The 57,671-nt window shown below is 51.2% G+C and carries 39 protein-coding genes and 1 tRNA gene (1 of these 40 cut by a window edge); 20 read left to right on the plus strand and 20 right to left on the minus strand.

The window, feature by feature from the left end; translation table 11 throughout:
* Window positions 1-37: 37 nt before the first annotated feature.
* Together BMY16_RS02595 and BMY16_RS02600 are read right to left on the minus strand one after the other, a co-directional pair.
* Entirely contained in the window at window positions 38-463 is a 426-nt protein-coding gene (locus BMY16_RS02595) for an ACT domain-containing protein (protein ID WP_091839644.1), read from the minus strand.
* Between the two features lie 15 nt (window positions 464-478).
* Entirely contained in the window at window positions 479-1,777 is a 1,299-nt protein-coding gene (locus BMY16_RS02600; protein WP_091839647.1) for a phenylacetate--CoA ligase family protein, read from the minus strand.
* A 242-nt stretch (window positions 1,778-2,019) separates the two neighbouring features.
* On the opposite strand from BMY16_RS02600, the gene BMY16_RS02605 reads away from it, so the two are divergent.
* The gene (locus BMY16_RS02605) at window positions 2,020-3,099 is read left to right on the plus strand and encodes a DUF6377 domain-containing protein (RefSeq protein ID WP_139207103.1); all 1,080 of its coding nucleotides are present in this window, start codon (window positions 2,020-2,022) and stop codon (window positions 3,097-3,099) included.
* Window positions 3,100-3,155: 56 nt separating this feature from the next.
* Here the strand turns inward: BMY16_RS02605 and BMY16_RS02610 are convergent.
* From BMY16_RS02610 to lptB, 11 genes are all read right to left on the minus strand, one after another.
* A tRNA-Val gene (locus BMY16_RS02610) sits at window positions 3,156-3,230 on the minus strand.
* Window positions 3,231-3,324: 94 nt separating this feature from the next.
* Window positions 3,325-5,154: a DNA mismatch repair endonuclease MutL gene (gene mutL / locus BMY16_RS02615; RefSeq protein ID WP_091839652.1), complete on the minus strand. Its 1,830-nt coding sequence runs from the start codon at window positions 5,152-5,154 to the stop codon at window positions 3,325-3,327.
* Window positions 5,151-6,728 carry an OstA-like protein gene (locus BMY16_RS02620; protein ID WP_244512827.1) on the minus strand — a complete coding sequence of 526 codons (1,578 nt, stop codon included), beginning with the start codon at window positions 6,726-6,728 and terminating at the stop codon, window positions 5,151-5,153. Before BMY16_RS02620 ends, mutL begins: the two co-directional genes overlap by 4 nt.
* A gap of 16 nt (window positions 6,729-6,744) precedes the next feature.
* Window positions 6,745-8,130 (minus strand): peptidylprolyl isomerase, encoded by a 1,386-nt coding sequence (locus tag BMY16_RS02625; protein ID WP_091839655.1) that lies wholly within the window; start codon window positions 8,128-8,130, stop codon window positions 6,745-6,747.
* On the minus strand, window positions 8,127-9,560 hold the full coding sequence (locus BMY16_RS02630) for a peptidylprolyl isomerase (RefSeq protein WP_091839658.1): 1,434 nt from the start codon (window positions 9,558-9,560) through the stop codon (window positions 8,127-8,129). Before BMY16_RS02630 ends, BMY16_RS02625 begins: the two co-directional genes overlap by 4 nt.
* Before the next feature lie 2 nt (window positions 9,561-9,562).
* Window positions 9,563-11,050, minus strand: a complete 1,488-nt coding sequence (gene guaB, locus BMY16_RS02635; protein ID WP_091839661.1) for an IMP dehydrogenase — start codon at window positions 11,048-11,050, stop codon at window positions 9,563-9,565.
* A 157-nt stretch (window positions 11,051-11,207) separates the two neighbouring features.
* A complete protein-coding gene (gene recQ, locus BMY16_RS02640) occupies window positions 11,208-13,388 on the minus strand; it encodes a DNA helicase RecQ (RefSeq protein ID WP_091839665.1) in 2,181 nt (726 codons plus the stop codon).
* 10 nt (window positions 13,389-13,398) lie between these two features.
* Window positions 13,399-14,628 carry an ATP-dependent Clp protease ATP-binding subunit ClpX gene (clpX, locus tag BMY16_RS02645; RefSeq protein WP_091839668.1) on the minus strand — a complete coding sequence of 410 codons (1,230 nt, stop codon included), beginning with the start codon at window positions 14,626-14,628 and terminating at the stop codon, window positions 13,399-13,401.
* Entirely contained in the window at window positions 14,628-15,296 is a 669-nt protein-coding gene (gene clpP, locus BMY16_RS02650) for an ATP-dependent Clp endopeptidase proteolytic subunit ClpP (protein WP_091839671.1), read from the minus strand. Before clpP ends, clpX begins: the two co-directional genes overlap by 1 nt.
* 157 nt (window positions 15,297-15,453) lie before the next feature.
* Window positions 15,454-16,815: a trigger factor gene (tig, locus tag BMY16_RS02655; protein ID WP_091839674.1), complete on the minus strand. Its 1,362-nt coding sequence runs from the start codon at window positions 16,813-16,815 to the stop codon at window positions 15,454-15,456.
* Window positions 16,816-16,946: 131 nt separating this feature from the next.
* A complete protein-coding gene (gene lptB, locus BMY16_RS02660; protein WP_091839676.1) occupies window positions 16,947-17,735 on the minus strand; it encodes an LPS export ABC transporter ATP-binding protein in 789 nt (262 codons plus the stop codon).
* Window positions 17,736-17,822: 87 nt separating this feature from the next.
* Here lptB and BMY16_RS02665 point away from each other — a divergent pair, with 87 nt between their 5' ends.
* The 9 genes from BMY16_RS02665 (at window position 17,823) to BMY16_RS15785 (ending at window position 33,800) form a co-directional block, all read left to right on the plus strand.
* The gene (locus tag BMY16_RS02665) at window positions 17,823-18,569 is read left to right on the plus strand and encodes an MlaE family ABC transporter permease (RefSeq protein WP_091839679.1); all 747 of its coding nucleotides are present in this window, start codon (window positions 17,823-17,825) and stop codon (window positions 18,567-18,569) included.
* Window positions 18,566-19,339, plus strand: coding sequence for an ABC transporter ATP-binding protein (locus BMY16_RS02670; RefSeq protein WP_091839682.1), 774 nt, complete (start codon window positions 18,566-18,568; stop codon window positions 19,337-19,339). The genes BMY16_RS02665 and BMY16_RS02670 overlap by 4 nt, the downstream gene beginning before the upstream one ends.
* A 121-nt stretch (window positions 19,340-19,460) precedes the next feature.
* The gene (locus BMY16_RS15780) at window positions 19,461-21,596 is read left to right on the plus strand and encodes a SpoIIE family protein phosphatase (protein ID WP_139207104.1); all 2,136 of its coding nucleotides are present in this window, start codon (window positions 19,461-19,463) and stop codon (window positions 21,594-21,596) included.
* Between the two features lie 29 nt (window positions 21,597-21,625).
* Entirely contained in the window at window positions 21,626-22,033 is a 408-nt protein-coding gene (locus BMY16_RS02680) for an ATP-binding protein (protein WP_091839684.1), read from the plus strand.
* 24 nt (window positions 22,034-22,057) lie between these two features.
* A complete protein-coding gene (locus tag BMY16_RS02685; protein WP_091839687.1) occupies window positions 22,058-22,369 on the plus strand; it encodes an STAS domain-containing protein in 312 nt (103 codons plus the stop codon).
* Between the two features lie 6 nt (window positions 22,370-22,375).
* The gene (locus BMY16_RS02690; RefSeq protein ID WP_091839690.1) at window positions 22,376-23,296 is read left to right on the plus strand and encodes an ATP-binding protein; all 921 of its coding nucleotides are present in this window, start codon (window positions 22,376-22,378) and stop codon (window positions 23,294-23,296) included.
* A 97-nt stretch (window positions 23,297-23,393) separates the two neighbouring features.
* Window positions 23,394-25,352: a PP2C family protein-serine/threonine phosphatase gene (locus BMY16_RS02695; RefSeq protein ID WP_244512829.1), complete on the plus strand. Its 1,959-nt coding sequence runs from the start codon at window positions 23,394-23,396 to the stop codon at window positions 25,350-25,352.
* A gap of 676 nt (window positions 25,353-26,028) precedes the next feature.
* Window positions 26,029-30,948 (plus strand): beta strand repeat-containing protein, encoded by a 4,920-nt coding sequence (locus BMY16_RS02700; RefSeq protein ID WP_139207105.1) that lies wholly within the window; start codon window positions 26,029-26,031, stop codon window positions 30,946-30,948.
* Between the two features lie 17 nt (window positions 30,949-30,965).
* A complete protein-coding gene (locus tag BMY16_RS15785) occupies window positions 30,966-33,800 on the plus strand; it encodes an Ig-like domain-containing protein (protein WP_091839697.1) in 2,835 nt (944 codons plus the stop codon).
* 40 nt (window positions 33,801-33,840) lie between these two features.
* Here BMY16_RS15785 and BMY16_RS02710 read toward each other — a convergent pair whose 3' ends face one another.
* The 5 genes from BMY16_RS02710 to surE form a co-directional block, all read right to left on the minus strand.
* Entirely contained in the window at window positions 33,841-35,031 is a 1,191-nt protein-coding gene (locus BMY16_RS02710) for a uracil-xanthine permease family protein (RefSeq protein ID WP_091839701.1), read from the minus strand.
* A 10-nt stretch (window positions 35,032-35,041) separates the two neighbouring features.
* Complete coding sequence (locus BMY16_RS02715; protein ID WP_091839704.1) at window positions 35,042-35,740, minus strand: DUF5020 family protein; 699 nt, start codon at window positions 35,738-35,740, stop codon at window positions 35,042-35,044.
* Window positions 35,741-35,749: 9 nt separating this feature from the next.
* On the minus strand, window positions 35,750-37,060 hold the full coding sequence (locus BMY16_RS02720) for an NCS2 family permease (RefSeq protein ID WP_091839707.1): 1,311 nt from the start codon (window positions 37,058-37,060) through the stop codon (window positions 35,750-35,752).
* The gene (lpxB, locus tag BMY16_RS02725) at window positions 37,057-38,169 is read right to left on the minus strand and encodes a lipid-A-disaccharide synthase (RefSeq protein WP_091839710.1); all 1,113 of its coding nucleotides are present in this window, start codon (window positions 38,167-38,169) and stop codon (window positions 37,057-37,059) included. Before lpxB ends, BMY16_RS02720 begins: the two co-directional genes overlap by 4 nt.
* Window positions 38,170-38,249: 80 nt before the next feature.
* On the minus strand, window positions 38,250-39,017 hold the full coding sequence (surE, locus tag BMY16_RS02730) for a 5'/3'-nucleotidase SurE (RefSeq protein ID WP_091839712.1): 768 nt from the start codon (window positions 39,015-39,017) through the stop codon (window positions 38,250-38,252).
* Window positions 39,018-39,137: 120 nt separating this feature from the next.
* On the opposite strand from surE, the gene BMY16_RS02735 reads away from it, so the two are divergent.
* The 7 genes from BMY16_RS02735 to BMY16_RS02765 all read left to right on the plus strand — a co-directional run bounded on the left by BMY16_RS02735 (window position 39,138) and on the right by BMY16_RS02765 (window position 49,753).
* Complete coding sequence (locus tag BMY16_RS02735; RefSeq protein ID WP_091839715.1) at window positions 39,138-39,905, plus strand: ParA family protein; 768 nt, start codon at window positions 39,138-39,140, stop codon at window positions 39,903-39,905.
* Between the two features lie 3 nt (window positions 39,906-39,908).
* Complete coding sequence (locus tag BMY16_RS02740; RefSeq protein WP_091839717.1) at window positions 39,909-40,832, plus strand: ParB/RepB/Spo0J family partition protein; 924 nt, start codon at window positions 39,909-39,911, stop codon at window positions 40,830-40,832.
* 78 nt (window positions 40,833-40,910) lie between these two features.
* The gene (locus tag BMY16_RS02745) at window positions 40,911-41,639 is read left to right on the plus strand and encodes a DUF5683 domain-containing protein (RefSeq protein ID WP_091839874.1); all 729 of its coding nucleotides are present in this window, start codon (window positions 40,911-40,913) and stop codon (window positions 41,637-41,639) included.
* Window positions 41,640-41,685: 46 nt separating this feature from the next.
* Window positions 41,686-43,185, plus strand: coding sequence for a lytic transglycosylase domain-containing protein (locus BMY16_RS02750; RefSeq protein ID WP_244512833.1), 1,500 nt, complete (start codon window positions 41,686-41,688; stop codon window positions 43,183-43,185).
* A 45-nt stretch (window positions 43,186-43,230) separates the two neighbouring features.
* The gene (locus BMY16_RS02755; protein ID WP_091839720.1) at window positions 43,231-45,498 is read left to right on the plus strand and encodes a RelA/SpoT family protein; all 2,268 of its coding nucleotides are present in this window, start codon (window positions 43,231-43,233) and stop codon (window positions 45,496-45,498) included.
* Between the two features lie 14 nt (window positions 45,499-45,512).
* Window positions 45,513-46,481 carry a pectinesterase family protein gene (locus tag BMY16_RS02760; protein WP_091839723.1) on the plus strand — a complete coding sequence of 323 codons (969 nt, stop codon included), beginning with the start codon at window positions 45,513-45,515 and terminating at the stop codon, window positions 46,479-46,481.
* Between the two features lie 20 nt (window positions 46,482-46,501).
* Window positions 46,502-49,753, plus strand: a complete 3,252-nt coding sequence (locus tag BMY16_RS02765) for a S41 family peptidase (RefSeq protein WP_091839880.1) — start codon at window positions 46,502-46,504, stop codon at window positions 49,751-49,753.
* 33 nt (window positions 49,754-49,786) lie between these two features.
* On the opposite strand, the gene BMY16_RS02770 is transcribed toward BMY16_RS02765, so the two are convergent.
* Window positions 49,787-50,137 (minus strand): MerR family transcriptional regulator, encoded by a 351-nt coding sequence (locus BMY16_RS02770; RefSeq protein ID WP_091839724.1) that lies wholly within the window; start codon window positions 50,135-50,137, stop codon window positions 49,787-49,789.
* Between the two features lie 21 nt (window positions 50,138-50,158).
* Window positions 50,159-52,810: an alanine--tRNA ligase gene (gene alaS, locus BMY16_RS02775; RefSeq protein ID WP_091839727.1), complete on the minus strand. Its 2,652-nt coding sequence runs from the start codon at window positions 52,808-52,810 to the stop codon at window positions 50,159-50,161.
* A 435-nt stretch (window positions 52,811-53,245) separates the two neighbouring features.
* Here alaS and BMY16_RS02780 point away from each other — a divergent pair, with 435 nt between their 5' ends.
* The 3 genes in view from BMY16_RS02780 to BMY16_RS02790 are tightly spaced (each overlapping or abutting the next) and all read left to right on the plus strand, a layout consistent with a single transcriptional unit that may run on beyond the window.
* Window positions 53,246-55,978, plus strand: coding sequence for a DNA gyrase/topoisomerase IV subunit A (locus BMY16_RS02780; protein ID WP_091839730.1), 2,733 nt, complete (start codon window positions 53,246-53,248; stop codon window positions 55,976-55,978).
* Window positions 55,965-56,720 (plus strand): DUF3316 domain-containing protein, encoded by a 756-nt coding sequence (locus tag BMY16_RS02785; RefSeq protein WP_091839733.1) that lies wholly within the window; start codon window positions 55,965-55,967, stop codon window positions 56,718-56,720. Before BMY16_RS02780 ends, BMY16_RS02785 begins: the two co-directional genes overlap by 14 nt.
* On the plus strand, window positions 56,717-57,671 hold the 5' portion of the coding sequence (locus tag BMY16_RS02790; protein ID WP_091839736.1) for a S41 family peptidase. It continues 53 nt past the right edge of the window; only the first 955 of its 1,008 coding nucleotides appear in the window; its start codon is at window positions 56,717-56,719; its stop codon lies beyond the right edge, outside the window. The genes BMY16_RS02785 and BMY16_RS02790 overlap by 4 nt, the downstream gene beginning before the upstream one ends.

Raw genomic sequence — 57,671 nt, forward strand, 5'->3', positions numbered from 1 at the left:
AAATTTCCATTAGGAAAAATTGCAGATTTTATGCATTTTACAACTGATAGAGGTCATTAGCCGCCATCAGCTCCACCTTCTTCTCTGCCAGGATCTTCTCACAGGCATCCAGATCGGTAGGACGGATCACCACCGTGGCCACATTGCCATTGGCAAAAGAGTACATATACTCAATAAATACACCATTGTCTGAGAGGTGCTTCAGCACCACGGCCAGCGAGCCGTGTACGTTGGGGCATACGAAGCCGATGACATCAGTAATTTTCACAGCAAAATGTTGCTCTTTCAACACCTGATAAGCTTTATCGGGATCCGACACGATACAACGCAGAATACCGAAATCACTATTGTCCGCAATACTCATGGCGGAAAGGTTGATACCTGCAGCCCCTAAGGCCTCAGTCACCTCGGTCAGTCGTCCAGACTTATTCTCGAGGAAGATGGATAATTGCTTTGTTTTCATTGTCTTTATAGTTTATTATAGTTTTCTATTGTCAATCACGCGCTTGGCCTTACCGGTAGAGCGCTCGATGCCCTTCGGTTCTACAAGCTTTACCTTGAAGCCCAGTCCAATGACACTGCGCAACTCGGCTTCAAGTTTCTTCTGCAGACCTACCATCGTGGCCATATCGTCGGTGAAGTAGTCTTCCTTCACCTCGACTTTCAACTCAGAGGTGTCGGTATTGTTCACACGGTCTACGATGAGCAGGAAGTGAGGTTCAAACTCAGGCAGCTTCAGGATGACATCCTCGATCTGTGACGGGAACACGTTGACGCCACGGATGATGAGCATATCATCGCAACGGCCCAGGATGCGGTCCATTCTTACTAAGGTACGCCCACATGCACACTTGTCGTAGTGAAGAGCCGTGAGGTCGTGGGTACGATAGCGCAACAACGGCATACCTTCCTTGGTGAGGTGAGTGAAGGTGAGTTCACCAAAGGAGCCTTCCGGCAGCGGCTCACCAGTATTCGGATCAAGGATCTCAGGATAGAAATAGTCTTCGTTTAGGTGGGTACCACACTGGTGTTCACATTCGTAGCCCACACCAGGACCGGCGACCTCACTCAAGCCATAAATATCGTAGGCCTTAATGCCCAGCGACTCCTCCAGTTTGACACGCATCTTCTCCGTCCAGGGCTCTGCGCCGAAGACACCGATCTTCAATTTGAACTCCTCACGGGGATATTCGCACTCCTGCATGGCCTCACCGAGGAACATGGCGTATGACGGGGTACAGCAGAGGATAGTAGTACCGAAGTCGTGCATGAGGGTCATCTGTTTCTGGGTGTTACCCGAAGAGATAGGAATCACCGAAGCACCGATGTTGGTGGCACCGTCATGGGCACCCAGGCCACCGGTGAAAAGTCCGTAGCCATAGGCCACCTGAAAGATATCATCCTTCGTAGCACCATAGGCGGTAAAGGCACGTGAGATAGCCTCAGCCCACATGGCGAGGTCCTTACGGGTATAGAGTACCACCACAGGCTTACCCGTCGTACCACTTGAGGCGTGGATACGTACAATCTGACTCATGGGCACAGCAGCCAGTCCGAAGGGATAGTTGTCGCGCAGATCGAGTTTGTTGGTGAACGGCAGCTTCACGATATCGTCAATGCTCTTGATGTCGCCCGGCTCCAGTCCCATCTCCTGGAACTTCTTCCGATAAAATGGTGTATTATGATACACATACTCTGCCATCTTCACCAGACGACGACTTTGGATCTCACGAAGCTGCTCGCGGTCCATGCACTCAATGCTCTGATTCCAAATCATTTTGTCTCTCTATTTAGTAATTTTTGCTGATATTCATGCTATCGGGGGACAAAATTACAAATAAGAAAGCAGATTACCAAAAGAAAAGCGTTTTTTTTGTTTAATTGGTATTTAAACACAAAAAGGAGTTAAAAAACAAGCATAAATAAACATTTTTTTTATAAACAGAAGCGATATATGGGAAATCTTTGTAACTTTACAGGCGAAAATCGTTATTGAGTATATTACTAAATAAAACAAGAATGAGAAGGATCCTATTGTTGGCATGTCTGGTTATGGGAACCATAGCTGCCTGCGCAAAGAATACAAGCCTCAACGAAGAGTCTATCGATCTTGAAGCACTCTATCAGCAAATTGACGAGGCTATCAATCAGTCGCCCATATTCGTTGCTGAGTATAGAAAGCAGATTGCCGCCTATCGCGACAGTTTGCGGATGGAGAGCAGCCCAGAGAAGCAAATGAAAATGGCCGAGCAACTCTTTCAGCTTTATCGTTCTTATAGGAACGATTCTGCCTTGTTTTTTGCTGAGCAATGCATTAATCTGGCCGAAAGTATCCATCGTCCTGATCTCACCGGGCGTTATCGTTCCCTACTCTCCTTTCAGTGTTCCACATCAGACATGTTGACTGAATCGCTCGAGCAACTCCGTTTGGTCAAGAGGTCTGCCCTTACCAACAAGGAACTCGTCGATTATTACAATGCTTGGATGCACGTCTGTGGCGAGATGGCCACCCTCACCCAGCGCAAAGACAAGCACCAGAGCTATCTCGCCAAACAAAACCTCTACCGAGATTCCGTGATGGCAGTGGCCTCGGAAGGCAGTGAGGAGTGGCTCCACCTGAAGATGGACATCCTCACAGCCCAGCGCCATTTCCAGGATGCTCTAAATATCAGCGATCGCTGGTTCAAGACTGTGAAAGAGGGTACCCACGAGAGTGCTTATGCCGCATTCTACCGCTCCATGGTATTCAATCATCTTGGCAATCACGATCAGGCCTGCTATTGGCTCGGCAAGTCGGCCCTCGACGACATCCGCTGCGCCGTGATGGACCAGGCCTCACTACTCTTTCTCGCCGAACATTTGGCCAAAGACGGCGATTTCGACCGTGCGTTACGCTATATGGATTTTAGCAGAAAGTGTAACAAGACTTTCAGCAACCACACGCGAAGCTATCAGTACAGCTCCATCCTTAACATCATCGAGAAGAGTCACGAGGCCACCCAAGATCAGGTCCATCAGATTCTCTTCATCGCTGGCGCAATCATCATCCTGCTTATCCTAGCTCTGGTTTTCGTGCTCTTCATCAAAAGAACTAAATAACTTTCTATCATCAAAAAAAATGCTTCACCTTGATTGGTGAAGCATTTCATTTTTAGTGGGCGTTGACGGATTCGAACCGCCGACCCTCTGCTTGTAAGGCAGATGCTCTAAACCAGCTGAGCTAAACGCCCGATTTTTCTAAGCGGGTGCAAAGGTACGACAAAAAAGTGAAAAGAAAAAAGCGAAAAGCAAAAAACTGCATTTCTTTAACTCTTTTTAAGAAACCTATCCTAAAAGCTGCTCAATATCACCCTGTGGTAGAATGCAAAGGATGGCTTTTCCGTCAGGGGTATAGTTGACGTTGGAACATGAGAAGAGTTCATTGATGATATTCTCCATCTCGTCGTTACTAAGCACCTGACCATAGGGGATGGCAGCACTCTGTGCCAGACGCAAGGCAAGTTGGGCATGGAGTGTGGTGAGTGGCGCGTTAGCGGAGGACGTCTCGGTGACCATCTGCCGTACTAGCATCACAGGATCTATGCCCTCAAGACCCACAGGTACGCCGTTGATGGCATAGGTGTTACCACCAAGGTCACTGAGGTCGAAGCCGGCATTCATCAACTCGGGCAGAATCTGCTGCATGACGACATGTTCTGCGGGTGAGAACTGTACGGTCTCGGGGAAAAGAATCTTCTGCGTGTTAGCCGTATGACTGCTAATCTGGTTCATATAACGCTCGTAGAGGATACGCACATCGGCACGGTGCTGGTCGATGATCATCAGACCGGACTTCACTGCCGTCATCAGGTATTTACCCTTATACTGGTAATGCGAGGGGGACCGGTCAGCATCGAGCGTATTGTTAGGTAAGCTTACAGGTGGGACAGCATCGAATACATCACCTTCCGAGGGGGCTGCGATGCCGTAAAGAGACTCCCAACCCTCAGGAGAAGAGGCTGCCGGCTTCTGAGACCAAGAACTGCCCGACGACTTTCCACCGGTATTAAATGGGTTGTAGTCGGGATTATAGGTCACCTTTGGGGCAACGATGTTTTCACGGGAAGGGTCGAAGACCGGTATATCGGGGCTGCCCACCGTATCAAAGTCGATGGAAGGCACCTCGCAAAACTTACCGATGGCATCACGTACAGCGGCAGAGAGGATTTGCCAGATGGCCTGCTCGTTCTCGAACTTAATCTCTGTCTTCGTAGGATGGATATTAACATCTATCTGCGAGGGATCGACCTCGAAATAGAGGAAGTAAGGCACCTGCATGCCTTCGGGAATCATACGATCGTAGGCCGTCATCACCGCCTTATGGAAATAGGCATGTTTCATATAACGGCCATTGACAAAGAGGTAATCACTCCCACCCTTCTTCCTGGCTGTCTCGGGTTTACCCACGAAACCCGTGATGGTAGCCATAGCGGTATGCACCTCTACGGGCAGGAGGTCCTGATTATATTGTTTACCAAAGACATCAGCAATACGCTGACGAAGATTGGTGGCACGGAGGTTGAGCATCTCCACCCCATTGTGATGGAGTGAGAAACGGATTCCGGGATAGACGAGCACGATGCGCTCGAAAGCCGTCATGATATTCGAGAGTTCTGTGGCATTGGTCTTGAGGAATTTCCGTCGGGCAGGGACATTGAAGAAGAGGTTCTCCACCTTGAAGTTACTGCCTACAGGACAAGAGGCGGGTTCCTGGCTGGTTACTTTCGAACCCGCAATCATCAGTCGCGTGCCAATCTCATCATCCTGACGACGTGTCAGAAGTTCCACCTGTGCCACTGCAGCGATTGAGGCCAGGGCTTCACCACGAAACCCCATGGTGTGAAGAGCAAATAGATCCGTGGCATTCTGGATCTTCGAGGTGGCATGACGTTCAAAGGAGAGACGGGCATCAGTCTCCGACATACCCTTACCATCGTCGATGACCTGGATACATGTACGTCCGGCATCAACCACGATGACCTGGATAGTCTTGGCCCCGGCATCCACGGCATTCTCAACCAACTCTTTGATGACTGAAGCTGGACGCTGGATCACCTCACCAGCTGCAATCTGGTTGGCTACACTGTCGGGAAGAAGATGAATGACATCACTCATGGCTTGGGTTTCCAGTTAAAGATATCGTCGCGGTTCTGGGGACGGATGGCATCATACCAGACAAAGCCCGTAAGACGCTTACGATCGGCGGGTATCTGATTGAGCGGATACATCGTACCAGAGGTCTTCGGTGTCCAGACATGCTGGAGCTTACGGTCCTTGAGGAACATTCGCAACTCGGAGGTCTCCTGATAATTATATATAATAGGTATAGAGTCACCCTCCTCGAAATAGTAGCCGATGAGCACATTACCCACGGCACGGGTCTCATGGATTTTTCCATCGACGAAGAAGGCAAACATCTCTTTTGACTTCACCTGATTATAGCAGGCCGTATCACTACGCAGCTGCTGAATAGAGAAGCAGTTGTCGATGACATGGGCACGGTTGATGAGCGAATCTTTCAAGAACACCTCAATACGGTCACCGACGAGTTGCTGATTGACATTCCAAACGATGGGATCGTAGTACATCGTCATACAGGAGTCCTGGGAGTTATAGACCAGCGAGTCGCAGATGGCCTGCACATCAGTACGGTAGGCACGAACATGACGATAGGCATGGATCTTACGGTACACAGAGTCTGTCTCGATATTAAAGGTTATCACCTTGAAAGTGTCGGCATGCATAAAGAGGGAGTCGCCCTGTGAGAAGTCGATGGCCACGGCACTGTCGGTACACATGGCATAGCCCGTGTTTTCTAAATATTCGCCGTAGTTGCCGGTGAGTTTATTTTTATTCACGGAGTCTACATAGACCACGTTGCGGAAGGCCTTGCTAATACCAGCCTGACTATCATACCAAACGCTGTCGCCGATCATCGTCCTTCCCTGATTGGAGAGCACAGATCGATTCATGAGTCGCGCCTGCTCCTTCTTCGTGTCGTAATAGCCCTGTTCTGAGTAAATATGACTCTCACCAGAATAGATATCCGATGGGCCTACGATATGAGCCATCGAGAAACGGGTATCGTAATAGAGCGTGTCGGTGGTGAGATAGAACTTCGGACTGCGCATCTTCACGTCGTAGTTGAATACTGACATCTTTGATTTCGTGTTGTACTCCCCCCAGTCTGAGGTCAGCGTGGTATTTCCGTCAATCATCTTTCCACCTTCGAAGAAGTAGGCATTGTCATAAAGACGGTCGAAGTCGAGACTATCAGTATATAGCGTGGTCTTCTTATGTTTCAGCACCACATTATAACGGGCACGGGCCATCTGTTCGTTACCATCGTAATAGGCATAGTCACTGACCAGTGAGAGGGTATCACCCTGCACCATCTTCACATGTCCGAAAGCCTCAAACGAGTTGCTGCCTTCATAGAAGTAGGCACTGTCACAATAGAGGCGTGCACCCTGATGAGTGAACTGTACTTTACCATTGAGGATGGTAGCATCAGGGTTTATTAACTGATCGAAGTGTAGCACGTCGGCATGTACGAGATAGACGCGGGTGTCCTCTTTCTGCGCCTTTCGTGCCGGACGTTTCTTCTGTGTCTGCTTCTGTGCAAAAGCAGACACCATCCCCACCATCAAGGCGAAAGATATCAGCCAGACGAAAGACTTCCTCATCATCTCCTTCTAAACACCTTTATTTATTCCACCCCTCGTATTCGAACTCGCAGTCCTTATATTCGTCATTCAGACGGGTATAGACCGTCTTGATCTTATCGACCACCCACTGATGGATACGCTCCTCACGACGTTTGTTCAGCACCACGTCCTTCAACGTCTGGAAGTCCTCCGTCACCGTAGCCTTATGACCGTCGATGCGATTCTTCAGCTTTGCGATGACGCACACGGTCTTACCGCGCTGGTTAATCATCTGGAACGACTGTGAGATCTGTCCCACCTGCATGGTATCCACAACCTTTGCAACCTCGGGGGGCAGGTCCTGCATACGGAACTTCGACGAGGTATGTCCCGTAGTCATCATGTTTGTAGACATCAGGCCCTTGCTGTAACGGGTGTCCTTATCGTCGGAGAGCAGTGGTGCAGCATCCTCGAAAGTGAACTTTCCGGAACGGATATCAGCCGCGATGGAGTCCAGACGGCCAAGCGTTTTTTCGATAGCTACTTCCGACACCACAGGCTTACGGAGGATATGACGCACGTTCACCTTGTCGCCGCGCTTCTCGATGAGCTGGATGATATGGAAGCCGAACTCCGACTCCACAATCTTTGATACCTTCTTCGGATCTGTGAGGTTAAAAGCCACAGCAGCAAAGGCCGGGTCAAGGGTACCACGTCCCACAAGGCCGAGTTCACCACCACGACGGGCTGTTCCCGGGTCCTCGGAATAGAGGCGGGCCAATGTCTGGAAGGTGGCATCACCCTTGTTCACACGTTCGGTATATTCGCGTAACTCATCCTTCACACGGTTGAGTTCCTCGACTTCGATGACTGGTGTCTGCTGAATAACCTGCACCTCCACCTCCGTAGGTACGAAGGGGACGCTGTCGGCAGGCATATTCTGGAAATAACGGCGGACATCAGCAGGTGTCACGGCGATATCCTCGACAAGTTTCTGCTTCATCCGCTGCACCATCTGACGGTCTTTCAGATCTTCACGCAGGTCATTACGGATCTGTGAGAGCGGCTGGTGCTTGTATTCCTCCAGACGTTCACGCGAGCCGTCCACCATCTCAAGCCAGTAGTTAATCTGCTGTTCCACCTCCGCAGCCACATCGGCATCGGTCACCTCGATACTATCAATCTCGGCCTGATGCTTGAATAGCTTCTGTACAGCTATCTGCTCAGGGATGGCACAGTCGGGGTTGCCACTGAACTTAATACCTTCCATGGCAGCCTGCATACGCATGGTCTCGATGTCTGAACGGAGGATGGCATCGTCACCGACGATCCATACCACCTCATCGACCACAGTACCAATCTGTACGGAATCCTTTGTCTCGGCCCCAGCCATCAGCGGGAGCATGAGGAGCATGGCACCTAACAAATTCTGTATTTTTCTCATTGATGCTTATTTACTGTTTTCAATACTTCTTCATGAATGACGACCGGATAACGCTTGCGCAACGAGGCCACCCAACGGCGTTCAAGGTCGTTTTGGTAATCCTCGACCACCTGGGCACGCACATCGGTATAGTCGCTGGGCTTCTTCAGTTTCTTTCCGTAGACGGCATCGATGGGATAGTCCTGCAGTGGCTTCACTTCTGCAGGCACCTTAAACACCATTCTGTCAACGGTTGCATTGTCGCCGGGTTTGAAGAGTCCCTTCTCCACACGGATGCGGATCACGGAGTCGGGGTTGAAGGTGGTGCGCAGAGCCTCAGCCCACTGGTCGAAGGGAAGGCGCTTCACACAGTTCTTCACGGCCTTCACATCTTTCTTGTCCTTCACATGGTAGGCGATACCTTTATAACGGGGTTGCGACCATGTATAGTCCTTACGGTGGGCATCGAACCACGCCTTCAGGGTTGCCTCGTTCTCGGTAGCCTTCTCCCAGACCTCACGACTGCTAATCTCATAAAGTAACAAACCGTCATGATATTCCTGGAATAGGTATTTCATCTCGGGATCGGTGGCAGCGAGCGAGTCGGAGCGTTTCTCGAGAATCTGGTCTTGTGTCAGCGTACCGTTAGAGGCTTTCACCATCTGACGGAGTTTGTTGCTGATAATGTCTTCGCGCATCTCACGACGCTCCAATACCGTCAGCAAATCGTTCTTCAGGGAGTCGAAGGGCTCCAGCTGTTTACGCTCCTTCATCAGGATGATGTGATAGCCTATAGGGGAAAGGAACGGACTACTCATCTGTCCCGGCTGCAGCGAATAGGCCACATCCTCAAACTCCTTCAGCGTCTGGCCTGGACCAAACCAAGGCAAGAGACCGCCATCTTTCGAGGAGACGGGATCCTGCGAGATTTTCTTAGCCAATTCTGCGAAGTCGGCACCGGCCTGCAGGGCACGATAAGCGGAATCGATGCGTTGGCGAGCCTTCTCCTGTTCCTGGGTAGTGGCCTGTGTCGAGAGTTCCAGAAGGATATGGGCAGGACGTACGAGTCCACGGGGACCGATGGCCTTCTTCGTACGTTCGTACATCTTCCGGGCGGTGGCAAGGATTTCAGCGTCCGTCACGATGGTGGGACGCACCTGTTGATCACGATACATGGCATATTCCTGTTGGAAAGAGGTCATCGTATCAAGCTTGGCATCAAGGGCAGCCTGCACCTTCAACTTATAGTTGGCATAGAGCTCGGCATATTCCTCTACAGTCTTCTTCTCAACCACATCGTCACCGTTGTTCTTATTGAAAGAGTACTCAAACTCCGAACGAGGCACGTCTACACCAGCCACAGTCATCACGACGGGGTCGGATGACTGTGCCAATGATTGCTGCGACAGAAGCGCAGCAAACAAAGAAAGGGCAATGGTGAGTTTTCTCATTCTCAATCGTTAGGGCGACTATAATTGGGGGCCTCGCTCGTGATGGTGATATCATGCGGGTGAGACTCGTTGACGCCGGCATTGGTGATACGGGTGAACTTGGCGTTATGCAAGGCCTCGATGGTGGGGGCACCGCAGTAGCCCATGCCAGAACGCAGACCACCTACCATCTGATAGATCACCTCCTGAACGGTTCCCTTGTAAGGCACACGGCCAGCGATGCCCTCGGGCACCAGCTTCTTCACCTCCTTCGTGTCACCCTGGAAGTAGCGGTCCTTAGAACCGTGCTTCTGCTCCATGGCCTCGAGAGAACCCATACCACGGTAGCTCTTGAACTTACGACCGTTGTAGATGATGGTGTCACCAGGGCTCTCCTCTGTACCGGCTACGAGTGAGCCGATCATGACACAGCTACCACCGGCAGCCAAAGCCTTGACGATATCACCAGAGTAACGGAGGCCGCCATCGGCGATGAGGGGCACACCCGTACCCTTCAGGGCACTATACACATCATAGACAGCACTCAGCTGGGGCACACCCACACCTGCCACCACACGGGTGGTACAGATAGAGCCCGGGCCGATACCAACCTTCACGGAGTCGGCACCATTATCCACGAGCATCTTGGCAGCCTCACCGGTAGCCACGTTACCTACGACGATATCAATGTTGGGGAAGCACTTCTTAGCCTCCACGAGTTTCTCAATCACAGACTTCGAGTGGCCATGAGCCGTATCGATGACAATGGCATCGGCACCGGCATCCACAAGGGCCTGCATACGGTCGAGGGTATCAAAGGTCACACCGACACCAGCAGCTACACGCAGACGACCCTTATCATCCTTACAAGCCATAGGCTTATCCTTGGCCTTAGTGATGTCCTTATAGGTAATCAGACCAATAAGACGATTATCCTTATCCACCACTGGCAGCTTCTCTATCTTGTTCTCCTGCAGAATCTGGGCGGCAGCCGTCAGGTCAGTCTGCTGATGGGTGGTCACGAGGTTATCCTTTGACATAATCTCCTCGACAGGACGGTCCAGACGACGCTCGAAGCGCAGGTCACGGTTGGTGACGATACCTACGAGATGGTTGTCGTCGTCAACCACGGGAATACCACCGATATGATATTCCGACATGATTTCGAGGGCCTGAGCCACGGTAGAGCCCTGGGGGATAGTGATGGGATCATAGATCATACCATTCTCGGCACGCTTCACGATAGCCACCTGACGGGCCTGATCCTCAATCGACATATTTTTGTGGATCACACCAATACCGCCTTCACGGGCAATGGCAATAGCCATCTGTGACTCTGTCACCGTGTCCATGGCTGCTGTCACGAACGGTACGTTCAGCTCAATGTTGCGGGAGAAGCGCGTTTTCAACTCTACTGTCTTAGGCAGTACTTCAGAATAAGCGGGAATTAAAAGGACGTCGTCGAATGTAAGGCCGTCCATCACGATTTTGTCTGCAATAAATGAAGCCATAATTTCCTTTTCTTAAAATATTGCGTGCAAAGGTACAAAAAAGATTGAAGATTGAACATTGAAGATTGAAGATTTTTAAGAGCCTTGTTATTTTTTAACGTTCAATCTTCAATTTTCAATAATGTTCAATCTTCAATTCTCAATCTTCAATTAAAAATCAGTTCGCCATTTCCGAGATGAACTTAATGCGGACGAGCCTGATTTCATCCTCGGAATATTCGTCACCCAGTTCATCCTCGGCCACACTGAGTTTGTCAGTATCTGACTCTGCGAAATAGTCGTAGATATCATCGATATGGTCTTCGTCCATCACCTCCTCAAGGAAGTAGTCGATGTTCAGTTTCGTACCACTGTAGACGATGGCCTCCACCTCATCGAGCAACTCGTCGAAGTCGATGCCTTGAGCCTCAGCGATATCGTCGAGGGCCAGCTGACGGTCGATGCTCTGGATGATCTTCACCTTCAGCATTGATTTTTTCGCCACCGTACGGACACGCATGTCCACCTGACGTTCGATCTCGTTCTCTTCGCAGTAGCGGGCGATGAGGTCCACAAACTCCTTGGCATAGGGTTGTTTCACCTTTCCCTCACCCACGCCCTGGATATTCTTCAACTCCTCAAGGGTCACGGGATAGTCTGTGGCCATCTGCTCCAACGACACGTCTTGGAAGATGACGTATGGCGGACGCTCCAAGCGCTTCGAGACCTTCTTTCGCAAGTCACGTAGCATCGCACTCAACACAGGGTCAAGGGCACTGGTGCCTCCATCGTGGTCAGCGTTTTCGTCATCATCACTGAACTCCGTATCTTTCACAATCATAAACGACGATGGTGACTTCAGGAACTTCTTACCTGCCGAAGTGACCTTCAGTAGACCGTAGTTTTCCACCTCCTTCTTCAGGAATCCGGCAATGAGGGCCTGACGGATTACTGGGTTCCAGATCTTCTCATCGTCATCGGCACCGGCCCCAAAGAGTTCCTGTTCCTCATGATGATGGGCCAGGATCTCATCAGTCTCCTTACCGATGATAAAGTCTATCACATAGTCGCTGCGGAAGTTCTCCTTGATAGCCAAGATGGCGTTTAGCACGATGACGAGTTGATTCTGGGCCTCAATCTTTGTCTTCGGATGCAGACAGTTGTCGCAGTTGCCGCAGTTGTCTTTATCATATTCCTCACCGAAGTAGTGCAACAGCATCTTTCTACGGCAGACGGAGGTCTCCGCATAGGCGGCAGTCTCCACCAACAGCTGACGGCCGATATCCTGTTCTGCCACGGGCTTACCCTCCATGAACTTCTCCAGCTTATCGAGATCCTTTCGCGAATAGAAAGCCAGACAAATACCTTCGCCACCGTCACGACCTGCACGACCCGTCTCCTGATAGTAGCCTTCCAGCGACTTCGGGATGTCGTAATGAATCACAAACCGCACGTCGGGTTTGTCGATACCCATACCGAAGGCGATGGTAGCCACGATGACGTCGATATCCTCCATCAGGAAGTCATCCTGCGTCTGGGTACGGGTGGCGGAATCAAGACCAGCATGATAGGCCGAGGCCTTGATATCATTGGCGCGCAGGATGGCAGCCAGCTCCTCCACCTTCTTACGCGAGAGACAGTAGATGATGCCGCTCTTGCCGGGATGCTGTTTGATGAACTTGATGATATCCTTATCCACATCCTTCGTCTTTTGGCGCACCTCATAGTAGAGGTTCGGACGGTTGAAGGAGCTTTTGAACTCCACCGCGTCGAGGATGCCGAGGTTTTTCTTGATGTCGGTACGCACCTTATCGGTAGCCGTAGCCGTCAGTGCGATGACAGGTGCAGCACCTATCTCGTTGATGATCGGGCGGATACGACGGTATTCTGGTCGGAAGTCATGTCCCCATTCCGAGATACAGTGGGCTTCGTCGATGGCATAGAAGGAGATCTTCACCGACTTAAGGAACTCCACATTGTCCTCCTTCGTCAACGACTCGGGAGCCACATAGAGCAGCTTCGTGTGTCCGGCAAGGATATCCTCCTTCACCTGATCGATAGCCGCCTTGTTCAGCGACGAATTCAGGTAATGGGCCGTTCCCGACTGTTCGCTCAGGTTGGTGATGACGTCCACCTGGTTCTTCATCAGCGCTATCAGCGGTGAGATGACGATGGCCGTCCCTTCCATGAGCAACGAGGGTAGCTGGTAGCACAACGACTTACCGCCACCTGTCGGCATCAGCACGAAGGTATCCTTCCCATCCAGCACGTTCTGGATGATCTTCTCCTGATCGCCTTTGAATGTATCAAATCCAAAGTATTTCTTCAGGGCTTCGGTTAGATTCACTTGTTGGGTCATAAAGTCTTAGTTACGAGGCTTTTAATTGTTGTATATGTGATTTCTCTAATTGTTCCTTCACATAATCTGCCGTCACCTCAAATTTCTTAACTTTCCTTGAGGGCAGATCAAACATCGGCTCCATCATCACATTCTCCACGATGGAGCGCAGTCCACGGGCCCCCAGCTTATACTCCATAGCCTCATCGACAAGGGCGTCGAGGGCATCTTTGGTGAAGGTCAGTTCCACACCGTCCATCTCGAATAGTTTCTTATACTGACGGATGATGGAGTTCTTTGGTTCCGTCAGGATTTTCTCCAGGGCTGCACGGTCGAGCGGATTCAGATAGGTGAGCACCGGCAGACGACCAATCAGCTCGGGAATCAGGCCAAACGACTTCAGATCCTGAGGCACCACGTATTTCATCAGGTTCTCTTTATCAATATTCCTGACATTCTGTACCGAATTATAACCTACCACATGGGTATTCATACGCTGGGCAATCTTACGCTCGATACCATCGAAGGCACCGCCGCAGATAAAGAGGATGTTCCTTGTATCCACGTGGATATAGTCCTGATCCGGGTGCTTACGGCCTCCCTTGGGCGGCACGTTCACCATCGTTCCCTCCAACAGCTTCAGCAATCCCTGCTGCACACCCTCGCCACTGACATCACGTGTAATCGAGGGATTGTCGTTCTTACGGGCAATCTTATCTATCTCGTCGATGAAGACAATACCACGCTGGGCGGCCTCCACGTCATAATCTGCCACCTGCAACAGTCGTGAGAGGATGCTCTCCACATCCTCGCCCACATAACCGGCCTCGGTGAACACCGTAGCATCGACGATGGTGAAGGGCACGTCGAGCAACTTCGCGATGGTACGTGCCAGCAGGGTCTTACCCGTACCGGTAGAACCAACCATGATGATATTGCTCTTCTCAATCTCCACACCGTCGTCGGCAGCGGGCTGCTGCAGACGTTTATAGTGGTTGTAGACGGCAACGGAGAGGAAACGCTTGGCCTCATCCTGTCCGATGATATAATCGTCAAGGAACGCCTTGATCTCCTTGGGCTTCGGCACCTTCTTCATCTGCGGCTTACCGCTTTTGGCCTTCGCATTGGTCTCCGCCAGGTTCTCCTTGGCAATACGATAGGCCTGCTGGGCACATTCCTCACAGATATAGCCGTTGATACCGGAGATCAGCAGCTTCACCTCCTTGTCGCTCCTTCCACAGAAACTACATGCTTTCTTCATTACTTCTTTCTCGTCAAAACTTCATCAATCATGCCATACTCCTTGGCCTCCTGGGCTGTCATCCAGTAGTTACGGTCGGAATCAGCGTAGACCTTCTCGTAAGGGGTATGCGAGTGGTCAGAAATGATGGTATACAACTCTTTCTTGAATTTCAAAATCTCCTTGGCCTCGATCTCGATATCCGAAGCCTGACCCTGTACGCCGCCGAGGGGCTGATGGATCATCACACGGCTGTGGGGCAATGCCGAACGCTTTCCCTCAGTACCGGCCACGAGCAGCACGGCACCCATCGAGGCAGCCATACCCGTACAGATGGTGGCCACATCGCTGGAGATAAACTGCATCGTGTCGTAGATGCCCAGACCAGCGGTCACACTACCGCCAGGGCTGTTGATATAGATCGAGATATCCTTACCAGAGTCTACCGAGTCCAGGTAGAGCAGCTGCGCCTGCAGCGTGTTGGCGGTATAGTCGTCAATCTGCGTACCGAGGAAGATGATACGGTCCATCATCAGTCGTGAGAACACGTCCATCTGGGTCACGTTCAGCTGACGCTCCTCAAGGATATAGGGGTTCAGATACTGAGCCTGAGCCTGCATCACCTCGTCGAGGGTCAAGCCGTTCATGCCTAAATGCTGTACAGCATATTTTCTAAAATCATTCTTCATATTTTTCTTATTTTTCACCTTTGATGTTTCACATCGAGTTCACTTTCCAGCACGGAAGAAGGGTTATCGACCTTCCGTATCACGTGTTTGGGACACAAAGATAATGAAAAAAGTCGATAACCCTTCAATATTAGGGGTTATTTTTTCCTAAAAAAACTTATTTTTCTGACATAAGCTTATTAAACTCCTCCAAAGTGACTGTTTTTTCATTCAATTTAACCACTTTTTTCAGAGTTTCGGTGAGCTTGACATCCACAGCGCGGTCAACGAAGTTGTCTACGTTCTCACGCTTCTTCAACTGCTCGGCGGCATAGTTCTCCAGCACGTCATCGGGCACGTTGCTCATGCCATACTGTGCAAACTGAGCACGGATGGCCTCCTTGGCAACAGCCTTCAGGTCGGCATCCTCCACCTTAATATTATTAGCGGCCACGAGCTGCTCCTTGATCATGTGCCAACCCAGTTCCTTGATGCTGCCCTCGAAGTTCTTCTCCACATAGTCAGCACCCTTGTCCTGATTGTTCTGCAGCATCACGCGCTTCAGCAGAGCCTCGGGGAACTCGAGCTTGCCCACTTTCTCCTCCATGTACTTGCGCACGTCGAGCAGGAACTTATAGTCGCTGTTCTGCTGCAGCTGGGGAGCGATGGTCTCAGAGATCTTCTGACGGAACTCCTTCTCGTCCTTGACGGTACCCTCACCGAACACGCGGTCGAAGAGCTTCTGGTCAACCTCTGCGGGCTGGAAGTGACGGATCTCGGTGATCTGATAGCTGAAGTCAGCGTTCAGGTCCTTCACGTTGTCCTTCTCGGTCTTCAGCAGGGCAGCCACCTCAGCATCGTTGTCGGGATAAGCTTTCTTGGGGTTGAAGGTGATGATGTCACCGGGCTTAGCACCGTCGAAGAGCTTCTTCTGATCCTCAGCCTTGATATAGGCGGGCATCACCATAGCACCCTCGGTTACGATACCGCCTTCCTTGGTGTTACCGTTCTCGTCGAGCTCACGCATGTCACCAGTGATGGTGTCGTTGCCGCTGAACACGTCAGCCTTCACGAACTCACCAGCCTGTGAAGCGTACATCTGCACCTGGTCGTCGATCATCTTGTCGTCGATGGTAATGGTGTAATAGTCAATCTTGTCCTTGCCAGTGAGCTCGGCCTTGAACTCAGGAGCTACGGCGATGTCGAACACGAAGGTCAGGTCGGCATCCTTCTCAAAGTCCTGAGGCACCTGCTTCTCCTGATTGGGAAGGGGCTCACCCAGCATCTTGATGTTGTTCTCCTGGATGTATTCATAGAGCTTCTGACCCAGCACCTTGTTGACCTCGTCAACCTTCACGGCTGTGCCATACTGCTTCTTAATCATGCCCATAGGAACCATACCCGGACGGAAACCGGGCACCTGTGCTTTCTTACGATAATTCTTCAGAGACTTCTCTACTGCCTCCTGGTAGTCTGCCGCCTCAACGGTCATCGTCAGCAGACCATTGATCTTGTCGGCACATTCAAACGAAATTTTCATCTTCTTATGTACTTATTTATATTATATATTCAAAATTGAGGTGCAAAAGTACGATTTTTAGTTGAGAGTTCAGAGGTGAGCATTAAGAGTAACGCCCACTTTTAATGTTTTTTAATACTTTTATCCGATTTTCAACTCTCACCCGCGTGTTTTCTGTCCATTTCCTGCAATTGGAAATTCTTTTTTCGCAGCTCGAACGACTCGGTGAGGTATTTCTTGCGGACGATCTCGTTGGCAGCCAGCTCCTCAGGCGTGCCTTGGAAGAGGATACGCCCCTCGAACAACAGGTAGGCACGGTCGGTGATGGCCAGCGTCTCGTCCACATTATGGTCGGTGATCAGGATGCCGATGTTCAGATACTTCAGCTTATACACGATCTGCTGGATATCCTCCACGGCGATGGGGTCTACACCGGCGAAGGGCTCGTCGAGCATGATAAACTTCGGTTCGATGGCCAGACAGCGGGCAATCTCCGTACGACGGCGCTCACCACCCGAGAGACGATCACCCGTATTCTTGCGCACCTTCTCCAGACGGAACTCGGCAATGAGGCTCTCCAACTTCTCCAGCTGATATGCACGGGGCTTACCCGTCATCTCCAGCACGGAGAGGATATTATCCTCGACGCTCATCTTACGGAACACGCTGGCCTCCTGTGCCAGATAGCCGATGCCGGCACGGGCACGCTTATAGACGGGGAAGCTCGTCACCTCCTCATCGCCCAGGTAGATATGCCCGCCATTGGGCACAATCAGACCTGTGGTCATATAAAACGAGGTGGTCTTGCCGGCACCGTTGGGGCCCAACAGTCCTACAATCTCACCCTGCTTCACGTTGAAGCTCACATCATTGACCACCGTGCGCTTACCATAGCGCTTCACGAGGCCTTCTGTCCGTAATACGATACGCTCTTCTTCCATATTCGGCTGCAAAGGTACAAAAATTCATGCAAAATACCAAATATAAAAAAATAATTTGTACCTTTGCAGCGATTTTAAGGTTTTAGTATGCTATTACATAAATGGCTGACCACCTTCGGTCGCTATCTGATGCTGATGGGCAGGACCTTCTCCCGCCCCGAGCGCATGAGGATGTTCCTGAAGCAGTATGTCAATGAGATGGCGCAACTCGGCATCAACTCCATCGGCATCGTGCTCATCATCTCCTTCTTCATCGGTGCCGTCATCTGTATTCAGATGAAGCTCAATATCCAGAGCCCGTGGATGCCCCGCTGGGTGTCGGGCTACACCACCCGTGAGATCCTGCTCCTGGAGTTCTCCAGCAGTATCATGTGTCTCATCCTCGCTGGTAAGGTAGGGTCGAACATCGCCTCCGAGCTGGGCACGATGCGCGTCACCCAGCAGATCGACGCCCTCGAGATCATGGGCGTCAACTCCGCCTGTTACCTCATCCTACCGAAGATCATGGGCATGCTCACCATTATGCCTGTCCTCGTGATATTCTCCTCGGCCACAGGTATTCTCGGCGCCTATGCCACCGCCTTCATCGGGCATATCCTGACCCCCGACGACCTCACGGCGGGACTTCAGCACCACTTCATCCCCTGGTTTGTGTGGATGTCGATCATCAAGAGTCAGTTCTTCGCCTTTATCATCTCCAGCGTACCCTCCTTCTGCGGCTACACCGTCGAGGGCGGTAGCGTGAACGTGGGTAAGGCCTCTACCGATGCCGTCGTCACCTCCAGCATACTCATCCTGTTCAGCGATGTATTCCTAACACAATTACTGTCATGATCGAAGTCAAGCATTTATATAAGAGTTTTGAAGACAAGGACGTCCTGAAGGACATCAACACCGTGTTTGAGGACGGCAAGACCAACCTCATCATCGGACAGAGCGGATCGGGCAAGACCGTACTGATGAAAAATCTTGTCGGATTACTCGACCCGACAAAGGGACAGATCCTCTACGACGGACGTGATTTCGTACAACTCTCGAAGCGCGAGAAGGTGATGATGCGCCGCGAGATGGGTATGATCTTCCAGAGTGCCGCCCTCTTCGACTCCCTGACGGTGTTGGAAAACGTGATGTTCCCCCTCGACATGTTCTCTACGATGACCTACCGCGAGCGTGTACGCAGGGCTCAGGAATGCCTCGACCGCGTCAACCTGCAGGGTGCCGACGAGAAATTCCCCGGCGAGATCTCCGGTGGTATGCAGAAACGTGTGGCCATCGCCCGCGCCATCGCCCTCAACCCCAAATATCTGTTTTGCGACGAGCCCAATTCCGGACTGGACCCCAAGACATCGCTCGTCATCGACGAACTGCTCCACTCCATCACCCGTGAGTACAACATGACCACCATCATCAACACCCACGACATGAACTCAGTAATGGGCATTGGCGAAAACATCATTTTTATTTACGAAGGCACCAAGGAATGGCAGGGTGTCAGCAGCGAGGTGATGGGCTCCACCAACCAGAAACTCACCGACTTCATCTTTGCCAGCGACCTGCTGAAGAACATGCGTCAGATGGTCATCGAAAGCGGCCGGAGCCTATAGCTTCTTTTCCGTGGACAATAGAAAAATGGTGATATAATTGCACTTTTCCACCATAAAATTTGCGCGTTTCAGAATCTTTTTGTACTTTTGTCGCTGAATTATCTATCAAAAAGGCAAAAGTATGAACCTCAACCGTCTGGTCATATCCCTCCTATTATGCCTTTCCGCCGTCCAGATCCATGCCGATCAGATTTCGGAAATCAGGGACTCTTTGCCTTACAAAAAGGGCTACGACCGCATTGACGCCTACAACACACTCTATTACCTCAGCCTGGATTCCGACGATGTGAGCTACCAGCTCAGATGCCTGGATGACCTCATCGCCGAGTGCCACCATCAAGGCAACCGTAAGGAGGAGGCCGACGCCAGGGTCATGAAGCTCATACACTTCTACAACTGCGACCTCAGCGACTCCATCTACGAGCAGACCAAGCCCACCCTCGAACTCCTCGCCTCCATCGGCGACTGGAAGAACTATTACGAGACGTGGACCATCCTCGTGGATGCCTACAACTTCTCCGGTAAGACCAATACGGGCTTGAAGGAGGTACAGGAGATGCATAGCGACGCCATGAAGCGCGACGACAAGTTCGGACAGGGTATGGCCTACTACAGCATGGGTAACGTCTATGCCAACATGCACAACATCGAGGAGGCCGACAGCTCTTATCAGAAAAGCCTCTCCACGCTGCTGGCCCTCAACCCGCGGCCCTTCCAGCTCACCGACGTGTTTGCCGCCTATGGCGACATCCTGGAGCTGCAGCACGAATACCACCGACTGAACGACCTCACCATCCAATGGAAGAAATTCCTCGACGACTGGTATTCCAAGAAAGAAGGAAAGAGCAGCGACGTCAACAGCTGGGCTTACTACTATCTGGCCTGCGCCCAGGCAGCCCTGGGCCTCGGCGACCTTGAGAAAGCCTCCGACATGCTCGACGAGCTGAGGAAACGCTCAAGCAGCGACGACAGCTTCAAATACATGAAATGGCTCTACTACAGGGCCGAGCTCTGTATGAAACAGGGCTTCTACGACGAGGCGCTGGCCCTGAACGACAAGCGCATGCGACTGCTTGAGAGTACCGACGACTCCTCCGAGCTCATCCGCGTCAGAAAGCAGCGCGCTGAGATATTCACCGCCCTGGGACGATTCCGAGAGGCCGCAGAGATGTACAATCAGATGTACCTCATCAACGACTCCATCAACACCCATGATACCAAACGGCAGCTCACGGAGATGAACACCCTCTTCGGACTCGGAGAGCTCGAGAAGAAGCACGCCCAGGCCATGACGCGCAACGCCATCATCATCGCCTCGATCATCGTGCTCTCGCTCGTCATCTTCATCTTCTTCCGCCTGCGATCGGCCAAGCGCCTGAAGGTGGCCCACCTCAAACTCGAAGATGCCCACAGCAAGCTCGAGGAGACCCACAGCAAGCTCGAGGAGACCCACAGCAAGCTCGAGGAGACCCACCAGCAGCTGCTTACCGCCTACGACCAGCTCGAGGAGACCACCATCGCCAAGGAGCGTATCGAGAGCGACCTGCGTATCGCCCGAAACATCCAGATGGGTATGGTGCCCAGCAACTTCCCCGAGCGACCCGACCTCGACCTCTACGCCTCGATGACCCCCGCCAAGGAGGTAGGAGGCGACCTATACGGCTATCACCTCATCGACGACCACCTCTACTTCTGCCTCGGCGACGTCAGCGGCAAGGGCGTGCCCGCCTCTCTCTTCATGGCACAGGCCACCCGACTCTTCCGCACCCTCGCCGCTCAGGAGATGATGCCCGCAGAGATAGCCAACCGAATCAACGACGCCCTTTCGGGCGAGGACAACGAGACGGGCATGTTCGTCACGATGTTCCTCGGACTCGTCGACCTCAAGACCGGCCACCTCAAGTTCTGCAACGCCGGCCATAACCCCCCGGTGATCGTGGGCGACGGTACGGCAGAATTCATCGAGATGGAGCCCAACTTCCCCATCGGCATCATGCCTGGTATGGAATATGTGGGCGAAGAGATTGACGACATCACCAACAAGGCCTTCTTCGTCTATACCGACGGACTCAACGAGGCCGAAAACCGCCAGCAGGAGCAGTTCTCCGACGAGCGGCTGGTGGAGATCCTGCAGACGCACCCCTTTGAGAGCTCGCGCCAGACCATCGAGATGCTCAAGGCAGAGGTGGAGACCCATCGCGACGGCGCAGAGCCCAACGACGACCTCACGATGCTGTGCTTAAAGGTAAAGAAGTAGAAAGGTAAAAACCAATAACAAAACGGCTTATGAAAAAAGAGATCAAAATCAAAAACCAAGTAGGGGAGCTGGAGAAAGTCAACCAGTTCATCGAAGAAATCGGTGAAGAGCTAGGCCTCGACATGGAACTCCAGATGAACCTCAACCTGGTGATGGAGGAGATGGTCAGCAATGTCATCTTCTACGCTTATCCCGAAGGCACTCCCGAGGAGATAGAGCTGACAGCCGAGAGCAACGGCAAAGAGCTCACCTTCGTACTCTCTGACCACGGCGTTGAATTCGATCCTACAGCGAAGGAAGATGCCGATCCTGACGTCAACCCCATGGATCGCGACATCGGCGGCATGGGCATCTACATCGTCAAAAACATCATGAACAAGGTCACCTACCAGCGTCTGGAGGGCAAGAACCTGCTAACAATGAAAAAAGAAATTTAAGAACTTTATAAAATTAAAAGTATTATGACACAGATTTTAAAAGAAGGTGGTAAGACCATCATTAAGACAGGAGCACGTATTGACACAATGAACGCCAATCAGTTTGAAGAAGACATCCAGCCCGCACTGAAGGACGGTGGTGTAGACCTCGTCATGGACTGCGATGAGCTCGTCTACATGGCCAGCTCCGGCCTCCGTATCATTCAGAAGACCATGCGTACCGTGATGCAACTCAAGGGCCAGTTCAAGATCATCAACGTCAGCCCTGAAATCTACAAAGTGCTCGCCATGACGGGCTTCACCAAGTTTATGAAAGTAGAACAGAAAAAAGGTTAATACGCTATGACCATCCTACTCATTATTCTTATATTATTCATTGCCGCACTCGGTGTCGCCCTCTACTTCCAGATGAAAGGCGCCAAGGAGCAGGCCGAAGAAGGCCAGCAGCTGCTTAAGGACTACCAGAAGCGCGTCAATGAGCTCGAGAAGCTGCTGAAGGACTACAGTGACCTTCAGAAGAACTTCGACAGCGTCGGTGAGGGCTATGAACAGGCTCTCCTCCAGTTCGACAAGATGGAAGAAGAGCGCCAGACCATGGCCAACGTCAAGGAGAAGCTCGAGAAGCAGGTGAGCGACATCATGGCCGCCAAGTCGACCCTCGAGCAGGCCGTCGTACAGAAGAAGGACCTCATCCAGAAGGCTGCCGACGACATCAAGAAGAAGCTCGACTTCTCTGCCCCCAACGCCCAGTCTATCGCCCAGCTGGCCAACAGCATCCTCAACCTCAACGATGTGGGTGTTGACACAGCTATCGAGGCCGAAGACAACTGCCAGGCCAGCGACATCACCGCCCAGGCCATCCGCGAGACGGGCATCGACAAGATCGACTACCTGAAGTTCAACAACCGCATTGCCGAGGAGGCACAGGGCGTCATGCTCTTCACCAACCAGTCGATGGCCACGCGTGTACTGGCCAATCTGCTCGACAACGCGATGAAGTTCACCACCAGCGGCGAGGTGACCCTGCTCACCACCAGCGATGGCAACAACGTGGAGTTTATCGTCGAGGACACCGGCACCGGCATTGCTGCCGACGACGCCGAGAAGATCTTCGAGCCGTTTACGAAGCTCAACAGCTTCTTCGACGGCGCTGGTTGCGGCCTCACCGTAGCCCGTTCGATAGCCCGCCGCCTCAACGGTGATGTGAAGCTCGACCCCGAACACAAGAGCGGAGCCCGCTTCATCTTCACCCTGCCGATGTAAGAAAAATTCCTATTAAAAAATTCTTCTTTTGAGGCCGTCAGGGCGTCCGTCTAAGGATTGCTTCTGGCGGCCTTTTTCTTTAGCCAAACGCATGCGAATGAGAGCTTGGATCATGACAGGCCTGCTGCTGATGACAACCACAGCGGCCATGTCCGACAATAAGAACGACAAGGAGTGGAGCGACCTTGAGGTGAAGCGCGCCCAGCTGCTGGAGAAAGGCAGCGTGGAGGCAGCACTCGCCATCTACGACAAGATGGCTGAACACGCAGAGAAGCAGGGGCGCATCGAGGATGCCGCCAGCGTCAGGCGCGACAAGGTAGGACTGCTCCACAACCTGCAGCAGGACAGTCTGCTCATCGAGGAAGCCACCCGACAGATGGCCTGGATGGAACAGCACGGGCAGAAGGAATACTTCTACCGCATCTGGCGCCTGATGGCCGAGTCGTACTACTTCTCACACAAGCCTCAGACAGCCCTTCGCCAAGCCAAGCTCATGCTCGAATATGCCCAGGAGCACGGCGACGACCAGGGACGGGCCAGCGCCTATCAGCAGATGGGATTCAACTACCTCGAAGTGGACAACGACGAGGCCATCAAGACCTACCAGCACAGCATCAAGCTGTTCCGCCAGATGAGCGGTGACCACTACGCCGACCTCAACCGCTCGTACGGTTATCTATGCGAAGCCCTCGAAAACAAGAAAGACTATGCCAACGAACTGAAATACTGCGCGGAATGGAAAAAGCTGCTCGACGAGTGGGGCCGCAATGCCGTCGGCAAGCAGATGAACCGCGTCTACATCGAACAACACCTGCAGACAGCCAGTGCCCTGATAGGCCTCGGCCGCATCTACGAGGCCGAGCAGGAGCTGGCAGAGGTGGAACGGCTGAACCAGATGGAGAAAGACGACTACTACAGCTACGTCATCCTCGTGCGCAAGGCGCAGGCAGCCTATCTGGCAGGGCACTACAGCCAGGCCGTGGCCTACAGCGACCGCTTTGCCCCTATGATGGAGAGCGACGACTGGGTGCTGCCCCGTCTGGTGAGAGCCGAAGCGCTCATCAAGGGCAACCGCCCTGCCGAGGCCGCCCAGATCTACCGCCGCCTCTATGAGGCCAAAGACTCCACCTTCTCGAAAGACATGCGCATGCAACTCGACGAGCTGAACACGCTCTTCCAGGTCGACGAGCTGAAGATCCAGAACCAGCTGGTACGTTCACGCTTCATCACCGGCATCTTCGCCTGCGCCCTGATAGGCCTGCTGCTCTTCCTCTACTTCCGCCACCGTTCGGCCAAACGCCTTGCCGAGATGAAATCGGCCAAGGAGCGCATCGAGAATGAGCTGAGCATCGCCCGCGACATCCAGATGTCGATGGTGCCCCACCAGTTCCCCAACCGCCCGGGCCTCGACCTCTACGCCTCGATGATGCCCGCAAGAGAGGTGGGCGGCGACCTCTACGGCTATCAGCTCTACGACGACCGCCTCTACTTCTGCATCGGCGACGTCAGCGGCAAGGGAGTGCCTGCCTCGCTCTTCATGGCACAGGCCACCCGCCTCTTCCGAACGCTCGCCGAACAGGGCATGATGCCCGCAGAGATATGTACCCACATCAACAATGCCCTCTCGGGTGAGGACAACGAGCAAGGCATGTTTGTAACGATGTTTCTAGGTCTTGTCGACCTCAACACGGGTCATCTCGACTTCTGCAATGCCGGCCACAACCCTCCTGTACTGGGTGGCGACGAGCATCAGGGGTCGTTCCTCGAGATGGAGCCCAATGCCCCCATCGGCCTCTGGCCGGGACTGGAATTCGTGGGCGAGTCTATCGAGAGCATCAAGGGGCGCCCGCTCTTCATCTACACCGACGGCCTCAACGAAGCCGAGAACACGCACCACGAGCAGTTTGGCGACGACCGCCTGCTCAGCAGCCTCCGCGACACCAGCTACGAGAGTTCGCGCCAGGTCATCGAGACCCTCGCCGCCCTCGTAGAAGCCCACCGCCAAGGTGCCGACCCCAACGACGACCTGACCATGATGTGCCTGCGGCTGTCATAAGACATCTCGCGAGTCTGCCACCGAGTTTCCTTCCAGACTAAACTCAGGCCTTACGCCGAGTAAACTCCCACTTTACTCCGAGTAAAATTCATCTTTATTCCGAGGCCTTTTAGGCATGGGAGAAGCAGCAGATTTTCTGTAAATATATTTTACCTTGATTCTATTCGGAAAGGTACAGCATACCGCCAAGTCCCAAGTCCCAAATTGCAAAATTGCAAAATTGCAAAACGATTTTTCATTTCAGCCCAAATTCCACACTAAGAATATATTATATATATATTATATTATTTATAATATAATATATATATAATATATTTAATATAAACTATTATTACTATCCCACTTCCCCCTAACCTCTCGACTCCCCTTGACCAAGACGTCCCCTAATCACATTTTGATTTTTGTTTTTGCAATTTTGCAATTTGGGACTTGGGACTTGGGACTAGGGACTAGGACTGTACTACCCTTGAAAAAGTCGAATGGTTTCTTAAGAAAAACAAGTTTTTCTTTGGCCGTTTGCGATTTTTTATGTATCTTTGCAGGCGAAACACGGGAAAAAGGCACTTTGTAAGAAAATGCAGACAAGATTGGAAGAAAATGTTCACTGACCTACCGAAAAATCTTCGTACCTTTGCACCCGACAAGCTGAATTAATAACAAAAAAAATAAAACCATTATGAGAAAACTGTTACTCAACCCCACTCCACTCTTCAGGAAGCTACGACAGCTCTCCATGTTACTAACACTCCTCCTCGTGCCATTAGGAGCACTGGGACAAACCATCACGGTTGCAGGCATATCCCCTGATGGTCAAACCGGAGCAATCGAAGGAGCCAACATCACCGGTACAGTGTCTTACAACTCCTCCAGCAACACTCTCACAATGACTGGTGCTACCATTAATGGTAATATCACGTGGACGGGCGCTGGCAACAACCCAGACCTTACAATTCAGATGTCTGGCAAAAACACTGTTAATGGCGACATAGGATCTACTAACGCAGCAGCAACATGCAGTCTACATATTAAAAAGATTACCGATGCAGAAAGTGCAACACTAAAATACACCGGCAGTATCTCTAGGTTTATAACTGATCCCGATACCGGCTTTAAGCAATTTGACATCACTGACGGCAACACCACTTATCACTATTACACTACAGCAGCCGTGTACGAGCTTATGGTTGGCGGCATACAAGTGCATAACATTGAAAGCGAGCTTGGTTACAAGGACAATATTTTCCAGAATAATGGGACTCCAACCGCCACATTCGATGGAACGAACATAATCACACTCAATGGTGCGACACTGACAAACAAGATATCTTGGAAGGCTGACAATAACCTCACGATCAAGATCAATGGTGAGAATTCAATCCCTTACATTTCTTATGATGGCAATGGCACTACCGCACCTCAGATATCATTCACGGCAGGTGGCGAAAATTGTTCACTAATATTAAACGGTAATGGCTTAATCACGGGATTCTATAATGACGATGCACCCACTATGATTGGTTTGTATTGGATTCCCACTTGGAATAACGGCAGTATTACCTCAGCCACTATAACAAATTCAATATTGGGTGGTGGCGCAGGCACAGAGGGATCACCATTCATTATTAGTACATTCGAACATTTGAAGACCTTCGCTACATACGTCAATAATGACATATTGAGCACTGAGTACATCAAACTCGGTGGGAACATTGATTGCACGAACCAGACTGGTTTCGAACCAATAGGTAATAATAACAAAAGTTTCGTCGGAACCTTTGATGGAGACAAAAAAACCATTACAGGATTAATATTCAGCGCTACAAATCCAGATGGCGTTGCAGGACTCTTTGGAAATATTGGCAGAATCAATCAGAATACTGACGTAATCACCAGAGGAACCGTAAAGAACCTCACTCTCAACAGTTGTCAATTCGGGAATGGAAACCGAAATGGTGCCATTGCCGGTTATTTGAACTACGGAACAATTGAGAATTGCACAGTCACCTCTTGTACTATTAGCAGTGGTAATTCACAAAGCACTAATTCTGGTGGTATTACAGGAATGGTCTTTAATGGCGTTGTAAAAGATTGCACCGTCAATGGTGGTGTAATAACTTCTTCCACCACAGATTCAAATAATGGTGATGTTGTTGCCGGAGGTATTGCTGGTTATGTTTATGGTGGATCTGAAATCAACGGATGTACAGTTACTGACGTTGAAATCAATAGTACATGCAATTTAAATGGTAACGGACATAATAGTTACTCCGGAGGTATTGTGGGATGGGATGAGGATAACAGCGGAAGTTTCCCCGTCATTTCCGGGAATTCTGTTACAGGCACAACTACAGTCAACAGTGCCGATAATGTGGGTGACAATGATAACAAATCTCACGCAGGAGCAATTTTGGGTCTTGATAAAGATGAGTCTTTCACGAATATCAGTAGTAATTATTACGATAAAACCGTCTCTACTTCTACCAAGGAAGGTGACGCAGCTGCTGAAGTAAAGAGCGGGCAAACCGAGCGCGGTATTGGAAGTAATAGTTCTGGAAACGGTATTTCCGACGAAATAGGCAAAGTGGAACTTGCCGGCACGAAGAAGATTACAATTACGCCATCATTAATAGGGGGAGAATCCCACGCAAAAGAAGGCACTTATTATTTGTCAGTGGATAACCAAAGCAATAACACCTATGATGTCTATGCCCTGCCTGGAAATGAAGTTGGAATCAATGCAACTCCTATTGAAGGCTATAAGCCAAGGCTGACCCTGAGTGACGTAAACATTAATGTAGCTTCTGAGGAAATAAAAAATAACGGAGCTTACGATCATACAGAATTCACATTCACGATGCCTGATGCGGATCTGACGGCGAATGTGGATTGGGATGAATTATACAATTTGTGGATTGGAGACACTCAGGTGACGAGTAACAATGCAGCCCACATTCTTGGAGAAAACAATACGACAGTAACATTCACCGCAGCAGATCCCAATTTACAGACTTCTGCTAACACACTAACGCTGAATGGTGCCACGCTGACAGTCCCTGTGAAGGTAGGCTTGGCTAGACTGACGATTGATATCAAGGGCACCAACAGCATTACCACGAATACCACTTGTATTCAGAATGTCTCTGCAAAAGTTGTGCCTTCTCTGACCTTTAAGTCGACCAGCGACGTAGTGGGCAATCTGACGCTAAAGAATACAGATGACAGCAATACAGGTGTGATTAGCAGTGGCTTCTCTGGAAATTTCACGATTAGTAATGAACTCACTCTGTTGACATCTGGCAATTACACATTATCGGACGGCGAAGTTCATGAAGCTCAGCTTGTACCTTTTTACGGTGTTCAGGTTGGTGAGACGCTTGTCCATGCAGGCAATGCTACTGATGTGTTGGGTGATGGTACGATAAGTTTCAATAAGAATACCAGTACATTGACGCTGAATAATGCCAATGCTGGTGCTCTTAGCACTTCGCTCGCCCAACTGACGGTAGAGCTGGTAGGTGATAACACAATTTCTGCGGGTGACGACCCAGCATTCCAGAGTTCAAGTGGTAATGCTGTTTTAATCAGTATCCAGTCTACGGCCGAAGAGAAAGGTAACTTGACGATGAATTGTAATACGGGTGGCAGCTTCTTTGGTAACCACGTAACATTGCACGTCATTAATCCCCTGGATGTCGTATCAGGTAGTTTGACTGGAAGCGGCACGGTAATCATAGGTGAGTATTATAATTTAGATGTTGCTGGAACGATGGTTTCCTTCCTGAACAAGGATAATGTTTTGGGAGATAACAAGATTACTTTCACCCCCAGCAGCAATACCCTCACCCTGAATGGAGCAACAATTGGTGATGGAGGTATTAATTACAGGGGAGAAACAGACTTTACCATTGCCTTAAATGGTTCAAACAGTATTGTAAATACGGGTGGTACCGCTGCAATTTTCGCTAACACACAGACAACTTACTCATTTAATTTTGTAAAAGCTACAGGAGCAAGCAGTGCAGAATTGTCATTAAAATGGGGATCTGGTAATATCGCCATCTCTGCCGAAAGGCCAACTCTTGGTAGTGGTCTTTATTGGAAACCAATTGAAGAAACGACTTTGATCATCACAGATGATCCTGAGTTCATCATTATTGATGATTATGCCATGACAGATACAAGAACAACCATCAATGGCACTAGTGGTACAATAACCTACAACCCAACAGACAAGGTTCTGACCTTGAATGGCTTTACGAAAGAATTCGGTGCTAAGCACGCCATTAAGACTGGTGTCACAGGACTGAAAGTAAAACTGACAGGAGAAAGCACTATTAATTGTGCTGCTGATTCTACTGTTTTCTATGCTTTTAGCAGCTCCGCATCGATACAGTTCGTAAAAGTTGATGCTACCTCCAAACTCAATATGGTAGGAACAGCCATTGATAAATTTGCGGATGGCAGCGTCACCTACGACGGATTGGTTTTATATTCCGATAATTATATTGCCATTCCCGAGCCTCCAACAATGGCCTTAAATAGTAACGACAAGGTGGAACTGACAATAACTTATTCGGGTGGTACTATTGCCACGAAATACTCCATTGACTATGCTGACGAGACGGCTGACGTAACAAATGCCACGTACTCTGATCCATTCGAAATGGCTGCTCCCGGTACAGTTACTGCCTGGGTTGAGGCCAATGGTACTACAACCAGCACTGTTAAGGGTAAGCATTTCGGCTACGAGAGCAAAACGTTTACGATGAAGAGTGGTGAAACGAAGGCCGTAGTATTAGCACCAGCCATTGAGGCTTCCGACAACATTGCCCTTGCAGACAACCCGTATGCCAGCGATGCTGAAGGAGTAGCAACCCTTAGCGCAGGAGAGACTGCTCCTAATGCCGTTATCAATGCCATTAGCATAGGAAAGGCAAATCTGAGCACGACATTGGCAAATACCAATGCCCAAGAACATACGGTCATCCTGAATAAGGATAACAAGTTTACCATAGAGGTCAATGTGGGAGCTATCATGGAAGGCATAACCTTCGCCCCCAATATGCTCTACGCCACCTATTGTAATACAACAGACAAGAACATGACGGTGCCGGAAGGACTGACAGCCTATGCCGTTACAGGAACCGAGGGTAACAACGTAACAACTGAAGTTGTGGAGTTCCTGCCCATGAATGTACCCCTGTTGTTGATGCGCAGCAACGCCAGCACAGAAGTGGGAATGTCTCTGGTGTATGATGGTACAGCAACGGCTCCTGCGACGAATATTCTGAATTTTACCAATAGCGACCTCACTACTACAGGTAAGGAATATGTGCTTTACAATGACGAGTTTGTGAAGGCTACAAGCACGATTCGTCAAAACCATTGCTATTTGTTCATTACAAATCCTGCTCCTACACGCGGATATTACAGCATTGGTAATGGCAACGATGGCTCGACAGCCATAGACGATACGCTGATTGATAACGAGGAGACGACAAATGATGACTGGTACGACCTGCAGGGACGTAGGATTCAGAAGCCTACCAAGGCCGGCATCTATATCGTGAACGGAAAGAAAATGATTGTTAAATAAATAAAGGAGGACTCACAATGAAGAACTATATAAAATCACTGATTATCATCGTAGCCCTGCTTGGCAGCATGAACGCTTTGGCAGAGGGGACAATCAAAGTTAATGGCGTAACCGTGACTTCGACGGCAACCGCACTGGATAATAACGGAAACGCCGCCTCAGCCAGCATTGCCAACGGGAAGTGTACGCTCACCATGATACCCAACGGGAGCTATTATATTACCGCAGATGACATCTCTGCCATTAAAACCATCGACGGCAAGAATGCCCAGACCCGTACACCGGGCATCGATACTCCCGTCACCATCACGGCAACCGATGATTCGGCCGACCCTAGTACTGAGACATCGTATACATTCGACGTGACGGATGCAAATTACGACTACGAAGTGACGGCCATCTTCCAAAGCCGAATAAGCGTGGAGAATGCAACGGTGGAAGTGGCCGATGGAACCTATACCTATACTGGATCTGCCATCAAGCCCGATGTGACCATAACCGTTGGAGGCGTCGGTCTGACAAAGGGCACCGACTACAATGTGGCTTATTTGGACAGCATCAATGCAGGAACAGGTAAGGTCATCATATATGGTGTCCGTAAATATATGGGGCAGAAGGGCTCGACGAGTAGCCCCGCCGCCACCTATACCATCAGCCCGAAGTCCATCGCTGATGTGACCATCACCCTGTCGCCGGAGAGCTCTACATATAACGGCGAGAACCAGAAGCCAACGGTTACCGTGAAGGACGGAGAGACCAATCTGGTGCTCGACACTGACTATACACTCACCAACGAGGGCGGAACAGACGTTGGCAAATATACCGTAACCGTTACGGGTAAGGGCAATTATACTGGAGAAGCCAGCAAGGTGTACAGCATTACAGCCGCTACGATGGAAGTGACGGCTGAAGGCTATACAGGCACATACGACGGTCAGGCACACGGCATCACCGTTACGGCTCCTGAGGGCGCCACCATCAAGTATGGTACCGCAGAGGGCACCTACGACCTGACCACCAATCCCAGCTACACCAATGTTGGCACATACACCGTCTACTATCAGGTCAGCATGGAAAACTACGCAGACGTGACGGGCTCAAAGAATGTGGTCATCAGCCAGGCAACTGTTACCCTATCCTATTCGGCTTCAACAGCTGAGGGTAAGATGGGCAAGGCATTTACGGCGCCCACACTGAACAACCCGAGTCAGGTGGCTGTGACCTATAGCAGTTCGAATACGGAGGTGGCCACCATCGGCACCGATGGAGCCGTGACGCTGAAAGGTCCCGGAAAGACAACCATCACAGCGACCTTTGCCGGCAACGACAACTACGCAAGTGCCACAGCGAGCTACGAACTGACCGTAGGCAAGCAACAGGATGCAGGCCTCTCGTGGACTGATGAGGGTATGGAGTATTATATAGGCGACTACTGGTATGGACCTAGGCTGAATAACCCGAATAATCTTAAAGTAAAGTACGAGAGTAGCGACGAAGATGTGGCTACCATCGATGAGAATGGTGTTATTACGGTTCTCGGTGTAGGAGACACTTGGATCATGGCCATCTTTGAAGGTAGCGATGAGTATGAGCCGCAGACCGTCAGATACGGACTATTTGTGAAAGAGAGATATAACCTCTGGGTAGACGGAACACAGGTGACGTCGGACAACCACAGGGATATCCTTGGCGACGGACAGTTCTTCTATGACGAGGATAAGAAGATGCTGGTGGTTACAAACAGCACCAAGGCGGTGGACATAGAGAACCGCAAGGGCGACCTGACCATCTTCCTGAACGGTAGCAGCAAGCTGGGCCGAATCTTCTTCAATAAGGGAGAGACAGACAATAGCGGTAAGCTGACGATCACCACCTATGAGAACATCCCCGGTACCACTACGCTGGAGACGAGCGATGCTAACGGAGTGATCAGCGGATTCAGCAGCCTTACCATCGACGAGGATTCATATACGTTCCTGCTCGACCCGACAAAAGGACAGTACCAGGGCGGCAAGCTGGTGACAGCAGAGGGCGCTGTAGCGCAAACAGCCATCATCGGACAGTATATCAAGCCTCTCGTCAACGGACAGACCGTGACCTTCCCCCCAGGAGATTTTGACATAGAGAACCTGACCAACGCTGTGATCAAGGACCTGCTCATGACACTACTCATGGACCTTGGAACCTCGCAGGTGGAAACGGACGATGACTATTACGACCCCTTGGAGAATTGTATCGTGCTGAACAACCTGAACAGCACCAACGGTGTGGCCGTTGTGGTGGATAATGTGCAGAAAGGCCAGTATATACCAGGTAGTTCAGATTTTGCCGCAGCATTCAAGGGCGGTATCACCTTCATGGTGCCCAACGGCGAAGGAAAGATCATCTTGAACGTTCAGACGGAGCCGGGCTACAAGCTGATGCTGATGATTGACAATGGCATACCGACGGAGATCGTCAAGAATGAGCGAGGCGACGTGGAGGTTGACTACAACGTGGAGAAACCCACCTACTGCTTCCTCTATCTGGAAAAGACAGCCGACACACGCGGCACCCGTATCGGTAAGCGTGAGAAGTCGCACGGAAAGGTGTTCTCGCTGAAGGTTTCACCAGCCAAGTCACTCAGCACCAACCCGCTGGGCGGAGTGCCGGGATTCCCCGATTCGAAGACTCCTGAGGTTGATACGTTTGGCGAGGACGACCCCACAGGCATCAACGAGATCAAGGTGGAGACGGACAACACCCTTGAGAGTAACGAAGACAACTGGTACGACCTGCAGGGACGCAGGATAGACAAGCCTACCAAGGCAGGCATCTATATCCAGAACAGAAAGAAGATCGTGATCAGATAAGTAAAACCAAAGGCTCCCAATCGGGAGCCTTTAGTTTTGTTTACTTGCGGGGAAGGAGGAGATTCAGCAGAACACCGACGACAGCGGAGAGGCCTATGCCACTGATGGAGAACGTGCCAAAGGTGAGGATGGCACCTCCGATACCGATGGTCAGCGTGACGGAGGCGATGATGATATTGCGCGTCACGTCGAAGTCGATCTTATGCTGGATCATGTGCTGCACACCCACAGAAGCGATGGAGCCGAAGAGCAACAGCATGATGCCACCCAGAACGGCTGAGGGGATAGACTGCAGGAGGGCAGAGATCTTTCCGATGACGGAAAAGACAATACCCGTAACGGCAGCGATGCGGATAACCTGCGGATGGGTGACACGCGTGATCTGCATGGCACCTGTCACCTCACTATAGGTGGTCACTGGAGGACCGCCAACGAGAGAGGCGAAGAGACAAGCCAGTCCGTCGCCAAGCATCGTGCGATGCAATCCGGGGGATTTGATGAAGTCTTTCTCAGCCACAGCGCTCACCACATAGACATCACCGATATGCTCAATCACAGGGGCAATGGCCACAGGGATCATGAACACAAAGGGCTCCCAGGCAAACTGAGGCAGCTGGAAGTGGGCGATGCTGCCAGGCAAGGCAAACCAAGGAGCCGCAGCCACAGCAGAGAGATCGACGAGCCCCATGAAGAAGGCGACGATATAACCCACGACGACACCCACCACCACGGGAACAAGCTTGACAAGCCCCTTACCGAAGGTGAGCACGAGGATGGCGGTGATCAGCGAGATGAAGGCCAGAAGCCAGTTCTCCTTCGCCATGTTCACAGCAGCAGGAGAGAGCGAGAGGCCAATGAGAATGATGACAGGACCAACGACCACCGGAGGGAAGAGACGGGCAATAAGCGTATGCCCCTGCCACTTGATGAGGGCCGACATCACGAAGTAGACCAGCGCCACACCAGCGATACCGGCAATCGTACCCGGCATGCCCCACTGCTGGGAGGCAGAGATGATAGGGGCGATGAAGGCGAAGCTGGAGCCAAGGAAGATGGGCACCTGGCCTTTAGTGACCAGATGGAAGATGAGCGTACCTACTCCAGCGGTAAAGAGCGCTGTAGCGGGGTCAAGACCTACAAGCAGGGGCACCAGAACCGTTGAGCCAAAGGCTACAAAGAGGAACTGGATGCCTACGATGGTCTTTCTGGAGGTTGAAAGTTCTTGGGTCATTGTTGAGAGATTAGAAGTTCCACTTCAGGGCAAGCGTCGGGTTGATGAAGAACGACTTGTCGTCGTAGGTGTTGTAGATGAAGTTGTTGCTGATCTCTATCTCACCACCGAGGCTCAGGTGCTTGTTGGCGTTGTACCACAGCTGGGGTTCGGAGAGGATGACGAGCTGACCATGGCCATCGGCATCTTCGCCACGCCAGAAATCGATGAAGCCGGAGAAGGTGAACGACTTGCCAAAGTTCAGGCCCCAGACACCTGTGAGCTGGAAGCTGTTGTAGGCCGAGGTGTACTCATAGCTCTTGAAGTAACGCTTGTACATCAGCTGTACGGAGTAGGTCTTCGAGAAGTCGGCACTGTGGCCATTCCAGGCACCACCGAGGAGGGCTGACTGCTGGAAAGAGCCGAAGCGGTTCAGACCACCATCATACTCCACATGGGCGGCGAAGCCCTTCTTACCGATGGTAAACTCGCGTGAGATCTCGGTGTAGGCACCCTCCACAAACTTATTGGAGAAGTCGACATCCACGAAATAGAACCATGAACCCCACTTATCGGCCTTGAACTGCTCGAGGGTCATCGTTACAGACTGACGGCCTTCCTCCTGATCAGGATAGAGATGGCGTCCGAAATCATAATGTACCTGCACATTCTGTGCGTTTGCGCCGATGGCAGCTGCTGCCATCAGGACGATTGTCAATAACTTTTTCATATACCTTATTTAATTAACAATGTATTTCAGAACGAAGAAGGCTGCAAGGATATACATCACAACGGATATCTCCTTGTGATGGCCCGTACACCCCTTGACAACAACGAAGGAGAGGATACCAAGTACGATACCCTCGGAGATGCTGCCCGTGAAGGGCATAGTGACCATGGTGATAAAGCAGGGCAGCGCATCGGAGAAGTCGGAGAAGTTGATCTTTGTGATGCTCGACATCATGATCACGCCCACGAGAACCAATGCGGAGGCTGTGGCTACAGAGGGAATACAAAGGAAGAAGGGTGAGAAGAAAAGGGCGGAGAGGAAGAACAGAGCCACCGTCAAAGAGGTGAGACCTGTACGACCGCCAACAGCCACACCCGTCGTGCTCTCCACATAGGTGGTGACAGTGGAAGTGCCACAAAGTGCACCGGCTGTAGTACCTACGGCATCAGCCAGCAAGGCGCGGTTAAGACCTTCCACCTCGCCTGTCTTAGGATTCACCATCCCCGCACCGGTACAGGTGCCTATAAGGGTGCCCAGCGTATCGAGGAGATCCATGAAGAGCAGGGTGAACACCACGATATAGTAGTTGAGGTCGAGCGTCAGGAAGTGCGAGAAGTCGAGATGGAGGGCGATGGGCGCCATGGAGTGAGGCATGCTGATAAACACAAGATCCTGTGGCAGAGCAGTGACGCCAAACGGTATACCAGCGACGGTGACGAGGAGAATGGCATAGAACAGAGCGCCACGGATGCCCTGGGCCAAGAGGACACCACCGACGAGGACACCAGCGGCAGCCATCAGGGAAGATACCGTCCAAGGGCCCATGCCAACGATGGTGCCCTCGCTGGCTACGATGATGCCAGCATTCTTCAGTCCGAGAAAGGCGATGAAGAGGCCGATACCCACCGCAATGGAGTAGCGGAGACATGGCGGGATGGCGTTGATGATGGCCTCACGTACCTTAAATATAGTCAGGAGGATGAAGACGACACCCTCGACGAATACCGCTGCAAGAGCCTCCTGCCAAGTGTAGCCCATAACCAGCACAAGGGTATAGGCAAAGAAGGCGTTCGGCCCCATGCCCGAAGCCAGGGCAAAGGGCAGCTTAGCATAGAAGGCCATCACCAGGGTAGCGATAGCTGCCGAGATAATGGTGGCCGAGAAAAGGGCACCACGATCCATGCCCGTCTCACCAAGAATCTGGGGATTGACAGCCAGAATATACGACATTGTCAGGAATGTGGTGAGTCCTGCCATCAATTCCACCTTTACCGAATGTTTCGTAGGGTCGAAACCCAGTAATGCTAAAATTTTGTTCATATAGTCTGATGATTAAGCAGTTGATACATAATAGACGCAGCATTGTCGGGGGCCTTCTGGTCGCCAAGGCGGCGGATGACCTCATCATACCCCTGGAGCATGGTCTCACGGGCAGGTCCGTCGAGAATCTTCTGGAGCTCACGACGGATATTTTCCACAGAGAAGGTGTCGGCCACCAGTTCTGTGACCACCTCGCTGTCGGCAATAAGATTGACTAATGAGATATATTTCACCTTCAGCAGCTTTTTGCGTGCCCATCCGATGAAGAGAGGCAGAGGCGTCTCGTAGCACACCACCTGAGGCACACGGAAGAGAGCCGTCTCGAGGGTGGCAGTACCACTGGTGACGATGGCGGCATGGGATTTGGAGAGGAGCTCATAGGTCTGATTGTAGACAATCTCCACCCCACTCCCCTGAAGGAAGCTGTCGTAATAGGCCGGTTCGATGGAGGGTGCCCCTGCCAACACCACACGGTAGTGCTGCATATAGGGTTTCACGGCCTCGATCATGGCGGGGAGGTTGTCTTTGATCTCCTGCTTTCGCGAACCAGCCAACAAGGCAATGATTTTTTCTTTATGAGAGGGGGAGGCAGCCAAGAACTCGCGCACCTCATCAGCTGAAGGATTACCCACATAGTGGATGGGGTAATGGTGCTTTTGCTCGAAGAACTCCACTTCGAAGGGGAGGATGGAGAAGAGCTCATCAACATCGCGCTTGATGTTCTTGATGCGGTATTCCTTCCATGCCCATATCTTTGGAGAGATGTAGTAATAGACGGGGATGTTTGTCCGTGATTTTACATATTTTGCAATGTTCAGATTGAAGCCGGGATAGTCCACAAGAATCACACAGTCTGGCTGCCATTCGGTGATGTCACGCTTGCACCTCTTCATATTGCCGAGAATCGTCGGAAGATGAAGCAATACAGGAACAAAGCCCATATAGGCCAATTCACGATAGTGCTTCACGAGGGTATCGCCGACGGCTGCCATCAGGTCGCCGCCAAAGAAACGGAACTCCGCATGGGAGTCAATTTCTTTCAACGACCGCATCAGATGGGATGCGTGAAGGTCGCCAGAGGCTTCGCCAGCTATAAGATAGTACTTCATTTATTGAAGATTGAAGATTGAAAATTGAAGATTGAAAATTGAAGATTGAAAATTGAAGATTGAAGATTGAAAATTGAACATTACAGGTTCCAGCGGCGGAGGAGGCCGATGGCCTCGTAGGCGGTGACGTCGATCTGTGTGGGGGTGATGGCGACATAACCGTGGGTAAGCGCCCAGTTGTCGGTATCCTCAGCCTCAGGCTCATCGTTCTGGTAATGACCTACCATCCACCAATAGTCGTAGCCACGCGGATGGTGACATTTCGTCACCTCACTGCTCCATGTGCCCTTTGCCATGCGACAGACACGTACACCTTGGAAAGCCTCAACGAGGGGGAAGTTAACATTCAGGCACACTCCCAAGGGCAGACCTTCGGCGAGTACCCTACGGGTAATCTCACGGATATAGGGGCGCAAGGGCTCAAAATCGGCATCGGCACGGTGGTCGCAGAGGGAGAAGGCCACAGAGGGGACATACTTCATACAGCCCTCGAGGGTGACGCCCATCGTACCACTATAGTGGGTATTCACCGAGGCATTGTCGCCATGGTTGATGCCACCAATCACCATATCGGGCTTACGGGGACAGAGTTCGGCGAGGGCCATCTTCACACAATCGGTAGGAGTGCCGTTACATGACCAGATCTCCACACCCGGACGTTTTTCCTTGAGCGTCAGCGTCAGCGGTGTCGTGACAGAGAAGCAACAAGAGGAGCCACTACGGGCCGAATCTGGTGCACAGACAAGGATATCACCATAATCAGAAAGCATTTCCACAAGCTGCCGGATACCCTTTGCCTGATAGCCGTCATCATTGGAAATGAGCAATAATGGGCGTTTAATTTCCATAAAATATCAATGTTTTCGGTGCAAAGTTACAAAAATCTCTTAATTCGTAACGAGATATTCTCAATATTTTTGTAACTTTGTGCCCAAATTTCTTATTTTTTAGCAAGATTATAACGAACAATGGGAAAGATTATTGCTTTGGCAAACCAGAAAGGCGGCGTGGGAAAGACCACGACGACCATTAACTTGGCAGCCTCCCTCGCCACCCTCGAGAAGAGTGTGCTCGTGGTGGATGCCGACCCTCAGGCCAACGCCTCCAGTGGATTAGGTGTCAACATCAAGGAAGTAGACTGTTCACTATATGAATGTATCATCAACCATGCCGACGTTCGCGATGCCATCTATACGACGGACATCGACGGGCTGGACATCATCCCCAGCCACATCGACCTCGTGGGTGCGGAGATTGAGATGCTGAATATCAGTGAACGCGAACGGGTCATCAAGAAAATGCTCGACCCCATCCGTATAGACTACGATTATATCCTGATAGACTGTTCACCCTCGCTGGGCCTCATCACCGTGAATGCGCTGACAGCTGCCGACTCCGTGATTATACCGGTGCAGTGTGAGTATTTTGCCCTGGAGGGTATCAGCAAGTTGCTGAACACTATTAAGATTATCAAGAACAAACTGAACCCGCAGCTGGAGATAGAAGGATTCCTGCTGACGATGTATGACAGTCGTCTGCGTCTGGCCAACCAGATTTACGACGAAGTGAAGCGCCACTTCCAGGAACTCGTCTTCAAAACCGTCATCCAGCGTAACGTCAAGCTCTCTGAGGCACCAAGCCATGGTCTGCCCGCCATTCTCTACGATGCAGACTCCACGGGAGCAAAGAACCATTTAGCCCTTGCCAACGAAATCATATTTAAAAACAAAAAATAAACTATGGCTGTTAAGAAGAAATACGACCGCAACGTCTTAGGTCGCGGCTTGGATAGCATCGGCACAGGCCGAGGCCTGGATGCCCTGATAGATACCAGCGACATACAGACAAAAGGAACATCGAACCTGAATGAGATTCCCATCAAACTCATTGAACCCAACCCTAACCAGCCCCGTCGGGAATTCGACGAGAGTGCCATGAAGGAACTGGCTGCCAGTATCCGTGAGATTGGCCTCATCACCCCCATCACCGTCAGACAGACGGAAGAGGGCACGTATCAGATCATTGCTGGTGAGCGCCGTTGGAGAGCCTCTCAGATGGCTGGTCTGGAGTCGCTGCCTGCCTATATCAAGACGGCTGCCGACGATGACGTCATGGAGATGGCCCTCGTAGAGAACATCCAGCGTGAAGATCTGAACGCCATCGAGATAGCCCTCGCCTACCAGCATCTCTCGGATACCTTGGGACTTACCCAGGAGCGTATCTCCGAACGCGTAGGCAAGAGCCGTACCTCTGTCACCAACTATATGCGTCTGCTGAAGCTGCCCGCCCCCATCCAGATGGCCTTGAAGAACAAGGAGATGGATATGGGACATGCCAGGGCCCTGCTTTCGATAGACAGTCCTTCGGCACAGATCAAGCTCTTCAACGACGTGAAGCGTAACGGCTATTCCGTCAGAAAGGTGGAGGAGATGGTTCAGGCCATCAAGTCGGGAGAGAGTCTGCAGAACGTGAAGCGTACCATCGCTCCCAATCAGCTGCCGCTGGAGTACAGCATCCTGAGAGACCGTCTGTCGGAGCTCTTCGGCGTCAGGGTACAGATGACCTGCTCACCACAGAGCAAGGGACGCATCAGCATTCCATTTGTCAATGAGGACGAGTTGGAGGGCATTCTGAGAGCGTTCGACAAGGTCAAGAATAAGTAAGCGTAATAACAGAAGGAAACGTTGAGAAAAGTTAGATATATAAGATGTCAGCGTCTGCTGGCGATGATGCTGTTTCTGATGGCAGGCCTACAGCAGGGCCATGCCCAGGAGATGCTGCTCAAGAAGGCTGTTGACAGTTTGCAGACCGTCGTCGACAAGAACCTGCCAGACAGTGTGAAGGCTATCATCAACGACAGTACGATTACGGACGAAGAACTGATGAAGAACATCAACAAGGAAGTATCGTTGCTGGTGGACTCGACATTGAAGAATCAGACACAGCCCGCTAAAGACTGGAGCACTTGGCGCCCTGACCCCAAGAGGGCCCTGTGGCTGGCACTCGTCATCCCAGGCGGTGGACAGATATATAACCGCAAGTACTGGAAATTGCCCATCGTGTATGGCGGATTCATCGGCTGTCTGTATGCCATGAACTGGAACAACACGATGTACAAGGACTACTCTCAGGCCTATCTCGACCTGACGGATAATGACCCAGGTACACAGAGTTATAACCAGTTCCTGCACCTCGGTGCGAAGATTAACGATTCGAACAAAAGTCGTTATGTGGATGTCTTCAAGAAACGTAAGGACCGTTTCAGACGGTGGCGCGACCTGAGCTTTTTCATTCTCGTGGGGGTCTATGCCCTCTCGGTAATCGATGCCTATGTGGATGCAGAACTCTCGGTATTTGACATCTCCAAAGACCTGAGTCTGAAGGTGGAGCCTACAGTCATCAACAACCACTCGTCGAACAATCTGCTCGACGCTTCGTCGGTAGGACTGCAGTGCAGTCTGAACTTCTGAGAGCAAAGGTAAAAAGGTAAGAAAGTAAAAAGGTAAAAAAGACATAATGAAGAAAAGATTATTTTGGATGATAGCCGCCATGCTGCTGGCGGGAGCAAGCAACAATTTGCAGGCGCAAATAGTGACTACCACCCCTGAGGTCACGGACAGTCTCGACATTGATGTAGATGACTACGAGGACGAGGACGAGGATCTGGATGAGGATGAGAATCTGGATGGGGATGACGACATCATACCCACCGAGGACGAGATATCCGTCACCGACAAGGCCGGCAACGAAGAGATCATCGATTTCCCCGAGGCCATGACCTATGACCTCGATAGTCTGCTGAACCTCTATATGTCGAAAAACTATCTGAGTCCCGGCGACTGTGAGATGAAGAACGAGAACCCCACCTACCCCAAGGAGGTATATATCGAACGTCTGAGCAGGATGCCGACGGCGATGGAGATGGCCTATAACGACATCGTGCAGCGCTTCATCGACCGCTATGCAGGGCGACTTCGCTATTCCGTGAGTTACCTGTTGGGTGCCGCCAATTTCTATATGCCCATTTTCGAAGAGGCCCTGGAGAGTTATCAGATACCTCTGGAACTTAAATACCTGCCTATCATTGAGTCGGCACTGAACCCGAAGGCCGTGTCACGCGTTGGTGCTACCGGTCTCTGGCAGTTCATGCTTGGCACAGGCAGACAATACGGCCTGGAAGTAAACTCACTGGTGGATGAGCGCCGCGACCCCGTGAAGTCGTCGTATGCCGCTGCCCACTACCTGAGGGACCTCTACCGCATCTTCGGTGACTGGAACCTAGTGATTGCCGCCTACAACTGCGGTCCGGAGAATATCAACAAGGCCATCCGCCGTTACCGTGCCGCCAATGGTCGTACAGAGAGTGACGCCATCACCCAGGCAGACAAGGATTACTGGAAACTGTACCCCTACTTGCCGGCAGAGACCCGTGGCTACGTGCCTGCCTTCATTGCCGCCAACTACATCATGACCTACTACTGCGAACACAATATCTGTCCGATGACCACCCGTCTGCCGGCACAGAGCGATACCGTCGTAGTACACAAGGATGTACACCTGGAGCAGATTGCCGGAGTGCTTGGTTTAGACGCCGATATCCTGCGCACCATCAATCCCGAGTTCCGTCGTGACATCGTACCTGGCAACACCAAGCCCTATGCCATCCGTCTGCCACTGGCTGATACCGGCAGATTCATTGATTTAGAAGACTCCATCTATAACTACCGTGCCGGAGAGTTGTTGACGAAGCGTGCCGTGGTGGATGTGGCCGACGATATACCCACCTTCTCACGCAGGAGCAAGGGCCATAGCAGCCGTTACAGCAGAAACGCCAAGAGAGGCAGAATACGCAGCAGTGCAAGAGGTGGCAGGAGCAACAGGAGCGTGACTATCCGCAAAGGACAGACCCTCTCGCAGATTGCCAAGCAGAATGGTACAACCGTGGCAAAACTCAGGCGTCTGAACGGTATCAAGGGCAACAACATCCGGGCAGGAAAGAAGCTCCGAGTGAAGTGATAGGAGTGAGAAGAAAGGAGCGAAAAGTGAAAAATGAAGACTACTATGGCAGAAGATGAACTAAAATTGCAGGAAGAAGCTGACGACCAACTGATTAACGGTGCGTTTGAGGTATTACTGAATGATTATGTGGCGTCGCGACACCGTAAGAAAGTGGACCTCATCACGAAGGCCTTTAACTTTGCCCGTCAGGCGCATAAGGGTGTGCGCCGACTGTCGGGAGAGCCGTATATCATGCACCCGATTGCGGTGGCGCAGATTGCCTGTAAAGAAATCGGTCTCGGATCCACAAGTATCTGTGCGGCCCTGCTCCACGATGTGGTAGAGGACACAGACTACACCGTGGAGGATATCGAGAATATCTTCGGAGCCAAGATAGCACAGATTGTAGACGGACTGACGAAGATCAGTGGTGGTATCTTCGGAGAACAGGCTTCAGCACAGGCAGAGAATTTCAAGAAACTGCTGCTGACGATGAGCGATGATATCCGTGTGATCCTTATCAAGATCTGCGACCGTCTACACAATATGCGTACGCTGGATTCGCAGCCTGCCAACAAACAATACAAGATTGCGGGTGAGACCCTCTATATCTACGCCCCTCTGGCAAACCGTCTGGGCCTCAACAAAATCAAATCGGAACTCGAGAACTTAAGTTTCAGATTCGAGCATCCCGATGAGTTTGCTGCCATCGAGAACAAACTGAAGTCCACCAGTGTATCCCGTGACGAACTGTTTGCACAGTTTACCACTCCCATCGAGGAAGCCCTTAAGGGGATGGGTATCAAATATGAGATTAAGGAACGCGTAAAAAGCCCCTACTCCATCTGGAACAAGATGCAGAACAAGCACGTCAGCTTTGAGGAGATCTATGACATCCTCGCCGTGCGCATCATCTTCACACCCAACAACCGCGAGGACGAAATCAACGAGTGTTTCAAGATTTACGTAGCCATCTCGAAGATCTACAAGTCACATCCAGACCGTCTGCGCGACTGGCTCTCACACCCGAAGGCCAACGGTTATCAGGCCCTCCATGTGACGCTAATGTCGAAACAAGGTCGCTGGATAGAGGTACAGATACGCTCAGACCGCATGGACGAGATTGCGGAGCAGGGATTTGCTGCCCATTGGAAATACAAAGACGGCGTAGAAGAAGAATATACGGAGGACGAAACCGAACTGAACGAGTGGCTTCGCACCATCAAGGAGATCCTCGACGACCCACAGCCCGACGCCATGGACTTCCTCGACACCATCAAACTGAACCTCTTTGCCAGTGAGATATTCGTATTTACCCCGAAGGGAGAAATCCGTACATTGCCTGCCAACTGTACAGCCCTCGATTTCGCCTTCTCCATCCACACCTTCCTCGGCAGCCACTGTATCGGTGCCAAGGTGAATCACAAGCTCGTGCCACTGAGTCATAAGTTGCAGAGTGGTGATCAGGTAGAGATTCTCACATCCAAGTCGCAGCACGTCAGTCCGTCGTGGATCAATTTCGTCTCTACGGCGAAGGCAAAGGCTAAGATTCAGGCCATCCTGCGCCGTGACAACCGTGAGATACAGCGCAAGGGAGAAGACACATTGAATGCCTTCCTGCAGAAGAACGGCTTCGAACCCAGTCTTGTGCTGGCTGATAAACTGGCGGAATTCCATGACTACAGCAAACGTGGAGAGTTCTATATGGCCTTAGGAGAGAAGATCGTACTCTTGGGCGAGAAGGATATCGACGAACTGAACGGTAAGAATAAGGTAAGCGACGACGGCATCGGCTGGCGCAAATATGTGCCCTTTGTGGGCAAGAAGAAAAAGGAAGAGACGCAGAAGCATGACCTCTTTATCGTACCAGAGAAGTTCAACCGCAAGAAGCCTATCTTCATCAATGAGGAGAACATCAACCAGTATAAGTTCATGGGCTGCTGTCATCCTATCCCCGGCGACGATGCCCTTGGCTATATTAACAATAAAAACCAGATAGAGATTCACAAGCGCACCTGTCCCGTGGCCGCCAAGCTGAAGTCAAGCTTCGGAAACCGCATCCTCGATATCAAGTGGGACATGCACAAGATTCTCTATTTCGACGCCACCATCCGCATCAGCGGTATCGACCGTGTGGGAATGCTGAACGAGATTACGCAGATTATCTCTTCTCAGATGAATGTCAACATCCATAAGATAACCATCACCTGTGAAGACGGCATCTTCGACGGAAGCATCGACTTGCGCGTCCACGACCGTGAGGATGTAAAAACCATCATCGACAACCTCAAGCGAGTGCCTGACCTCAAGGAAATCTCGGAAATCATGTAAAAATCAACTACAATATGAAAAAACTACTTCTACTAATCGCTGTAACACTTACGGTCGCAGCACAAGCAAAAAGCTACGACAACCCGGATACGATTTTCGTGGCACGCGACGGCACGGGAGAGTTCCGTACCATCGACGAAGCCATCGAGGTATGCCGGGCCTTTATGGACTATCACAAAGTGATCTTCGTAAAGAACGGTACCTACAAAGAGAAGCTGATCATTCCCCAGTGGCTGCAGAACATCGAGATTTGCGGTGAAAGCAAGGAGAAGACCATCATCACCTATGACGACCACGCCAATGTGAAACGTCCGGAGACAGGCAAGCCCATGGGTACCTTCCGCACTTACACGCTGAAGATAGAGGGTAATGCCATCACGCTGAAGAACCTCACCATCGAGAACAACTCCGCTCGGTTAGGACAGGCAGTAGCACTACATACAGAAGGTGATCGTCTGCTCTTTATCAACTGCCGCTTTATCGGTCATCAGGACACCATCTACACTGGTGTGGCCGGTACCCGCCTGTATTTCAAAGGCTGTTATATCTGCGGCACCACAGACTTTATCTTTGGCCCGTCCATTGCATGGTTTGAAGACTGCACCATCGAGAGTCTTGTCAACTCCTATGTCACAGCAGCCTCCACACCTAAGGATCAAGCTTATGGCTACATATTTAATAACTGTCGTCTGATTGCCAAAGAAGGCGTAGACCAGGTATATCTGGGGCGTCCTTGGCGTGATTACGGTTATACACTTTTCATGAATTGCGAACTTGGAGGTCATATCCGTCCTGAAGGATGGCACCACTGGGAGAAGCAGCACGAACAAACAGCCCGCTATCTTGAATACAACAACAGTGGCGAGGGAGCAAAAACCAAGGACCGTGTGGTCTGGAGTCATCAGCTCACGAAAAAGGAGGCTGCCCAAATTACACCAGAGACTGTATTTTCTGTAGGTTCCAAATGGAATCCGCTACAATAAACTCAAAAGCTAACAACCGCATGAAGAAATTACTTATTACCATTGCCTGTGTCGCCACTTCTCTCACGACAATGGCACAGCAAAAGCCGCTCTGGTTGCGTTATAGCGCAATCTCTCCAGACGGCAAGACGATTGTGTTTTCTTACAAAGGAGACCTTTTTACGGTTCCTACAACAGGGGGTGTAGCCCGACAGCTGACTACCAACCCCGCTTACGATGCCTATCCTGTATGGAGTCCTGACGGCAGTAAGATTGCTTTCGCCTCTGCCCGTGAGGGAAGTCTCGACGTCTATGTCGTCGGACAATATGGTGGAGAGCCCACACGTCTAACCACAAACAGCGGCTCCGAACTTCCCTTGGCATTTAAGGACAACGACCACGTGCTTTTCAGCACCAATGCGATGCCCTCGGCACAGTCGAACATCTTTGCCAGTGCCAAGTTTCCACAGATCTATGAGGTGGGACTCCATGGCGGCAGACCCCGTATGTTCTCTGCCATCGCCATGGCTGCCCTCAGCATCAACCAGCAGACGGGCGATCTGCTCTATCAGGATATGAAGGGCAGTGAGGATGCATTCCGTAAGCACCACCAATCGCCTATCTGCCGTGACATCTGGTTACTCTCCAAGGGAGCCTACACTAAACTGACGGACTTCGGCGGTGAAGACCGTAACCCTGTATGGAAAGCCGATGGCAGTGGCTTTTACTATCTGAGTGAGAAAGACGGCACATCGAACATCTACTGTCGCAGCGTGGACGGTAAACAGGAACAGCAGATCACACGTCATCAGAAGAACCCTGTACGTTATCTGACGGCAGCCAACGACGGCACACTCTGTTATAGCTACGACGGCGAGATCTACACCGTCCGTGCAGGCAGTGAGCCGCAGCATGTAGCCGTTACCATTGTTAGCGACCGTGCCGATCGTGACTTGATTCGTCAGGTAAGGACTACAGGAGCTACGGAGATCAGTGTGTCGCCCAAGAACAAGGAGATTGCCTTCGTGCTTCACGGTGATGTCTATGTCACCTCTACCGAGTACAAGACCACAAAGCGCATCACAGATACACCAGAGCAGGAACGTAGCATCAGCTTTTCACCTGACGGCCGCAGCATTGCCTATGCCTCGGAGCGTGGCGGCTGCTGGAACATCTATCAGACCACTATCAAGAACAAGGACGAGAAGCAGTTTACCTATGCCACCGACCTCAAGGAGGAACAGCTGACGAATCAGAACAAGACCTCTTTCCAGCCGCAGTATAGTCCAGACGGTAAGGAGATAGCCTATTTCGAGGACCGCGGCACCATCCGCATCATCAACCTCGCCAGCAAGCAAATCCGCACAGTGATGGACGGCAAGTTTGTCTTCTCCTATAGCGATGGCGACATCGATTTTGCCTGGAGTCCTGACAGCAAGTGGCTCCTTGCCAGTTATATCGGTGACGGTGGCTACCACCATACTGACATCGCCCTGCTCGATGCCTCAGGCAAAGAGAAGCCTTTCAACCTGACGAACAGCGCCTATAACGACGATAACGGCAAGTGGGTGATTGATGGTAAGGCCATGCTCTTCCGCAGTGACCGTGAGGGTTATAAGAACCATGGTGGACATGGTGTGGAGAGAGACTACTTCCTGATGTTCTTCGACATCGACGCCTATGAGCGATTCCTCATGACGAAGGAAGAGAAAGCCCTCTTAGACGAAGCCAACAACCCCAAGAAATCGGAGAAATCCGAGGCTTCCGCCAAATCCGGCAAGAACGAAAAAGCCACGAAGGCTCCTGCTTCTGTACCAGTATTGAGCCTCGACCTGGAGAACTGCCGTAAACGCGTGGTAAGAGTGACGGCCAACTCTTCTTCACTTGGTGATGCCGTGATGACAGCCAAGGGTGATACACTCTATTACCAGGCAGCCTTCGAGGGTGGTTATGACCTTTGGAAGCACGACCTGCTGGAGGGTAAAACGGAGATTGTGCTGAAAGATATAGGGCGTGGCTATCTGGATACAGATGAAAAGATGAAGGAACTCTACCAGATTGGCAAGGGTGGCATCAAGAAGATCGACCTCGCCAAAGGCAAGCCTTCAAACATCGACTTTGAGGCTACCTTTAACTATCGTCCCTATAAAGAGCGTGAGAACCTCTACGACCATGTTTGGCGACAGGTGAAGGATAAGTTCTACCGCACCGACATTCATGGTGTAGACTGGGAGGAATATCGTGAGATCTATGCCAAATTCCTACCTTATATTAATAATGAGTACGACTTCGGCGAGATGCTTTGTGAACTTCTCGGCGAGCTGAATGCCTCGCACACAGGAGCCCGCTATCGTCCTTCGGCTCCCTCACAGACTGCAGAATTGGGTGCTTTCTTCGATGAGAACTACGAAGGTGATGGTCTGAAGATCGCTGAGATTGTCTATGGCGGTCCACTTTCCATCCGTAAGACGGGTATCAAGGCTGGCGACATTATCGAGCGAATTGATGGCATAACCATCAAGAAAGGTGAAGACTACTTTCCGCTATTGGAAGGCAAAGCCAATAGACCTGTACGTCTCACCGTTGGCGGTAAGGAGATTACTGTGAAACCCATCACGAAGTCGAAGTTGAGCGATCTGCTCTATGACCGTTGGGTAGAGCGCAACCGTCAGATGGTGGACAGCCTCTCTGGAGGCCGTGTGGCCTATGTGCATATCGCCTCAATGAATGGCGACTGTTTCCGTAAGCTCTATAATGAGTTGTTGAATGAGGATAACCGTAATCGCGATGCAGTCATCGTAGACGAGCGCCATAATGGTGGTGGATATCTGCACGACGACCTCTGCCACCTGCTGAGCGGACGTCAGCACTCTCACTTCCTGGCTCACGGCAAGTACCTTGGTGTAGAGCCTTCAGCCCAATGGATTGGTCCTTCGTGTGTTCTGATTTGTGAGGATGACTATAGTAATGCATGCGGATTCCCTCGTGAATATCAGGACCTGCAGATTGGCAAGCTCATCGGAACGCCTGTAGCAGGTACAGCTTCCAGCGTATGGTGGGAGACACTCGTCAACGGTATCACCTTCGGTATCCCACAGGTGGGGCGTATTGATATGCGTGGCGACTATGGCGAGAACACCCTCTTGAAGCCTGAGATCATTGTCTATAACACCCCTGAGGATTATCTCAGCGGACGAGATCGGCAGTTGGAGAGAGCCGTTGAGGAAATGCTGAAGGAAGCCGATGCCTTCAAGCAGAAGCATAAGGATGAATTCGGAGGAAGACCCAGATAACAATAATCCCCGCCAAATGGCTGGGATTATTGTTTATTGAAGGTAATCCAACTGTTTCTTCAATACCTGCAGTTCATCGCGCACCGCTATCAGGCGCTCCAGGGCATCAGCCTTGGTTTCTGCACCTTTGCGGTTCTGCGTCAGGATCTTACGGGCTGCGGAGATCTTGAAGCCACGCTTCTTCACAAGGTTATGGATCAACCGGATCTGCTCAATATCCTTTTCTTGATACTGACGCACCTTTGAAGGTCCGCTTACCTTCGGCTTCAGGAATGGGAACTCCTGCTCCCAGTAGCGAAGCGTACTCTCATTGAGTTCAAACATCTCTGCCACCTCCTTGATGGAGTAGTAGAGCTTCAGGTTCTTGTTCAGATTCAGTGCCATAATTACCTCCTTATTTCTTGTTTACAACTTGCAAAGCTCAATGACCTTGTCGATAGCGGCAGAGAGACCATCAGGGTTCTTACCACCAGCAGAGGCGAAGTGAGGCTGTCCGCCACCACCACCCTGCATCAGTTTGGCGGCCTCACGAACGAGCTGGCCTGCATTCAGACCATGATCCTTCACCATATCATCGCTGAGCATGACGTTCAGCATAGGTTTGCTGTCGAAGATGGTACCTACCACACAAACGAGGCCCTCTGGATGCAGCTCGCGCACCTTGAACACCAGATCCTTGGCAGCATTGGGCATCATGTCGAACTTACCTGTTACCACTGTGACACCATTCACAGTACGGGCCTTCTTGACCAGTTCCTGAGAGAGGGCCTGCACACGCTGAGCCTGGAACTGCTCGATATCCTTCTTCATGGAGTCGTGCTCCTCGATATACTTGGCAATGACGCCCTGCAGATCCTTGGCATTGTTGAAGAATGCCTTTACAGCCTTCAGGATATCCTCTGTCTGATAGAGCAGCTCCTCGCATTCCTTACCAGTCTTGGCCTCGATACGACGGATACCTGCTGCCACAGAACTCTCGGAAACAATCTTGAAGAAGCCGATCTTACCTGTGGCTTTAGCGTGGATACCACCGCAGAACTCACAAGAAGGTCCGAAGCGAACCACACGCACCTTGTCGCCATACTTCTCGCCGAAGAGGGCGATGGCACCAAGTTTCTTGGCCTCATCGAAGGGCACGTCACGATGCTCGTCGAGCTGAATGTCCTGACGAATCATATCGTTCACCATGCGCTCCACCTCACGGATCTGCTCATCGCTCACCTTCTCGAAGTGAGAGAAGTCGAAGCGCAGGGTATCAGGCGATACGAACGAACCCTTCTGCTCTACATGATCACCCAGAATCTGCTTCAAGGCGTAGTCGAGCAGGTGGGTAGCGGTATGGTTGGCAGCAGAGGCGTCGCGCTTTTCGGTATCCACACAAGCCATGAACTGGGCTGATGGATCCTTAGGCAGTTGCTTCACGATATGTACAGTCTGGTTGTTCTCGCGCTTGGAGTCGATGATGTCGATGGTTTCAGCCTCGTTGCAGATAACACCCTGGTCACCTACCTGACCACCCATCTCGCCATAGAACGGCGTATAGTCGAGTACGAGCTCATAGAACTCGTTCTTCTTCTGCGTCACCTTACGATAGCGCAGGATGTGGCACTCGTATTCCGTATAGTCATAGCCTACGAACTGCTGCTCACCTTGGGCAATCTCCACCCAGTCTGAGTTCTCTACAGCAGCTGCATTACGCGCACGCTCCTTCTGCTTCTGCATCTCCACATTGAACTGTTCCTCGTTGACGGTGAAGCCGTTCTCACGACAAATGAGCTCCGTAAGATCGAGGGGGAAGCCATAGGTATCGAAGAGGCGGAAAGCCTGTTCGCCATTCAACTCCTTCTCTCCCTTACCCTTCATCTCGTCCATCGCTTTGTCGAGCAGGGAGATACCCTTGTCGAGAGTGCGGAGGAAAGCATCTTCCTCTTCCTTCATCACCTTTGAAATCAGCTGCTGCTGGGCCTTCAACTCTGGGAAGGCCTCGCCCATCTCAGCTACCAGCGTAGGCACGAGTTTATAGAGGAACGACTCCTTCTGATTCAGGAATGTATAGGCGTAGCGCACAGCACGACGGAGGATACGACGAATCACGTAGCCGGCCTTAGCGTTCGAAGGCAGCTGGCCATCAGCAATCGAGAATGATACGGCACGAAGATGGTCGGCACAGACGCGCATAGCCACGTTGATGTCATCCTGCTCCTTGCTGACTTCACCCTCCTCGAAGGTAGTATATTTCAGCCCAGTAATCTGCTCCTCGGCCTTAATGATGGGCTGGAAGATATCGGTATCGTAGTTGGAGTGCTTGCCCTGCAGCATGCGGACGAGGCGCTCGAAGCCCATACCTGTATCGATGACGTTCATCGAGAGTTTCTCAAGACTACCGTCAGCCTTGCGGTTGAACTGCATGAACACGAGGTTCCAGATCTCAATCACCTGGGGATCGTCCTGGTTTACGAGCTCACGACCACTCTTGCCAGAGGCCTTGCGCTGCTCAGGAGTACGGGAATCCACGTGGATCTCAGAGCAAGGGCCACAAGGACCCGTATCGCCCATCTCCCAGAAATTGTCGTGCTTGTTACCATTGATGATATGGTCCTCGGGCACGTGCTTAGCCCAATACTTGGCAGCCTCATCGTCGCGAGGGATGTTTTCCTCGGGCGAACCCTCGAAAACAGTCACGTAGAGATCCTCGGGATTCAACTTCAGCACGTCCACCAGATACTCCCAGGCCATATCGATAGCGCCTTCCTTGAAGTAGTCGCCAAACGACCAGTTGCCGAGCATCTCAAACATCGTGTGATGGTAGGTATCGTGGCCCACCTCCTCAAGGTCGTTGTGCTTACCAGAGACGCGAAGGCACTTCTGGGTATCGGCACGACGGCGCGGCTCTGGGTCGCGAGTGCCGAGAATGATATCTTTCCACTGGTTCATACCAGCATTAGTGAACATCAGTGTGGGGTCGTCCTTAATCACCATCGGTGCAGAAGGCACGATGGCATGTTGTTTCGACTCAAAGAACTTCTTGAATGAGTCGCGAATCTCGTTTGCTGTCATCTTTCTATTTACGAATTACGAATTACAATTTACTATTTGGCCTGCAAAGTTAAGCCTTTTTTCTGAGATAACCAAAGGTTATCAAGGTTTTTTCAATTCGGAATGATGGTCCCACCCCTTGCTGCCCAGTCGATTTTTTATTACAAACGTCCATCTGTCCGCTTCACCCTTGGAGTTTACTCCGACTAAAGCAGGACTTTACTCCGGGTAAACCTCCACTTTACTCCGAGTAAAGCCCCTTTTTAGACGGCGCAAAATCAAAATCCACCTAATCGTTTGATTGCCAGCGACTTATAGAACCTTCAAGATAATAACGAAATTCCATTACAATCAGCCATATTAAAAAGACACTTCACGCTAAAAAAACTTAATTCCTCTTCTTTCTCGCCAAAAATGATTAACTTTGCACGCAGAAAGCTAAAGACCCATAAGCAAATGGACGACGAAATAAGAGAAGACGGCAATGAAAGCCAGCTGTCTGAGAACACAGAACAGCAAGAGTCGGAAACCCTGCAAGAGGGCCATTCCGACTATCAACCCGTAAACCGCTTTGATGCCGCAGCGGTACACCACTTGAGCGGCATGTACCAGAACTGGTTCTTGGACTACGCCAGTTATAGCATCCTGGATCGTGCCGTCCCCCATATCGAGGACGGTCTGAAGCCCGTGCAGCGACGCATCCTCCACTCGATGAAGCGCATGGACGACGGCAGATATAATAAGGTGGCGAACATCGTGGGCCACACGATGCAGTTCCACCCTCATGGCGATGCCTCCATTGGTGATGCCCTCGTGCAGATGGGACAGAAGGACCTGCTCATCGACACACAGGGAAACTGGGGAAACATCCTCACAGGCTCGAGTGCTGCTGCCCCACGATATATCGAGGCCAGACTTTCGAAGTTTGCCCTCGACACTGTGTTCAACCCCAAGACCACAGAGTGGAAGATGTCGTATGATGGGCGCAACAAGGAGCCCATCACCCTGCCTGTGAAGTTCCCATTGGTACTGGCTCAGGGCGCAGAAGGTATTGCGGTGGGCCTATCCACGAAGATCCTGCCCCATAATTTCTGTGAGATTTGTGATGCAGCCATCGCCTACCTCCACGAACAGCCCTTCCAGCTCTTCCCCGATTTCCCCACAGCGGGTAGCGTCGACGTCAGCAAGTATAACGACGGGCAGCGTGGAGGCTCCGTCAAAGTGAGGGCGAAAATTGAGAAGATAGACCAGAAGACGCTCGTCATCCGAGAGATTCCCTTCTCGAAGACTTCGGAGAGCATTCAGGATTCCATCGTGAAGGCAGTGGAAAAGGGAAAGATCAAGGCCCGTAAGGTGGAGGACCTGACTGCTGCCAACGTGGAAATACAGGTGCATCTGGCTCCTGGCGTGTCGAGCGACAAGACCATCGATGCCCTCTATGCCTTTACGGATTGCGAGATCAGCATCTCGCCCAACTGTTGCGTCATCGAAGACAATAAGCCTAAGTTCCTGACTGTGAGCGATGTGCTCCGTCATACTACAGATCGCACGAAGGACCTGATTCGCCAGGAACTCGAAATCCGCAAGGGCGAGCTCTTGGAGCAACTCCATTTCTACTCGCTGGAAAAGATCTTCATCGAGGAGCGCATCTATAAAGACAAGAAATTCGAGGAAGCCCCCAATGTGGATAAGGTCTGCGAGCATATCGACGAGCGACTGACACCCTACTACCCCAGTCTGATTCGTGAGGTGACGAAGGACGACATCCTGAAGTTGCTCGAAATCAAGATGCAGCGCATCCTGAAGTTCAATAAGGAGAAGGCAGAAGAGCTCATGGCCCGTCTGAAGGCTGAGATTGAGGAGATTGATCGCGACTTAGCCAATCTCGTGGAGGTGACAGCCAATTGGTTCCAGTTCCTCAAGGACAAATATGGTAAGGACCATCCGCGCCAGACGGAGATACGCAATTTCGACACCATCGACTCCGCGAAGGTGGCTGAAGCCAATCAGAAGCTCTACATCAATCGTGCAGACGGCTTTATAGGTACAGGACTGAAAAAGGACGAGTTTGTGTGCAACTGCTCCGACCTCGACGATATCATCATCTTCTATAAGGAAGGTAAATACAAGGTGATCCGCGTGGCAGAAAAAGTGTTCGTGGGCAAAAACGTGCTCTATATCAACGTATTCAAGAAGAACGACTCGCGTACCATCTATAATGTGGTGTATCGTGACGGAAAGAAGGGCTTCTGCTTCATGAAGCGTTTCAACATGACTTCCATGATTCGCGACAGGGAGTACGATGTGACACAGGGTACACCTGGCTCGAGGATCATGTATTTCTCTGCCAACCCCAATGGTGAGGCCGAGGTCATCAAGGTTACGCTCGATCCCAATCCGAAGATCAAGAAAACAATCTTCGACAAGGATTTCTCGGAGATTTCCATCAAGGGACGCACCTCGAAGGGAAACCTGCTGACAAAGTTCTCTGTTTATCGCATTGGTCTGAAGAGTCGTGGACACTCGACTCTCGGAGGGCGCAAGGTGTGGTACGACCCCGATGTGAAACGACTGAACTACGACGAGCATGGACAACTGTTGGGCGAATTCTTCGACGAAGACCAGATCCTCGTCGTCCTGAAGAATGGCGAATACTATCTGAGCAACTTCGACGAGAACAACCACTACGAGGACAACATCCTGCTTATCGAGAAGTACGATCCTGACAAGGTATGGACAGGCATCCTCTATGACGCTGATAACCAAGGTTATCCCTACATGAAGCGCTTCCAGATGGATGCCAACAAGAAGAAGCAGAACTGGATCTCGGAGAATCCTGTCTCCCAGTCGATTCTGCTTACTGATACGCCTTATCCACGCATTCAGGTAACCTATGGTGGCGACGATGCCTTCCGAGGTTCGGAAGAGATTGACGCTGAGCAGTTTATCTCCGTCAAGGGCTACAAGGCCAAAGGCAAGCGTCTGACCACCTATACCATCGAGTCGATTACTGAACTCGAGCCCATCCGCTTCCCTGAGCCCCCTGAAGAGCCTGAGGTTCCAGAGCCAGAAGAGCAGGAAGAACTCGAGGAGGCAGAAGCAGAAACGCCCCAGGTCGAGACAAAAGCACCAGGAACAGAGAATGTCAAGGAAGTTCGAGAATTAAGTCTGTTTGATGATGAGGATTAAACTGATAGGTCTCCTTTTAGCAGCATCTGTTGAAGCTGTGGCCCAGTCGTACACATTCGGCCTTGGTCCCTCACGTATCCTCGACACCTATCTGACACCTGAGCATTTCTCTGGTACGGGTTTCACCTTTTTATATATAAAGGAGCGCCAAAAGCCCGAAAGCAGGTGGAGCACGCAATGGGAGCACGAAGCAGACATCTCGTCAGCCAAAGACCGCAGTAAGAACATCTCTATGCTCGAAGGCAACTACTATTTCTACTGGGGAAAATACTATAACTGGCGACTGATGGACAACAAGCTGCGCCTACAGGCAGGCGGAATGGCCAATGCCAACATCGGTGTGCTCTATGGCATGATCAATTCCAACAACCCCGTCCAGGCTCGGGCTGCCCTGAATATCATGCCCTCAGGCATTGCCACCTACGATCTCAATATCGGACGTGCATGCTTCTCCATCCGCTACGAGCTGGCCCTGCCTTTGGTGGGCCTGATGTTCAGCCCTAACTACGGACAATCGTACTACGAGATCTTCTCACGAGGCAACTACGACCACAATATCGTGCCTACCACCTTTATCTCTGCTCCCACCATGCGACAGCTGTTTACCATCGATTGGCATACAGGCAAGAAGTGGGACCTCCGTGTGGGCTATCTCGGCAACTACCAGCAAGCCCAAGTGAATAACCTGAAGCAACACGTCTATACCCATCGTGTGCTCATTGGAATCGCCCGTAGCTTATGAAGAAAGTTCTGTTTTATCTGATCAGCATGCTGTTCGTAGCAACCTCATGTGTTGATACCGAAGAGTACGAGGATACCCCAAAAGGCAACTTCGAGGCACTATGGCATATCATCGACGAGCACTACTGTTTCTTCGACTACAAACAGCATGAATACGGCCTCGATTGGCAAAACATATATAATATATATAATGTACGCGCGGAAAGCAATCTGAACGACGAACAGTTGTTTGAGGTGCTTACCTCTATGCTTGGCGAACTCCGGGATGGCCATGTGAACCTCAGCACCGCCTTCGACTACGGACGTTACTGGAAATGGCACGAAGACTACCCGACTAATTTCAGCGATACACTTCAACGGCGATACCTGGGTACAGACTATCGCATAGCCAGTGGTCTGACATATCGTATCCTCGACGACAACATCGGATATGTTTACTACAGCAGCTTTAACAATGCCATCGGAGAAAGCAACCTCGACGAGGTGTTACAGTATTTGGCGTTCTGCAATGGTTTGATCTTCGATGTCAGAGGCAATGGCGGTGGCGACCTTACCAATGCAGAGAAACTTGCAGCCCGATTCTGTAATGAGAAAACCCTCGTGGGCTACATGCAGCACAAGACAGGCAAAGGGCACAACGACTTCTCCAGCATGGAAGAGCAATATATCGAGCCCTCATCACGCATCCGTTGGCAAAAACCTGTAGCCGTCCTCACCAACCGAGAGGTATATAGTGCCGCCAACGAGTTCGTGAAATATATGAAATGTATGCCCACCGTCAAAGTGGTGGGCGATCGTACTGGTGGTGGCGCAGGCCTACCCTTAACCTCCACCCTACCCAACGGATGGGTGGTACGCTTCTCAGCTTGTCCGATGTATGATCGTCAGCGTCAGCATACGGAATTTGGTATCGAGCCCGACTATCAAGTGGGCCTCTCAACGGAAGATTTTG

It is taken from the genome of Prevotella sp. ne3005 (assembly GCF_900110085.1).
GTDB lineage: Bacteria > Bacteroidota > Bacteroidia > Bacteroidales > Bacteroidaceae > Prevotella.

What these genes read in the sequence shown, in the direction of transcription:
- BMY16_RS02595 (WP_091839644.1), bottom strand. Translation starts at nt 463, where the DNA reads ATGAAAACAAAGCAATTATCCATCTTCCTCGAGAATAAGTCTGGACGA.
- BMY16_RS02600 (WP_091839647.1), bottom strand. Translation starts at nt 1,777, where the DNA reads ATGATTTGGAATCAGAGCATTGAGTGCATGGACCGCGAGCAGCTTCGT.
- BMY16_RS02605 (WP_139207103.1), top strand. Translation starts at nt 2,020, where the DNA reads ATGAGAAGGATCCTATTGTTGGCATGTCTGGTTATGGGAACCATAGCT.
- mutL (WP_091839652.1), bottom strand. Translation starts at nt 5,154, where the DNA reads ATGAGTGATGTCATTCATCTTCTTCCCGACAGTGTAGCCAACCAGATT.
- BMY16_RS02620 (WP_244512827.1), bottom strand. Translation starts at nt 6,728, where the DNA reads ATGATGAGGAAGTCTTTCGTCTGGCTGATATCTTTCGCCTTGATGGTG.
- BMY16_RS02625 (WP_091839655.1), bottom strand. Translation starts at nt 8,130, where the DNA reads ATGAGAAAAATACAGAATTTGTTAGGTGCCATGCTCCTCATGCTCCCG.
- BMY16_RS02630 (WP_091839658.1), bottom strand. Translation starts at nt 9,560, where the DNA reads ATGAGAAAACTCACCATTGCCCTTTCTTTGTTTGCTGCGCTTCTGTCG.
- guaB (WP_091839661.1), bottom strand. Translation starts at nt 11,050, where the DNA reads ATGGCTTCATTTATTGCAGACAAAATCGTGATGGACGGCCTTACATTC.
- recQ (WP_091839665.1), bottom strand. Translation starts at nt 13,388, where the DNA reads ATGACCCAACAAGTGAATCTAACCGAAGCCCTGAAGAAATACTTTGGA.
- clpX (WP_091839668.1), bottom strand. Translation starts at nt 14,628, where the DNA reads ATGAAGAAAGCATGTAGTTTCTGTGGAAGGAGCGACAAGGAGGTGAAG.
- clpP (WP_091839671.1), bottom strand. Translation starts at nt 15,296, where the DNA reads ATGAAGAATGATTTTAGAAAATATGCTGTACAGCATTTAGGCATGAAC.
- tig (WP_091839674.1), bottom strand. Translation starts at nt 16,815, where the DNA reads ATGAAAATTTCGTTTGAATGTGCCGACAAGATCAATGGTCTGCTGACG.
- lptB (WP_091839676.1), bottom strand. Translation starts at nt 17,735, where the DNA reads ATGGAAGAAGAGCGTATCGTATTACGGACAGAAGGCCTCGTGAAGCGC.
- BMY16_RS02665 (WP_091839679.1), top strand. Translation starts at nt 17,823, where the DNA reads ATGCTATTACATAAATGGCTGACCACCTTCGGTCGCTATCTGATGCTG.
- BMY16_RS02670 (WP_091839682.1), top strand. Translation starts at nt 18,566, where the DNA reads ATGATCGAAGTCAAGCATTTATATAAGAGTTTTGAAGACAAGGACGTC.
- BMY16_RS15780 (WP_139207104.1), top strand. Translation starts at nt 19,461, where the DNA reads ATGAACCTCAACCGTCTGGTCATATCCCTCCTATTATGCCTTTCCGCC.
- BMY16_RS02680 (WP_091839684.1), top strand. Translation starts at nt 21,626, where the DNA reads ATGAAAAAAGAGATCAAAATCAAAAACCAAGTAGGGGAGCTGGAGAAA.
- BMY16_RS02685 (WP_091839687.1), top strand. Translation starts at nt 22,058, where the DNA reads ATGACACAGATTTTAAAAGAAGGTGGTAAGACCATCATTAAGACAGGA.
- BMY16_RS02690 (WP_091839690.1), top strand. Translation starts at nt 22,376, where the DNA reads ATGACCATCCTACTCATTATTCTTATATTATTCATTGCCGCACTCGGT.
- BMY16_RS02695 (WP_244512829.1), top strand. Translation starts at nt 23,394, where the DNA reads ATGAGAGCTTGGATCATGACAGGCCTGCTGCTGATGACAACCACAGCG.
- BMY16_RS02700 (WP_139207105.1), top strand. Translation starts at nt 26,029, where the DNA reads ATGAGAAAACTGTTACTCAACCCCACTCCACTCTTCAGGAAGCTACGA.
- BMY16_RS15785 (WP_091839697.1), top strand. Translation starts at nt 30,966, where the DNA reads ATGAAGAACTATATAAAATCACTGATTATCATCGTAGCCCTGCTTGGC.
- BMY16_RS02710 (WP_091839701.1), bottom strand. Translation starts at nt 35,031, where the DNA reads ATGACCCAAGAACTTTCAACCTCCAGAAAGACCATCGTAGGCATCCAG.
- BMY16_RS02715 (WP_091839704.1), bottom strand. Translation starts at nt 35,740, where the DNA reads ATGAAAAAGTTATTGACAATCGTCCTGATGGCAGCAGCTGCCATCGGC.
- BMY16_RS02720 (WP_091839707.1), bottom strand. Translation starts at nt 37,060, where the DNA reads ATGAACAAAATTTTAGCATTACTGGGTTTCGACCCTACGAAACATTCG.
- lpxB (WP_091839710.1), bottom strand. Translation starts at nt 38,169, where the DNA reads ATGAAGTACTATCTTATAGCTGGCGAAGCCTCTGGCGACCTTCACGCA.
- surE (WP_091839712.1), bottom strand. Translation starts at nt 39,017, where the DNA reads ATGGAAATTAAACGCCCATTATTGCTCATTTCCAATGATGACGGCTAT.
- BMY16_RS02735 (WP_091839715.1), top strand. Translation starts at nt 39,138, where the DNA reads ATGGGAAAGATTATTGCTTTGGCAAACCAGAAAGGCGGCGTGGGAAAG.
- BMY16_RS02740 (WP_091839717.1), top strand. Translation starts at nt 39,909, where the DNA reads ATGGCTGTTAAGAAGAAATACGACCGCAACGTCTTAGGTCGCGGCTTG.
- BMY16_RS02745 (WP_091839874.1), top strand. Translation starts at nt 40,911, where the DNA reads ATGGCAGGCCTACAGCAGGGCCATGCCCAGGAGATGCTGCTCAAGAAG.
- BMY16_RS02750 (WP_244512833.1), top strand. Translation starts at nt 41,686, where the DNA reads ATGAAGAAAAGATTATTTTGGATGATAGCCGCCATGCTGCTGGCGGGA.
- BMY16_RS02755 (WP_091839720.1), top strand. Translation starts at nt 43,231, where the DNA reads ATGGCAGAAGATGAACTAAAATTGCAGGAAGAAGCTGACGACCAACTG.
- BMY16_RS02760 (WP_091839723.1), top strand. Translation starts at nt 45,513, where the DNA reads ATGAAAAAACTACTTCTACTAATCGCTGTAACACTTACGGTCGCAGCA.
- BMY16_RS02765 (WP_091839880.1), top strand. Translation starts at nt 46,502, where the DNA reads ATGAAGAAATTACTTATTACCATTGCCTGTGTCGCCACTTCTCTCACG.
- BMY16_RS02770 (WP_091839724.1), bottom strand. Translation starts at nt 50,137, where the DNA reads ATGGCACTGAATCTGAACAAGAACCTGAAGCTCTACTACTCCATCAAG.
- alaS (WP_091839727.1), bottom strand. Translation starts at nt 52,810, where the DNA reads ATGACAGCAAACGAGATTCGCGACTCATTCAAGAAGTTCTTTGAGTCG.
- BMY16_RS02780 (WP_091839730.1), top strand. Translation starts at nt 53,246, where the DNA reads ATGGACGACGAAATAAGAGAAGACGGCAATGAAAGCCAGCTGTCTGAG.
- BMY16_RS02785 (WP_091839733.1), top strand. Translation starts at nt 55,965, where the DNA reads ATGATGAGGATTAAACTGATAGGTCTCCTTTTAGCAGCATCTGTTGAA.